The following is a 56,614-nucleotide window of genomic DNA, read 5'->3' as shown; positions in this document are numbered from 1 at the left end:
ATCATGCGCGACCTCCTTTCCGAAATCGGAGGTAGTATCGTCGGCGAACACTATCTGCCGTTCGGCGCTCAAAGGGATGCCTTTCTGGATGTGGTCAAGGAAGCGCGATCGCTCGGCGCCGATGTCATCTTCTCAACGGTGGTGGGGCCAGGAATCGCGGCACTTTACGATGCTTACTCGGCCGAGAAACTCGATCCGGCCGTTATGCCGATCGCCTCTCTTACGACCAACGAGGCACATCTCCAGGAAATGTGGTTCGAGCCGTCGCCGGGTCACATTGTCTCTGCGCCCTATTTCGAAACGGTGCAATCGGCGCGAAACAGCAGTTTCGTTGCCAGTTATCACCAACGCTTCGGAGCTAAGCGCCCGGCCGATGCCTGTGCGGAGGCTGCCTATTTTACCGTGCTGCTCTTTGCGCGAGCGCTGGAACGCGCGGGAACGCTGGATCCGGAACGGCTTCGCGCGGAGGTGCTCGGCCTCGAGATCTCGGCTCCCCAGGGCGTGGTCATGGTCGATCCGGACAACGGCCATACCTATCTCTGGCCTAGAATCGGGATGACGGAGTCGGGGCGAAAATTCGGGGTCGTGGCGGAGTTTAAGAAGGCGATGAAACCGGACCCGTACCTTGTGAACTATGTGGGCCTTGGCCGCATCGAGGAGATCGACAATGTCCGGTGAGGCGCTGATCCGTGAACTGCGTAAAATTCGAGCATGTGTGGTCCACCCACCGGATTCGGACTGTGATGAACTTGTCCGGCACTTAAAGCGGATCGGATGCCAAGTGGACACCCTGTGGCCGGTACCCGATCGTTGGCCGACTCATGCCGATGTCGTCTTCTGCATTTTCGGCGGCCACTCTTCACTCGATGTGAGCACCCTCAAGAGAGGCCGGGACGGCACCCTCATCGGCATGGTCGAATATGAGAGCCCCACGGTCGTCCGCGAACTGCTTGAAGCGGACGTGCAGGCCGTCATCGGCAAGCCAATCCACCCCTTCGGGATAATGTCGACGTTGACGGTGGCAACTTCGCGTTACCGGTTCGAACGCCGGCAGAACAGTAAGATCGCGAAGCTGGACGAAACCCTGCGGTCGCGCCGCGTCGTAAATAACGCGGTCCGGCTCCTCGCGGCGGAGCGATCGATCAGCGAGGAGCATGCGTATCAATGCATCCGCCGCTGGTCCCTGGAAGGACGCGAATCGATGACCAAGGTCGCGGACCAGGTTCTGGCCTGCGGGTCGGAGTTGAGCGATCCAAATTTTCGAATTAAGCCGAAGGAAGCATTGTGATGGCACCTGCAAGGACCTCAGACTCTATTCTGCGTGTCGCCCTTGACTGGGAGGTCGACCCGATCGATCCGCCCGCGTCGTTTGGTGGTTGGAATACGGGAAGAGTTGTCCAGCAGATGTTCGAGAGTTTATATGAGGACGATCTGGAAGATGAGGTAGCCAGTCCGACACGACTTGTACCCGCGCTCGCTACTTCGGTCGAGATCTCCGACGACGGACTCAAGTATCTGTTTCGCTTGCGGGAAAATGTCCGATTCCACGATGGAACTCCGTTCGATACGGAGGCCGTGCTGTTCAACATAGAACGCATGTGGAACCCCGATGCGCCTCAATATTCTCCTGTGGCGGCCGATTACAACCGGGTTGGTCTCGAAGCGCTCAAATCCGTGGAAGTCACGGGGCCTATTACAATCCTTATCACGCTAAAGGAACCCTTCCCAGAGTTCCTACGCTACATGACCCAGGAGGACGCGCCGGGGGCGCACGTCTTTATCAGTCCAAATGCCCTGAAAAAGTATGGCAATTCAGGCATTGCCGACCATGCGCCGGGCACCGGCCCATTTCGTGTCGACAATCGCTTTTCAACAGCTTTCGGCGGTGGCGTTCGGCTACGGCGAAATGAGGATTACTGGGGTGGTTCGCCCAAGCTCAAAGGTATTGAGTTCAAGCCGTATCCAAGCCTTGAAGATCGGTACAACGCATTGCTCAGTGGCGACGTCGATCTGGCCTATGGCCTAGAGGGGAGCGATCTCGGCGAATTAGAACGGCGCGGATTTGTGGTCATTGAAAGCCAGGTGCCCTATGTCTGGTACTTCATTTTCAACATGAAAGATCCGGTCCTGAGCGACGTTCGAGTGCGTCACGCCATTGCACACGCAGTTGATCGGGAAGGATTGAGCAATAGCATCTTCCGTGGTCACACCACCGTCGCATCCGGCATGCTACCGCCTGCTTCGCCGTCCTTCGACGAAGGGTATAAATTTCCTTATGAATTCAACCCCGAGCGTGCCCTACAACTTTTAAAGGAAGCAGAGGTCCCGCCGGGTTGGCGATTGCGCATCATGACCGCGAGCGCCGGCTCTGGCCAACTCATGCCCACCCGAATTTGCGAGTATCTGGCGAGGAATCTTGAGGCGATCGGATTCGGCGCAGAGATTGTGCGGACAGAAGACTGGGTTTCCTATTGCAACGAATGGCGATCCGGGGTGCCGTACGGCGCAGGCGTTTCGCAGATGAGCTGGGGCATGTCCTGCGATGTCTGGCTGGAGCAAGTTCTGCATTCCCGGAACGGTTCTCCGTTCGGATTCAATGCGGGGTATTATTCCAATCCCGCTGTGGACCGCCTGCTAGACAAGGCTCGACAAACCCAAAGTGACGATCACCGAAGACAGTTGTATCGAGAGGCTAACCTATTGATCATGGACGATCTGCCAGTACTGCCAATGCTGACTTTGCGACGCGGCTCAGTCTGCTATCACCCTCGGGTAAAGGGGTTTCGCAACCCAAGGCAGAACTGGCATTCGTTCAAGAACGTATGGATGGATTCTGGCGTTTGATAGAACCAATCTGACACTCATAACAGCGCGAGCCCTTGTCGAACGCTGTTTGCCACTCCCGGCCCGCCGACACCACGCTCAGAAAGCAGGAGGTGACGGTCGGTCATGATCAACAACACGAATAAAGGAGACTACGGTGAAAAGGATTCCGAATACGGCATTTGCCGTCATGGCCATGCTCGTCGCAAGCTCATCAACAGCCAGCGCCCATGTCGGGGTCGGCGATACCAGCGGCTTCGCGCATGGCTTCTGGCATCCGATTGGTGGCGTCGATCATGTGCTCACCATGGTCATGGTCGGCCTGCTCGCTGCTCAGCTGGGTCGGCGCGCGCTGTGTTTGGTGCCGGCTGCCTTCGTTTCGGTCATGGCCATTGGCGGCGCGGTCGGTTTCGCGGGCATCCCAGCACCTTTCGTTGAGCTTGGCATTGGCCTGTCGATCGTCGCATTCGGAACTGCGGTCGCACTTGGCTTTAGGATCATGATACCAGCAGCGATGGCGCTGGTTGGCTTCTTCGCCTTCTTCCACGGCTACGCCCATGGCGCCGAGATGCCGGAAAATGTCGCTGGCCTTGCCTATGGTGCTGGTTTCGCTATCGCGACGGTGCTGCTGCATGCCTCTGGCCTTGCCCTCGGGCTAGGGATGGCCAGCAAAGCCGGGCCGCGTGGCGAAACCTTGGTCCGTCTCGCAGGAGCCATTGTTGCGGTTGCAGGAGGCGCCCTGGTCACAGGCGTTATCTAGGGCGTTCTGTTTTTAGGTGGAAGGATAGCCGGCGTTGGCGAGATAGGGGAATCCCTTGGCGTGATGAGGTCGAGTAACTCGCCTCGACGGTGCCTCGGGAAGTAGCCCCCATGAGCCTGATGCTCGGTCGGATTGAGGTTTAGCGAATATTTTGTCGGAAGATCAGCTTGGCGCCGGCCTCCGGAATAGGGGGGCAACTTGTCCGCGAACCCTGCGCACCTCACTCCGGTAGTGGCGCAAAGAGGAGATGGAGCCCACTCCCTTCGCCGAGAAAAAAGATAGCACAGATGAGGAGGAGCCAGGATGGCGAACCTACACAACGCGCACACATCGTTTAGTTTCTACCTCTTGCCTGATTTCTCGCTTCAGGCGTTCTCCTGCGCGGTGGAAGTCCTGCGGTTAGCCAACGAATCAATCGGGAAAAACGTCTACAGCTGGCAAGTCGTATCTGAAGACGGGCAACCTGTGATTTCGAGTTGCCGGATGACCGTCGGCGTCGACTCCGCGTTGAGAAATGAACGCGAGAGAACCCAAAAATCAAACTTGACGTCAGCCGCGGTGATTTGCGGCGGCAGCGCCATCCCGCGCCCAAACAGGCAACTCGATGCCTGGCTAAGGGAATGCCGCATGCGCCGCATCCCCCTCGTTTGCATCGGCAGTGGCACCGTCGTTGTCGCGCGGGCTGGATTGGCGGACGGGCGCCGTTGCGCCGTTCACTGGGAGCAGCTTCCGTTATTTTGCGAGCAGTTTCCGGGGATAGAGTCCACCCAGACGGCCTTTGAGCATGATGCCGATCTGCATACCTGCTCGGGTGGGGATGCACCTTTCGACATGTTTCTGCACTTGGTTGAACGTGACCATGGTTCAGTCGTCGTCAACCGCGTGTGCGAAAAAGCCATCGCGTACCGAATGCGCTCGGCCGGGGAGCGACAGCGACTGCCCCTTCACTCCCGTGTCAAGCTCAACCACAAGGCAGTGATGAAGGTCATTGGCCTGATGGAGGCAAGCTTGGATGAGCCTATGCCGGTTGACGATCTTGTCGCGTTAAGCGGGATATCGCGCCGGCAGATCGAAAGGCTTTTCGACAGAGAGTTGGGGCGCTCGCCGAACCGATACTACATGGAACTGCGTCTGGAGCGCGCGCAGCTGCTTCTTGTGAGCACAAACTTGCCGGTCGTGGAAGTCGCGGTGGCTTGCGGTTTTATCTCGCCGTCGCACTTTTCCAAAGTCTATCGCGAAGCCTACGGATGCCCTCCGCATCAGACACGACTGGCGGCCCGTGCAAACGGGCACGCCGATCTGATGGACCCAACGCTGCTCGGATTGGAACGGAGCGAGGCCTCCCACCAGAGTTTATCGATGACGGCCTAGCTGACGAAGGAGCTAAGCGCTGGCCCCCCGCAGCCCACGCCTTCACGTCCCTTCGCACGCAGGCGGTTTATCCAAGGGTCGGGCTCCAGGGCGCGCTCTATTCCGGCCGCGGGATGTCAGGAATTCTATGTGTGCGAGGCCAATGATGATGGAAGATGGAGGGGGTCTTCCTCACTTTGTGTGTAACCATTCGGCCAGGGCTGCGGTGATTATGATTTCGGGCGACGGTTTTCTGCGGTTAGTTTCGGCGAGGGTGGAACCGCAGCCCGTCGTCCATCGACGATATGCCGAGCATTCTGACTGAATCGAATGGATTGGCCGTCGTGAAGCGACGAAATCCATTCGAATATCACGTGGGGGAAGTTGTTTGTCTACAGAGCGATAACGCGGATTGGAACTTCCACTCTTATTTCTCTCTCTTGATTGCTGAAACGGATCGCGAATATGGTTGCCGGAGAGCCGAATGACGTGCGATTGAGAAATGTGCGCGGCCAACGGATTGTTCAGGTCATCGAAGATGGCAAAGTGACTCGTCATTTATTCAACTCTCAAGCCGTTGCCGAGAGCTACGCCGAATTCCAGCGAATTAGACTCGGCCTGCCCGGAAAGCCACCAATTTGGGAGGAGAACCCGTTGGATGAGCGCCCTATGAGGCTTCGTCAGAGACCGGACTTCATCGTCCAGGATGTTCTCGACCTCGCCGAGTTCTCTGATCGTGGTATTGTCACTACCCTAGTTGATACACACGGAGTTCACCTCCGTGTCCACCTCACAGTCGTGACGTCAGAATTGCTTTGCGAGCGAATCGCCGACGCGCTGGAGCGCCGGTACGAAGAATAGCAACCTAAAGAAAGGGCCTTTCTGGGCAGAATTGGTGTTGTCTCGCAATGGGCTCAACGCCGACGCCTCGCGGAAAAGGCCAATCAGAGTGGGCTCGCCAGAACGCCATCAGCACGAGCGACCGGCTCATGACCACCACACGCGATGACCTTGCAAAATCCGAAGCGATCCTGGTGGCGGCAATCGAGGTGAACGTCCCCGAACTGGTTGTCGCCCGCACCGGCCACCGGCGGCGTGGAAAACCGTGGTCAAATGGGCAAACGGAAGGTCAGATCACACGGTTAAAGCTCATCAAACGCCAGATGTACGGGAGAGCAAAGCTCGATCTGGTGCAAGCACGACTGATCGGCGCATCATAGGAGCAGCATGCCAGCAAATATGCGTCAGAGCCAATGCGCCGCGAAAGCCAGCGGTATCTCAGCCCCTTGCCGGGACCCCCCCCTGGTGAATGCCTCAAGTTGGAGGGGCCGGCGCTGCTTTGTCAAGCGCGTACGGTCCGAGGCGACCGGAAGACAATCAACCGATGGAAAACTCGGGGATGTGTCGGGGCCGAGTCACGCGCGGGAGACCAGGGCGGGAATGGCCAATGCCTCTTGGGACTCGTCAAGAATCGAGAAGGTGTATTGGCCGTGCGCGTCGAGATCGACCGAGTAGGTCAGACGGTCGCTTATATGGTTGTCCTGGTCAAAGGTGACGATCCGCGGTTTCAGCGAGGTGATTTCCGTTTCGTTGAGGTAGATAGAGTTGCAGACGATGATCTGGTCGCCAGGCTGGCAGGTGCGGGCGGCCGCGCCGTTCAGGATGCAGCATCGTGAGCCGCGCTCACCGAGCATGACATAGGTCGAAATCCGTGCCCCAGAATTCTTGTTCCATATTTCGACGAATTCCATCGGCAGGATTCCAGCTGCCTCGCAGTGGGCGGGGTCCAGCGTTATCGATCCGTGGTAATTCAGGTTCGCTTCGGTGACGTTGATGCCATGAAGTTTGCCGGCGACTATTTTTCGCATTGGTCCCGTTGTCCTATTCATCTCACAGTGCCAGTCCTGATGTTGAGCGGCTTCGCTTGGGCTAAATTCCGAGGACGAGGGCCCCGCCGCTGAGTCCCGCACCTGCCGCCGCCAGGAGTATTTTCTCGCCCCGCCGAAACGGCTCCGTCTGATTGGCCACCGACAGGGAAAGTGGGATCGTCGCGGCGGAAGAATTGCCGTATTCGGCGATCGTCTTGACGATCGCATGATCGGCAATGCCGAGGTTTTTGCCGACGAGATCGAAAATGCGGGCATTGGCCTGATGCGGTACGAACCGGTGGATGTCTTGCGGCTGCAGTCGGGCCGCCGCAAGTGCGTCCAGTGAGCAAGCGGTCATCATCTCCACGGCCTTGCTGAACACTTCACGGCCATCGGTGATCGTCATTCGGGTTTGTTCGAGATCCAGGCCATTTTGGAACGGGATGTTGCTTCCGCCCGCCGGGATCTGGATCAGCCCGTAGCGCGAGCCGTCTGAATGCACCGAGGCACCGAGAATGCCCCGATCAGCATCCTCGCACGGACCGATCACCAGGGCGCCGGCGGCATCGGCGAAAAGGACCGAGCTTGCGCGCTCGGCCGGATTGATGCGACGGCTGAGGATGTTGGCGGCGATGACCAAAGCTGATTTGCCGTGCAAGCGAGTGAAGCCGTCCGCGAACATCAGCGCATAGATGAAGCCGGCGCAGGCGCCGGTCAGATCGATCGCACCTGCTCGTCCAAGTCCCAGCTTGTGCGCGACGAGGGGTGCGCTGGGCGGCAGAAGGTGGTCGGGCGTCGAGGTGGCAAGCAAGAGGAGACCGATGTCGCTGCGATCAATAGCGGCGTTCGCCAGCGCCATGTCGCCTGCACGCACAGCAAGGCCGGACAGCGTGTCTTCATCTGTCGCCCAGAAGCGCGAACGAATTCCGGTGCGCCGCTCGATCCAGCCTGGCTCGAGCCCGAGACTATCTTCGATCTCCTGATTCTCGACCTTGCGCGCCGGCGCATAATGGCCGAACCCGAGAATGCGCGACGACCTGCTCATGGCCCCGAACCGAACCGTTCACTGGCCTCCTCGATGGCGTCATAGACACCGTCCAGTTCCTCGCTGGTGATGCAATAGGGCGGCAGAAGATAGAGGACATTGCCAAGCGGACGCACGAGCAGGCCGCGCTCGAGGAAAAAAGCCCGCAGTTTTGGCCCGATCTCGGCCAGATAGCCGGCGGAGCCGGTGCGCAGATCGAGAGCCGTGATCGTCCCGGTCGCCCGTCTGTCGGTGAAGCGAGGGTTATGGCGAAAGCGTTGAAGCCCGGCGGCCTGCTTTGCACTCAGGGCCGCGACCCGCTCGGCTACCGGCTCGTCGCGCCAGATCTCGACATTGGCGAGTGCGGCCGCACAGGCAATCGGATTGGCGGTGTAGGAACTCGAGTGGAAGAAGGTCTTCTTGCGGTCGTCGGAAAAATGGGCCCGGAAGATGGTGTCGGTGGCAAGCGTCGCCGCCAGCGGGATGGCGCCTCCGGTCAAGCCCTTCGAGGTGCACAGGATGTCCGGAGAGATGGATGCCTGCTCGCAGGCGAACATGGTTCCGGTGCGGCCCCAACCGGTCATCACCTCGTCGGCGATCAGCAGCGTGCCCGAAGCTTCGGCGATCTTCTTCAGTTCGGTCAGAACCGAGGCCGGATACATCAGCATACCGCCGGCGCCAAGCACCAGCGGCTCGACGATCAGCGCGGCGGCATGCCGGTCGCGGCTGACGGCCTCGAACCGGTCCAGCGTCTCCTGCTCTCGCCCGGCGGCCGGGAAGGGGATGGTATCGACCTCGAACAGCAACGGCTCGTAGGCAGCGTTGAACACACCGCGGGCGCCGACGCTCATCGTGCCGATGGTGTCGCCATGATAGCTGTGCTCCATGACCACGATGCGCGAGCGCGGCGCGCCGATGTTGCGGAAATAGCCGAGCGCCATCTTCAGCGCGACCTCGACCGAAGTCGAGCCGCTGTCGGAGTAGAACACCCAGTCGAGACCGGCGGGAGCGAGGCCGACAAGTGCCTTGGCGAGGCGTTCGGCCGGCTCGTGGGTGAAGCCGGCAAAGATGATCTGGTCAAGGCTCGCCGCGGTCGTTTCGATGGCCTCAATGATGCGGGGATGGCGGTGGCCGTGCGTGACGACCCACCAGGAAGAAATGGCATCCAGGATGCGCGTGCCGTCGGCCTTGTGGAGGTAGGCGCCTTCCGTCCGGACGATTTCGGGGATCGCTGGCTCGAGCGCGTGCTGCGTGAACGGATGCCAGACTTGAGACTGAGGCATCATTCAACTCCAGCGATCGGGGCGAGGTCGAAGCCGGCAACCATCGCCTCTCTTAGCGTTTCGTCCGTCAGCGGATCGAGGTACGGAAGCCTGCCGAGCTGTGGCACGCCGCTGAATTCCACGATCGTCTTTTGCGAATCCGCCACCTCGTCGCCGATGAAGGCGATGCCAATGATTGGAATGGAACGGGCTCTCAGGGCCTCGATCGACAGCAGCGTGTGGTTGATCGTCCCAAGCGCGGTGCGGGCGCACAGAACGACCGGCAGCTGCCACTGCTGGAATATGTCGATGAACCTTGTCTGGCGGTTGAGCGGCACCATCAGTCCGCCGGCACCTTCGATGACGAGCGGACCCGGCAAGGCTGGAAGCGAGAGCTTTGCCGCCTCGATGGCGACGCCGTCGAGTTCGGCTGAACGATGCGGCGAAAGTGGGCTCTTCAGGCGGTAGACTTCCGGCAGCACGCGCCCTGGCGGCAGACCGGCGAGCCGTTCAACGACCTCGCTGTCGGTCTCGCCGTCAAGGCCCGATTGCACCGGCTTCCAATAGAAGCCGTCGAGAAGGCCGGCTAGCCCGGCTGAAAACACCGTCTTGCCGATGCCGGTATCCGTTCCGGTGATGACGATGCGCTTGGTCATGCCGAGGCCAACACCTCGACGAGCGCCTCGACCATGGCCGAAATGTCGGCGTCGTCGACATTGAGCGTCAGCGAAATGCGCAAGCGCGACGTGCCCTCTGGCACCGTCGGCGGACGAATGCCGCGTATGTCCAAACCGCGCGCCTGCAACGCCGCCGCCACCGCCATGGTGCGCCTGTTGTCGCCGATGACAAAGGGCTGGATCTGCGAGCCGCTGGGCTTCACGCCGCAGCGCTCGGCCAATTGGCGGCCCGCGAAGGCAACGCGCTCCTGCAACTGGACACGGCGTCGGGGCTCATCGGACAGCATCGCAATCGCTTCGCGCGCTGCCACTGCCATCAGCGGCGATGGCGCAGTGGAATAGATGAAAGGTCGGCAGCGGTTGACGAGATAGTCGCACAGCAGTCCCGGCCCGGTGACGAGTGCGCCGGACGCGCCGAGCGCTTTGCCGCATGTGTGGAGTGCGACGATGTTGTCGCGGCCCTCGAAAGCGGCGGCGAGGCCGCGGCCGTCTGGTCCCCAGATACCTGTGGCATGCGCCTCGTCGACGATGATGAATGCTTCGTACCGATCAGCAAGGGCGATCAGGGCAGCTATCGGCGCGCAGTCGCCATCCATGCTGTAGAGGCTTTCGACCACGATCCAGACGCGCCCGGTGCCGCCTTCGGCGCGCCAGCGCGTGATTGCATCCTCGAAGGCATCGACGTCATTGTGCGCGGTGAGCACGAACTCGGCGCGGCCAGCACGGGCCCCCTCATGCATGCTGGCATGGGCAAGCTCGTCGAGGACCAAAAGGTCTCCCTTCTGCGGCAGGGAGGTCAGCAGAGCGAAGTTGGCGATATAGCCGCTGCCGAAGAACAGCGCGCGGTCAGCTCCGAAGAACGCAGCAGCGTCCGCCTCCAGTTCCTCATGCTCGGGCGCGTTTCCGCGCAGCAGCCGTGATCCAGTGGCGCCGACCGGCGTGCCCCGCGCGATGGCCGCAGCCACCGCATCGCCAAGCCTCTTCGAGGCGGCAAGCCCGAGATAATCGTTCGACGAGAAGTCGAGACCGGCGCGCGGCGACAGCGTCCTCAGCCGGTCCTTGCGCGCCAGTCCCTGCAAGGTTGCGTCATAGCGGGCAAGAGGTGCCTCGTTCATTGCGCCTCGAGTTCCATCGGCTCGATGCCGAGACGCCGGAACAGCAGCATGTCCTTGTCCTCGCCGGGATTGTCCGCCGTCAGCAGCGTGTCGCCGACGAAGATCGAATTGGCGCCGGCAAAGAAGCACAGCGCCTGCATCTCGTCGGTCATGGCGGTGCGACCGGCGGAAAGACGCACATGCGATTTCGGCATCATGATGCGCGCCAGCGCGATCACGCGCACGAATTCGATCGGCTCGATCGGCTTGGCTTCGGCAAGCGGGGTGCCGGCGATCGGGATCAGCATGTTTATCGGAACGCTTTCGGGATGTTCCGGCAGATTGGCCAGCGTCACCAGCATGTCCATCCGGTCTTCCGGTTCTTCGCCCATGCCGACAATGCCGCCGCAGCAGACCTTGATGCCGCTGTCGCGGACATTGGCCAGCGTATCCAGCCGATCGGCAAACGTGCGCGTCGAGATAACCTCGTTGTAGTAGCGTTCCGAGGTATCGATGTTGTGGTTGTAATAGTCGAGGCCAGCCTTCTTCAGTTGTTGCGCCTGGTCCGGATCGAGCATGCCCAGCGTCATGCAGGTCTCCATGCCCAGCGCCTTCACGCCTTCGACCATCGCCACCACCGCGTCCATGTCGCGCGCCTTGGGATTTCGCCATGCAGCACCCATGCAATAGCGGGTGGCACCGGCGTCACGCGCCTTGGTCGCCTCGGCGATGACGCGCCTGACTTCCATCAGCTTCGAAGCCTTCAGGCCGGTTTCGTGATGCGCCGACTGGCTGCAATAGCCGCAATCCTCCGGGCAGCCGCCCGTCTTGATGCTGAGAAGCCGGCTGAGCTGGACCCTGTTTGGATCGAAATTCTGGCGGTGAACAGTTTGCGCCTGAAACAGCAGGTCATTGAAAGGGGCATCATGCAGTGCCCGAACCTCTTCCAGGGTCCACATCCGGCCGCCGTCTAAGGATTGAGCGTCAGGCAGGGTCTTTTCCGAAGTCGCTGCGTGCATTTCCATTCTGCTCCTTGCGTTGTGGCGATATGGCGCCCACGAACCTGGCCACCAATGGAGAGGCCAGTGCGCTGCCCTTGGTCAGACCGGACGATCAAGTTCACGGTAGTCGAGGCCGATATCGAGGATTGGTGCGCTGTGAGTCAACCAGCCGATGGAAATCATGTCGACACCGGTCGCGGCAATCGCGGGCGCCGTCGCGGCTGTAATCCTGCCGGACGCCTCGGTGATCGCCCGGCCGGCAACCATCGCCACCGCCTGGCGCAATTGCTCGACCGACATGTTGTCGAGCAGGACAGCATCGGGGGCGAGGGGCAGGGCTTCATCCAGCTGAGCCAGCGTGTCGACTTCGACTTCGATCTTGACGAGATGGCCGGCGCTGACGCGCGCCCGCTCGATGGCCGGGCGGATTCCACCGGCGATGGCAATGTGGTTGTCCTTGATCAGGATCGCGTCGTCGAGGCCGAAGCGGTGATTGCAGCCGCCACCGGCGCGCACTGCGTATTTCTCGACGGCCCGCAAGCCAGGCGTCGTCTTGCGCGTGCACACGATTTTGGCGTTGTGGCCGTGGATCGCCGCGACGACCGATGCCGTGGCCGTGGCTATGCCGCTCAGGTGACAGAGAAAATTGAGCGCCGTGCGTTCCGCCGTGAGGATGGATCGCGCCGGACCGCTGACCGAGGCAATGACCTCGCCTTGCGCCACTTCGCTGCCATCCGCGCGGTGCACTGTCATCTCGACATCCTGGTCGATGAGCCGGAACGCCAGCATTGCCAGGTCGAGCCCGGCGACAGTGCCGGCCTGGCGCGCTGAAAGCACGGTCGTCGCATGACGGTCTTTCGGCACGATGGCATCAGTGGTCAGGTCGCCGGCCCTGCCGAGGTCTTCGAGAAGAACTGCCCGTACCAACGGCTCGAGCATGATTGCGGGAGGTGGCGAGAGGTTCGTCATGGGACGCTTTCCAGCGCTGGCGTGTGTGCAAGTTCCCGCGCTGCTGCCAAGGCCGCATCAAGGGTGATTTCGGAGCGTCGAGCGACGGTCGCATGGTGTGGAAAATCCGTACGAAAATGAGCACCACGGCTTTCCCGGCGCCGCAAGGCGGCAATCGTGATCATCAGTCCGACAAGAGCGGGATCAGACGCCGCGCCATGCCTTTGTGCCAGCGGCAGCAACGCACGTGCAGCCTCTTGCAGCCCTTCGCCATCCCGGGTGACGCCGAGGGCACGTGACAGGAGAGGGCGGACGGGTCGTGGATCGGACGCGGGCTGGTCGGTCGCCGCCGCAGTCTTTCCGAAGCTTTCAGTTGCGCCGGCCACGCTCTCGGCCACCCAGCGCGCGCAGACGACGGCCTCAGTCAGCGAGTTGCTGGCCAGCCGGTTGGCGCCGTGCAGTCCCGTCGAGGCGACTTCTCCGCAAGCCCAGAGTCCTGGAACCGAAGTGCGACCGGTAGGGTCCACGGCGACACCACCCATGTGATAGTGCTGGGCCGGCCGGATGGGAATGAGGTCACGCGTTGGATCAATGCCGGCGTTGCGACAGGCCGCCGTAATCGTCGAAAAATGCTGCGCAAATGTCGCGCCCGGCTTTTCGCGCACGTCGAGGAAGACGCGGTGGCCCTGCGCAAGATGTCTCCAGATGGCACGGGCGACGATGTCGCGCGGCGCGAGCTCCGCACCCGGCACGCCGTCGAGAAAACGCCACCCCGTCTCGTCGACGATTTTTGCGCCTTCGCCGCGAACCGCCTCGCTGATCAACGGCATCGGACGGCCCGGTCCGTCAAGCGCGGTCGGGTGGAACTGGATGAACTCGAGGTCGGCCAGGGTTGCGCCGGCGCGCGCCGCAAGTGCCAGGCCCCGTCCGCAACTGCCCAGCGGATTTGTCGTATCGTTGAACAACCCGCCGATTCCGCCAGTGGCGAGAACGACCCGTGCCGTGGCGAAAAACACCGGACCTGTCGAAGAACGCGCCAGCACGCCGGTCATCCTGCCATCCTCCACTGCCAGCCGGCGCGCTTCATGGCCTTCGAAGACTGCTATTGTCGGAGTGGACCGCACAGCGGCGACAAGCGCGCGCATGACCTCCCGTCCGCTGCCGTCACCTCCGGCATGAACGATGCGCCGGCGGCTGTGGGCGGCTTCCAGTCCGAGACGAAGATCGCCTTCGGCTGTCCGATCGAAGCGAACCCCAAGCCGCGCCAGATCCTCGATCGCGACGGGCGCCGCGTAGAGGATGCGCCTTGCGGCTTCCGCATCGCAAAGCCCGTCACCGGCGGCCAGCGTGTCGGAAACATGCAGGGCCGGATCATCATCGTCGCCCAGGCTGGCGGCAAGCCCGCCTTGCGCCCACGCGCTGGAAGCCTCAGCGCCAAGCGGCGACCGCGACAGGAGAAGCACCGGCTCGGGCGCCAGATGCAGCGCCGTCACCAGCCCGGCTATGCCGCCGCCGATGATGACCGGCCGGCCGCCGAGATCGCGCACGTCGATGCTCATACGGCCAGCATCCGCTCGACGGCCAGCCGCGCTGGCCCGGCGGTATCGGCATCGATGGTCACCACATGCTGGTTCTGCTCGAGCGCCGAGCGGATGTTGGCGAGCGTTATCCGCTTCATGTGCGGGCAGAGATTGCAGGGGCGAATGAACTCGACTTCGGGATGCTCGACCGCGACATTGTCGCTCATCGAGCACTCGGTCATCAGCACAACGCGTGGCGGTTTTTGTCGCCCGACATAATTGGACATGGCCGCGGTCGAGCCGGAGAAATCGGCCTCGGCCACCACTTCGGGCGGACATTCGGGATGCGCCAGGACTGTCACACCGGGATGATCCTCGCGCAACTGGCGGATGTCGGCGGGCGTGAAGCGCTCATGCACCTCGCAATGGCCTTTCCAGGCGATGATCTCTACGTCCGTCTGGGCGGCGATGTTCTGCGCCAGATATTCGTCCGGCAGCATGATCACGCGAGGAACCCCAAAGGATTCGACGATCGCCTTGGCGTTGCCCGAGGTGCAGCATATGTCGGAGACGGCCTTCACCTGCGCCGACGTGTTGACATAGGTGACGACCGGCACGCCGGGGTAGCGCCGCCGCAGCAGGCGGATGTCGTCGGCGGTGACCGAGTCCGCCAGCGAACACCCAGCTCGCAAGTCGGGTATGAGCACGGTCTTTAGCGGATTGAGCAGCTTTGCCGTCTCTGCCATGAAGTGCACGCCGGCCAGCACGATGACGTCCGCTTCGGTGGACATCGCCTTGCGGGCAAGCGCCAGGCTGTCGCCGACGATGTCGGCGACACAGTGGAAGATTTCCGGCGTCTGATAATTATGCGCCAGGATCACGGCGTTTCGCTGCTGCTTCAGTTCGAGGATAGCGTCGACATCGTCGGCGAAGGCCGGCCACTCGATGGCCGGAATGACGCGTCGCACACGATCGTAGAGTGCGGAGCTTCGAGACGGTTCGTGCGCCATAGTCATAGGAGATATGCTCCAAATGAGTATATATATCACATATACTTATATGGAGTATAAAGAGAGTCAAGCACGCGAAACTGGTAATTTCGTCCCGGCAACCGCTCGCTCGGCGAGAACGTCATGGCGGAAGCGAAAGAGTTTGGCGGGGCGCCCGCGCATGTCGGCGGTCATCGCTCCCGTCTCTTCGACCAACTCTTGCTGCTCGACGAGCCGACGGAAATTTGGCTTGTGCACGAGCCGGCCGGCCAGCGCCTCGACGCTGCGCTGCAGCTGAAGCAACGTGAACGTTGGTGGCATCAGTTCGAAGACGACGGGACGATATTTGATCTTGGCGCGCAGCCTAGCGATGCCGGTGGCCAGGATGCGGCGGTGATCTGCCGCCATTGCCGGGCCGAAAACTGACGGCGTCGGGTTTTTGACCCGGCCGCGATGCGCCTCCTCGACAAGCGCCGCCTCATAAAGCAGTTCGTAGCGTTGCAGCACCAGCTCTTCGTTCCAACTGTGGCCATCGAGACCGAAGGCGACCGCTGTTCGCTGCTGGCGCTCACTGCGTATCAAGGTGTTGTCGGCGGCTTTCGCCCAAGTATTCAACTGCGGGACGATTATCTCCGGCAATGCAGGCGGAGTGCCGTCGCGATGATCTTCCCAGGGAAAATAGTCGTACCAGTTGCGCCAAGTCGCTTTATCGGCGCTCTCTGCTTGTCCCTCGCGAGCCAAGGCAAGGTAGCTGATCGAAATCACCCGGTGAGCGTCATCGCCAGCCCGGTCGCGATCAGCGAACGTGTAGAGCTGTTCGATGTAGCCTAGGGGATGCCGCGTCTGTTGTTCCACCCAGTCCCGGAGACCGGATTGCAGTGAACGGTGTCCAAGCTCGAATGGACCGGAGGGCAGGGCGTTGCCGCTGTCGATGGTCATGACGCGGGGCTGACCATTGGTCGCTGCGACTAGCACCGCAATCAGTTCCGCAGCGATGGAATGACGACGCAGTTCGGCTTTTGCGGGCGGTTTCAAAATGTCTCCCGTTCCATTCACACCTCGCGATGCCGTCCTGCCATCAAACACCTGCAGTCAGGACTTCACTACGCAGACGACAAGTCTTTTCACGTCTCGACATGACGAGCCGCCACGACGATGCCTTTGCTATTGCGCAAGCCCTCTTCGGACATTGTTTATTCGTTCCCGATTTTTGAATCGAGAATAATGATGCCGGCGACCAGAATATTGTGGGGGCAGATCCTCGTCGTTTTCACAATCGTGCTTGCGACCACATGGATTGCGACACAGTGGACGGCTTGGCAACTCGGCTTTCAGGCGCAGCTCGGATCGCCTTGGTTCAAGCCTTTCGGCCAACCTATATATCCGCCGCCGGCATTCTTCTGGTGGTGGTTCTCCTATGACGCTTATGCGCCCCAGGTTTTCATCGAGGGCGCCATGATAGCGGCCAGTGGCGGCTTCATCGCGGCTGCCGTCGCTGTCGGGATGTCCGTCTGGCGGGCAAGGGAGGCCAAGTATGCCGCAACCTATGGATCGGCACGCTGGGCGGCGCGGAAGGAAATCGAGACTGAAGGCCTGCTCAATCCGGATGGCGTGGTTCTAGGCAAGCTCGACCGGGACTATCTTCGCCATGACGGTCCAGAGCATGTTTTGTGCTTCGCCCCCACGAGGAGCGGCAAGGGCGTGGGCCTTGTCGTGCCGTCGCTGCTGACCTGGCCCGGAAGCGCGATAGTTCACGACATCAAAGGAGAAAACTGGGAGCTGACTGCGGGCTGGCGAGCGCGATTCGGCCGCGTGCTTCTGTTCGATCCGACCAATGCTCGGTCGGCCGCCTACAATCCGCTTCTGGAAGTGCGTCGAGGTGAATGGGAAGTGCGCGATGTCCAGAACGTCGCCGACGTGCTGGTTGATCCCGAGGGGTCGCTTGAGCGAAGGAACCACTGGGAGAAGACCAGCCATGCTCTCTTGGTCGGTGCCATTCTGCACGTGCTCTATGCAGAGAAGGACAAGACGCTAGCCGGCGTTGCCAATTTCCTGTCCGATCCGCAGCGGCCGATAGAAACAACGTTGCGCACCATGATGCTGTCGAAGCACCTGGGCGACGCCGGTCCCCACCCCGTCGTGGCATCGGCCGCGCGAGAACTGCTCAACAAAAGCGAAAACGAGCGATCAGGTGTTTTGTCGACAGCAATGAGTTTTCTGGGCCTCTACCGCGACCCTGTTGTGGCCAAGGTGACATCGCATTGCGAATGGCGCATCGCCGATCTGGTTGAGAATGCACGCCCGACCACACTCTATCTTGTCGTGCCGCCATCGGACATCAGCCGCACAAAGCCGCTGATCCGACTGGTGCTGAACCAGATCGGCCGCAGGCTTACGGAAGATCTTCATGCGAAGGGGCGTCTACAGCGCCTACTGATGATGCTCGATGAGTTCCCGGCACTCGGCCGGCTTGATTTCTTCGAGTCTGCGCTCGCCTTCATGGCGGGCTATGGCATCAAGAGCTTTCTCATTGCCCAGTCGCTCAATCAGATCGAAAAAGCCTATGGGCCGAACAACTCCATTCTCGACAACTGTCATGTGCGCGTGAGTTTCGCGACCAACGACGAGCGAACGGCGAAGCGCGTGTCGGATTCTCTCGGCACCGCGACCGAAATGCGGGCGATGAAGAACTACGCCGGACATCGTCTCTCACCCTGGCTCGGGCATCTGATGGTCTCGCGACAGGAAACGGCCCGCGCTCTGATGACGCCAGGCGAGATCATGCAACTCCCGCCAACCGATGCCATCGTTATGGTTTCGGGCCTATTCCCAATCCGTGCCAAGAAGGCGCGCTACTTCGCCGACCCACGCCTTGCCGAACGTGTCCTCCCGCCACCAAAGCCTGGCAGCACCGAGGAAGCATCTCGCCCCGATGATTGGAACGAGTTGTCGGCTGTCGCTGCGTCCGATGCGTTGATTGCACCAAAGCCCGCCGCGGATTCGCAGCAAGACAGCGACCCCGACAACGGAGGCATCCGCCGCCAGCCCGAACTGCCCGAGCATGAGGACATTGCCCCGGAGCGAATTCCTACGCGCGACGACGAGTTCGACTTGGACCGAGACGAGTCCGACGATGATGCCGTCCGTCGCCGTTCCGTCGATCAGGCGATGCGGCGAACTGCGCGACAGGCCGCACTCGATCCCAATGATGGCATCGAGCTTTGAGTGCCATGAAGAAGCGGCGTCTCTCAGCCTATCTTGATACAGGCACGATGAACGCGCTTGCTGACTATGCTGCAAAGCGCGACGTGTCGCTGTCTTTGATTGCCGAGGCCGCCATCGCCTCTTTCCTTTCGCCGGACGCCGAGGAGCGCAAAGAGGCGGCGATCATAAGACGGTTGGACCTCATAGACCGGCGCATACAGCGCGTTGAGCGTGATGTGGGCATCTCGATCGAGACACTTGCCCTGTTCGTGCGGTTCTGGCTCACGTCAACGCCGGCATTGCCCGAATCCGCTCTCCCCGAAGCCCGAGCGAAAGGCCTGCAGCGCTACGACAGCTTTGTCGATGCGCTCGGCCGCAGGCTGAGCAAGGGACCAAGGCTGCGGCAGGAGATCTCCGAGGATGTCTTGCCGGCAACGCCGGCCGATGCGGATGAGTCGTCCACGAGATAGGTCGCGCAGGCAACCGCCGCGATTACCGCACCGCATTTCGCAAGTCGCTTCGCGTCGATGCACTACAGCCTGTTTTACTTGTTGCAAGGCACTTACTCCTGCCTCTTCTAATCGTCCCCGTCAGCGGCGCGAACCAATTCGCCGCGAGGAATGGGGATCATCGTGGCAACCAGTCATCATGCCAGCAGGGAAGCGGTCTCGCGCGGCGCGCGCATGCTGCGCACCGCGCTTGGGCCAGCCATTGCCCGATATCTCGAAGATCCCTTGATTGTCGAAGTGATGTTGAACCCGGACGGGCGGCTGTGGGTCGATCAGCTGAAGGAAGGACTGTCCGCTACCGATGAAATCCTGATCCCGGCCGATGGCGAGCGCATCGTCCGTCTGGTCGCGCATCATGTCGGCGCGGAAGTTCATCCTGGTTCGCCGCGTGTCTCTGCCGAATTGCCGGAGACTGGGGAACGGTTCGAGGGCTTGTTGCCACCGATCGTTTCGGCACCCACCTTCGCCATCCGCAAACCTGCCGTCGCGGTGTTCACTCTTCAGGATTACGTCGCTGCCGGCACCATGGCGAAAGCCCAAGCCGATGTGCTGCGGCTTGCCGTCGAACGGCGTAAAAATGTGCTGGTCGCCGGCGGTACATCGACCGGCAAAACCACGCTCGTCAATGCGCTGCTGGCGGAGGTCGCCAAGACAAGCGATCGCGTCGTGCTGATCGAGGACACGCGCGAGCTGCAGTGCGCCGCGCCCAATCTGGTGGCGCTACGCACAAAAGACGGCGTCGCCTCGCTCGCCGATCTGGTGAAGTCGTCCCTGCGGCTCCGCCCTGATCGCATCCCGATTGGCGAGGTGCGCGGCGCGGAAGCCCTTGATCTCTTGAAGGCATGGGGCACTGGCCATCCCGGCGGCATCGGCACGATCCATGCGAGCACTGGTCTTGGGGCGTTGCGCCGACTTGAACAGCTCGTTCAGGAAGCCGTTGTCACGGTTCCCCGTGCGCTGATCGCCGAAACCATCCAGCTTGTCGCTGTACTCGCCGGCCGTGGCTCGGCACGCCGTCTTGTTGAGATCGCGCTCGTCGACGGTCTCGATCCCGCCACCGGCGACTACCGGACGCTCGAGGCCAAGCTCGCGACCAACCCAAGCATGAATCCCCCAGTCCTCCATGGAGCCTCAGAATGATTCCGATCCCCTTTACCTCATCGTCGATCCGTAGGCTTGGTGCGATCCTCCCGCTTCCGGCTGCGACCGCCGCCGTTGGAGCCATCATGACTTTGCCTGCTCAGGCGGCCGGATCCTCCATGCCGTGGGAGGAGCCGCTTCAACAAATCCTTGAATCGGTCGAGGGGCCTGTCGCGAAGATCGTGGCGGTGATCATCATCATCGTCACGGGTCTGTCGCTCGCCTTCGGTGACACCTCGGGCGGCTTTCGCCGGTTGATCCAGATCGTCTTCGGCCTGTCGATCGCCTTCGCGGCAAGTTCGTTCTTCCTGTCGTTCTTCTCGTTCGGCGGCGGGGCGCTGATCTGATGGAGGACGAAATCCGCGGCTTCTTCGCGCCGGTCCATCGCGCGCTTACCGAACCGATCCTGCTGGGCGGCGCGCCGCGTGCGGTCGCCATCGCCAATGGAACTTTGGCCGGCGCGATCGGGCTTGGCCTGCGGCTCTGGCTCGCCGGCATCGTGATCTGGGCGATCGGTCATTTCGCAGCGGTCCTGGCGGCGAAGCGCGATGCGCAATTCGTCGACGTGGTGCGTCGGCACCTTCGCTACCCCGCGCATTTCGGCTGCTGAGAGGCTTTGCCCCATGATGAATCTCGCCGAATATCGCAAGAAGAGCGCCGGCCTCAGTGACTATCTGCCCTGGGCGGCACTGGTGGCGCCCGGAGTAATCCTCAACAAGGACGGCTCGCTCCAGCGAACCGCCCGTTTCCGCGGCCCCGATCTCGACAGCGCAACGCCGGCCGAACTGGTGGGCACGACAGCGCGCCTGAACAATGCGCTGCGTCGTCTCGGCTCCGGCTGGGCGATCTTCGTCGAAGCCGTTCGACTGCCAGCGCAACACTATCCGGAAGGTCTTTTCCCCGACAGCGCCTCGGCGTTGGTGGATCTCGAGCGTCGTGAACAGTTCGAGGGCGAGGCCGACCAGGGATCGGCACTGTGGGGCGATCGTCAGCGGCGCGAAAATCTCTTCGAGAGCAGCTATTTTCTGACCTTCGTCTGGCTGCCGCCGGCCGAGGAAGCATCTCGGATGGAGAGCTGGCTTTATGAAGGTCGGGAAAAGAGCGGCGTCGATCAGTGGGAGCTATTGAAGGGTTTCGTCGATCGTACGGACCGCGTCCTCAATCTGGTCGAGGGTTTCGTTCCCGAAGTCGACTGGCTCGATGACGCGGAGACGCTGACCTACCTGCACTCGACGATCTCGACCAAGCGCCATGGCGTTCGTGTTCCCGAGACGCCGATGCATCTCGATGCGCTGCTGGTCGATCAGCCGCTCGCCGGCGGGCTGGAACCGCGTCTCGGCGAGTTCCATCTGCGCATGCTCACCATTGTCGGGTTCCCGACGACGACCTTTCCCGGGATCCTGGATGAACTGAACCGTCTTGCGTTCCCCTACCGCTGGTCGACGCGGGCGATCATGCTCGACAAGACTGACGCCACCCGCCTGCTGACGAAGATCCGCCGCCAGTGGTTCGCCAAACGCAAATCGATCGCGGCAATCCTCAAGGAGGTGATGACCAACGAGGCGTCCGTCCTTGTCGACACGGACGCCGCCAACAAGGCCGCCGATGCCGACGCCGCCCTTCAGGATCTCGGCTCCGACCAGATCGGTGAAGCCTATGTCACCGCAACGGTGACGGTATGGGACGCCGATCCATCATTCGCCGACGAGAAGTTGCGGCAGGTGGAAAAGATCATTCAGTCCCGCGACTTCACCTGCATCGTCGAAGGCGTCAACGCTGTCGAGGCTTGGCTTGGGAGCATTCCCGGGCACGTCTATGCGAATGTTCGTCAGCCGCCGCTGTCGACGCTGAATCTCGCCCACATGATCCCGCTGTCCGCCGTCTGGGCAGGGCCGGCAATGGACGAGCATTTTGGCGCACCGCCGCTGTTCTTCGCCAGGACGGAAGGTGCGACGCCATTCCGCTTCAGCCTCCACGTTGGTGACGTCGGACATACGCTCGTGATTGGCCCGACCGGCGCCGGCAAGTCCGTGCTGCTGGCGCTGATGGCGCTCCAGTTCCGGCGCTATGAAAACAACCAGATCTTTGCCTTCGATTTCGGCGGCTCGATCCGCGCGGCCGTACTCGCCATGGGCGGTGACTGGCACAATCTCGGTGGCAGCCCCTCGAGCGGGCAGGGTCCGGATGATCCGCTTGCTCTGCTCACCCTGGCGGATCTGACAGGCGACATCGACGCCGTTTCGCTGCAGCCTCTGGCCGGCATCCATCGCACGCCCGAACGGGCCTGGGCAGCCGACTGGCTCGTCGACATTCTTCTGCGCGAAGGCGTGCCCGTCACGCCGGATGTCAAGGAACATCTCTGGTCGGCGCTCACTTCGCTGGCCTCCGCGCCGGTTCAGGAGCGAACCCTCACTGGCCTGTCGGTGCTGTTGCAATCCTCGCAGCTGAAGCAGGCGCTGCGGCCTTACTGTGTCGGTGGTCCCTATGGCCGGCTGCTCGACGCCGAGCATGAACGTCTCGGCGAAGCATCCGTTCAGGCTTTTGAGACCGAAGGCCTGATCGGCACAGGTGCCGCGCAGGCCGTGCTTGCCTATCTCTTCCATCGCATCGAACAGCGGATGGACGGACGGCCGACCCTGCTCATCATCGATGAGGGGTGGCTTGCGCTCGACGATGGCGGCTTTGCCGATCAGCTGCGCGAATGGCTCAAAACCCTTCGCAAGAAGAACGCTTCCGTCATCTTCGCCACGCAGTCACTCTCGGACATCGACGGCAGTACAATTGCGCCGGCCATTGTTGAGAGTTGCCCGACGCGGCTGTTCCTGCCGAACGAGCGCGCCATAGAGCCTCAGATCACTGACATCTACCGCCGCTTCGGCCTGAATGATCGTCAGATCGAGATCGTCGCCCGCGCGACGCCGAAGAGCGACTACTACTGCCAGTCACGGCGCGGCAATCGGCTGTTCGAGCTCGGCCTCGGTCCAATCGCGTTCGCGCTGTGCGCCGCGTCGTCGAAGGCCGACCAGGCAGCGATCGAACGGATCATCGCTGAGGCCGGCCGAGAGCACTTTCTCGAAGCCTGGGTTGCCGATCGTGGTCTCCCCTGGGCGGCCGACCTCGTTCCCGCGCTCACCAATATCATCGACCAATCCGCAAAGGAGGTTCCGTCATGAATTCCGCACGCAACAGTTATCGTCTTCGTCAGATGGCGGTGACCGGTGTCATCGCTGTCACGATCGCTCTGTCATCCGCGCCGGCATCGGCGCTCATTGTGTTCGATCCCACCAATTACAGCCAGAACCTGCTGCAGGCCGCTCGCGCGCTGGAGCAGATCCAAAACCAGATCACGTCGCTTCAGAACGAAGCGCAGATGTTGATCAACCAGGCGAAAAACCTCACCTCGCTTCCGACTTCGCTCCTTGGCCAGATCGAGAGCAATTTCTCTGAAATGAAGACCCTGCTCGGCGAGGCCGACAAGCTTGCCTACAGCGTCCAAGACATCGACAGCCAGTTCAAGTCGACCTACGAGAATTTCGGGTCGGACCTTTCCAGTCAGCAGCTCGTCGATGGCGCGCGTGAGCGTTGGCAGACCTCGGTTTCCTCGTTCGAGCACTCGTTGAAAGCTGGAGCAGTCGCCGTCGATAACATCGAGGGGACGCGGGAGCAAACAAGTGCGGCGGTCGACGCCAGCCAATCCGCGGTCGGCATCCTGCAGGCGACACAAGCCGGCAACCAGCTGCTCGCCGTCCAGGCAAGGCAGGTCTCCGACCTCACCGCGATGATGGCCGCGCAAGGGCGGGCCGCTGCGTTGGAGCAGGCCCGCAAAGCCGCAGCACAGGAACAGGCGCAAGAGCAGTTCAGGCGCTTCATGGCGGGCAGCAGCTACAGCCCATCCTCCGTTCGCATGTTCCACAACTGAGCCTTTCCAAATGAATCTCAAGATCGCCGCCCGGATGACAGTCGTTCTTGCCCTTTGCGCAGCCATGGCCGCCACCTTCATGGCGTTGCGCGGCAACGGCTCACGCGACGCGTCCTCCCCCCGCTCCGCACATCCGGGCGGCGAGCCGGCAACACTGGAAGTGGCGCGATGCCGAAACATCGGCATGGCGGCCGCCAACGATCCGACGTGTCGCGAGGCGTGGGCAGAAAACCGCCGCCGCTTCTTCGGCACCGATACTCCGGCCATGCCGCCGCCGGGGCGTTTCGGTCCGGCGACAGATCAATCGGTGTCGCCATGAACGATACCGGCGTCATCGACCGCTTTCTCGAAACCTTCACCCGCTACATCGATTCCGGTTTCGGCCTGCTCGGCAGTGAGGTGGCCTTTCTCACCTCCACGCTGATCGTCATCGATATCACGCTCGCCGGCCTGTTCTGGGCCTGGGGGGTGGACGAGGACGTGCTGCACCGGCTGGTGAAGAAGACGCTCTATATCGGCTTCTTCGCCTTCATCATCGGCAATTTCAATCGGCTGGCCGGCATCGTCTTCGAGAGCTTTTCCGGGCTCGGCCTGAAAGCCGGAGGCTCTTCGCTTTCAGGGTCCGCACTCCTGCAGCCAGGTCGCGTCGCTCAGGTCGGCATCGACGCCGGCAACCCCATCCTCGAGGCAGCCAGCCAACTGATGGGCTACGTCTCATTCTTCGAGAATTTCGTCCAGATCGCTGTTCTGATGATTGCCTGGGCGATCGTGCTGATCGCCTTCTTCATCTTGGCCGTGCAGATCTTCGTCACGCTGATTGAGTTCAAGCTGACGACGCTTGCCGGCTTCGTGCTGATCCCATTCGCATTGTTCAATCGGACCGCCTTCCTCGCCGAGAAAGTGCTCGGCAACATCGTTGCTTCGGGCGTGAAGATCCTTGTCCTTGCAGTCATCGTGGGCATCGGTTCGGGCCTCTTCGGCGAATTCACGCAAGGGTTCGGCGCGGAACAGCCCACAATCACCGATGCGCTCTCGCTGGTGCTCGGCGCCCTGTCGCTGATGGGGCTCTCGATCTTCGGTCCGGGCATCGCTACTGGTCTTGTCTCGGGCGCCCCGCAACTGGGCGCGGGTGCCGCTGTCGGGACCGGCCTGGCTGCCGCCGGCCTTGGCGCTGCCGGCTACATGGGCGCGCGTGCCGGGTTGAGCGGTGCGGCAAGTGCTATTGGTGCCGCAGGCCGCATGTCGGCCGCTGCCGCGCGTGGTGGTGCGCATCTGGCGGGAAGTACGTCGACCGCCTATGGGCTTGCGGCCGCGACCTCCGGGCAAACCGGTGCGGGCGCTGTCGCCGCCGGTTTCGGCGGCATTGCTCGGGCCGGAGCAGGCGCCGCCGTTCAGCCCATCACGCAAGCCATGTCGCGGGCTGCGTCGGCGCTGTCCGGCAGAAATCAATCCGGTCGCTCCGCCGCATGGAGCGCTACCGGCGGACAATCGCCGGCCGGCGGCATGGGCCAAGCCGCAAACGGTTCCTCCTTTGCGAGCCCGCCCTCCGCGTCGTCATCCAGCCCCACTGCCAGCTCGCCGCCTGAATGGGCCAACCGGATGAAGCGCGGCCAGACCTTGAGCCACGGCGCGAGCACGGCCGCGCATTCCGTCCGCTCCGGCGATCACGGCGGCGGCTCGATGAATGTCTCCCTCAATCAGGACGATCGCCGATGAACCCCTTCAAACGACCTTCCGTTCGATACGGCAATACACCCCAGCCGGAGACGCCGTACCAGCGCGCCGCCCAAGCCTGGGATGAACGCATCGGCTCGGCCCGCGTCCAGGCGAAAAACTGGCGGCTGATGGCCTTCGGATCCCTCGTGCTTGCCGGCGGTTTCGCAACGGCTCTGGTCTGGCAGTCTACCAGAGGTTCCGTGGTTCCCTGGGTCGTTCAAGTCGACAAGTTCGGCGAGGCGCAGGTGGTCGCTTCGGCCGACGCCGATTTCAGGCCGACCGACCCGCAGATCGCATGGCATCTCGCCCGCTTCCTCGAACAGGTGAGAAGCATTTCCGACGATCCGGTCATCGTCCGCCAGAACTGGCTGCGGGCCTATGACTATACGACCGACCGCGGTGCCGTCTCGCTGAACGACTACGCTCGCCTGAACGATCCTTTTGCCAAGGTAGGCAAGATCCAGATCGCGATCGATGTCTCGAGCGTCATCCGTGCCTCGCCAGATTCGTTCCGCGTCGCCTGGACCGAGCGCCGCTACGAAAACGGTAGCCTGGCCGTCACCGAGCGCTGGACCGCCATCCTCACCATCGTCATTCAACAACCCCGCGATGCCGACCGGCTGAAAGCAAATCCGCTCGGTGTCTACGTCAATGCCATCAACTGGTCGAAGGAGCTTTCATGATGGGTGCGGCACGAACAATGAAGACGACGAAACAGACTGCGCGCAACATGACGACGGCGCATGTGCTTGCCGCCGCACTCCTATCGGCGACAGCGCTCGTCGGCTGCGCTTCGAAAAAATACATTCCACCTGAAATCAACTACGACAATGCCGCGCCCGCGGTGCAGAAGGTCGATCCGCCCGGTCCAGTGAAAGTGGTTGAGCTCCCCAAACTCCTTCCGCTTCCTGGCCAGTTGAAGTCCGTCGAAAGGAGCAAGGCGAAGGCGGAGCCGGCCGATCCGAAGCTGCGGATCAGCCAGGCCAATGAGGCCGCGCGAATGCAGCCCGTCCGCGACGGCTTCATCAACGCAATCCAGCTTTACCCCTGGAGCGAAGGCGCGCTCTACCAGATCTATGCCGCGCCCGGCCAGATCACAGACATTGCGCTACAGCCAGGCGAACAGCTTGTCGGTTCCGGTCCCGTCGCAGCTGGCGACACCGTGCGCTGGATCATCGGCGACACGCAGAGCGGCGCAGGGGAGCGGCTGCAGGTCCACATTCTCGTCAAGCCGACGCGCCCTGATCTCCAGACCAACCTCGTCATTAACAGCGACCGGCGCACCTATCATCTCGAACTGCGCTCGACCGAGAAAACCTACATGGCCTCGGTATCCTGGCAGTACCCGCAGGACCAGTTGATTGCTCTGCGGCGCCAGAACGCGCAGGCTTCCGCCGCGCAACCGGTTGCCGCCGGCGTCGACATCCAGAAACTCAATTTTCGCTATCGCATTGAGGGCGATGCTGCCCCCTGGAGACCGCTACGCGCTTTCGACGACGGCGCAAAAGTCTACATCGAGTTTCCCTCAGGCATAGGTCAGGGCGAAATGCCGCCGCTCTTTGTCATCGGGCCGTCGGGTGGCTCCGAATTGGTCAATTACCGCGCCCGGCAAAACTACTATGTCGTCGACCGGCTGTTCGCCGCGGCCGAGTTGAGGCTTGGCGACAAGACAAGCGAGCGGCGGGTCCGGATCGTGCGCACCGACGGGAGAAAGCCACAGCGTAGCGTAGGGCTATTCCGATGAGTGTGTCAGCCAATTCGCCGAACCCGGACATCAGGGCGGAACTGCGGTTGCGGCCCGAACCCGCCCGAGTGACGCGGTTGTCGCGCAAAGTGCTGGTCGGCCTTGGCGGCGTCGCCAGCGTTGCGGTCCTCGGCACACTGATCTGGGCGCTCGATACGAGACGGCGCAGCAACGAACAACCGTCCAAACTCTTTACCACCGAAAACCGGACCACCGCCGACGGACTGCAGGGCTTGCCGAAGGACTATTCGGGCGTCCCGAAACTCGGGCCTGCTTTGCCCGGCGATCTCGGACGACCGATCCTGCGCGCGCAAGAGCGCGGCCAGCGGATCCAGGTACCGGACATCCGCACACCGCGTGTCGATCCGGAAGAACAACGCCGGCTGGCCGAAATCGAGGCCGCGCGAGTCGCAAAGCTCTTCACTGAAACCAATTCGCGGGACAATCCCGCGCGACAGGGCGCTGGCGCCGGAAATACCATTGCCGACACCATGTCTGGCGTGGCTTCGCCGATGGGATCGCTGGCGGTCGATCCAGGTGCCGCTCAAAATATGCAAGATCGCAAGCAGGCCTTCGTCGATGCCGAGCCGGATCGCCGGACGGTGAGTCCCGATCGCCTCAAGCAAAAGGCCTCGCCCTACGTCGTACAGGCCGGTACGATCATTCCGGCTGCTCTCATCACCGGAATCCGTTCTGACCTTCCCGGTGCGATCACCGCGCAGGTCACCGAAAACGTCTACGACAGCCCAACAGGATCGTACCTATTGATCCCTCAGGGTGGGAGGCTGATTGGCCAGTACGACAGTCAGGTCGCTTTCGGCCAGTCGCGCGTGCTGCTGGTCTGGAACCGCCTCATCATGCCCGACGGCACCTCGATCGTGCTGGAGCGACAGCAGGGCGCGGATATCGAAGGATTCTCCGGGCTCGAGGATGAAGTCGATCATCACTGGGGTCAGTTGTTCCGGGCAGCCGCGGTCTCGACCCTGCTTGGGATCGGCACGTCTCTCGGTTCCAGCAACAACGAGAGCGACATCGCCAAAGCAATTTTCGAAGGCACGCAGGACTCACTCAGCAATGTCGGCCAGCAGGTTGTGCGCAATCAGCTTAGCGTCCAGCCGACCCTCACCATCCGGCCGGGTTTTCCTGTTCGTGTCATCGTGAACCGCGACCTTGTACTGGCGCCGTACGGCGCTGCGAAAGACCCGTCATGACAAAGCTGAAACTCTCCGCAATTCTCGATGATCGGCCGGTCAAGGTCACGATCGGATTGCCGGCCGCCGTGCATAGCGATCTTGTCGCCTATGCCGAGGTGCTCGGTCGGGAGACCGGGCAGACAGCGGCCGATCCGGCAAAGGCTGATCGCGCCGATGCTGGCGTGGTTCATGACGACGGACCGGGCGTTCAACCATGCGAGGCATGACCAGCAACGCTTGACGAGTGGGTCGCGTCTACGCAGGCCGCAATGTTCAGGCCGCTGAATGCCGTTGCCGCAGAAATTCGATGAAGGCAGCCAGCACCGGATTTTTATTGTTCGGGCGCCAATGGGCGAAGAATTGAATTCTCGTCGCCTTGCCGCCATCGGAAAGCTCGGACAACGCAATGCCATCGCGTGTAGGTGCGGTAGCGCTTTCGAAAAGGAGCGCGACACCCAGGCCCTCGCGGACCAGACCGAGCAAGCTCCCCTGGCTAACGTCATGATGGACGATTGACAGCGCTTGGCCGGTGACTGCCAATCTAGCAACAGGCATCGCGCCGGCCGAATGTATGTTTGTCAGAATCGTGTGGCTTTCTAGCTCCGCCCACTCGATCACTGCGCTCTCGGCGAGAGGATGATCGGCCGCGACCGCCACGACGATCTGGCTTTCCCAAAGCGGCAGACTGACGTTGGAGAAATGCCAGAGTCGATCCGGCGATATCACTAGGTCGATGGCCCTATCGTTCAGGTAAGCAGCAAGTTCGGCGTGCCTCGTCTCCACAAAGTGGATGGCGATGTCCGGCTCCTCCCGAACAAAGTCGGCGACTGCTTCAAGAAGCTCTCTAGACTGCAGGGAGACGTCGAAGCCAATCGAAAGATTGCCGACTTTTCCTCGCCCCGCAGTCTTGACCATAGCTAGCGTTCCGTCCAGGTCGTTCAGCACCCGGCGAAGATTGCGCAGGAATCCTGCGCCAGCCGGAGTTGGCCGGACACCATGCGGATGGCGTTCGAACAGGATGATGCTGAGCGTGTGCTCCAACTCGCGGATGCGTCGGCTTAGCACTGAATGATGGATACCCAAACACCGGGATGCGCCGAGGAAGCTGCCCACCTCGGCAACGACTAGCGCACAATGAAGCGTGATCAATTGGACGAAGCGCCGCATTGCGCCTTCCTCACATGGGACGTCTTGACCTACCCTTCAATCACGAACGATTGTCGAGCTGGTCGCTCATCGGCGCCTCATTGAAATACTCGGCCACAGAGCGCCTCTTTCGGGCCAGGTAGTAAGCGTTCAGTTGTCGGTCGCGTTGGTCTGCGTCCTTGCGTTCCTCATCTCGCGCAACTTGACGAGCGTCCGTTCGTCGAAATTCGCTGTCACGGCAACCGTCTCCTCACGGCCGATGATCTGTGGCAGACCGAGCGGCGTTACCCTGAAATGCAACTGTACAAGCCGCAGGAGCCAAAGGGGGTTCATCTCGATGATGATCGTGTCGACGCCACTGACAAGGCCCCATTCGACGATGCCGGCGAGAAGTGCATTCGCGACCGGGCTCAGCATCCTGCCGCGTTCGCGATGACCGGCCTCGACGCAATATCGTGTCCACTCCCAGATGTTTGGGCCGACCGGGCGCTGGCCTTCGCAGAGGTCCGACAATACGTCTGAAAGGAGATGTGGCTGCGTCGAAGGCAGCATGCGCTGGTAGCCGATCACTCGGCCATCAACGATGAACATCATATGGACGGCGTGCTTGTCGTCGAAACGGTCGATCTCTTGACTGTCTTCACACCGCAAGCCGGCCCAGCATAACGCGATCCCGTAGGTTTTCACTTGATCAGGCCATGCCGAAACGCCTCCGCTACGGCCTGGATGCTGCTCGTCACGCCGAACTTCTCACGCACCGCGCGCAGATGCATATCCGCCGTATGACTGCTGATGTTCAGCCGATCGCCGATCTCGTCGACGGTCAATCCCTCAGAGACCCAATGAAGAACGTCGCGCTGCCGAGGCGAGAGATGGACGGGCCCGCGCTCTCGCCTTGCTTCGGCGAGTAAGGTCGCGGAACCACAGGTGTAGGCGGCGACGAGTTGGAGTGCGAGGCGCTCGTATGGATCGAGCTCAAGCTTTTCGCCAGCAACCGAAAACCCAAAGGCCTGTCGCTCGAGCGTCGAAAACGCCAAAGTTAAACCTTCGCACAGGCGGAACTCTGTTGCCTCCTCCATAACGCGGCGGCCAAACAGGCAGACTTTGCAAAGCTCGTCGATTTCCTTCCAAAGAAACGGCGCATTGCCTCGGCTCACGAGCCGGATGGTAGGGTCATTGCGGAGGTAACCGTTCGAAAAATAGCGCAGCGACCAATCCCGCGGCCACGCGTCAAGCAACACGTGTGAGATCTGCTGGCGCCCGGAAACATGGGGTGGAGGTATCACACCGGCAAGCAGATTTGTCGCGCCGAAGCGCGCGCCATAGGAAAGCAAACAAGTGCAGATGTCGGCGGCCGTACGGCTTCGCCGAACTTCTTCCAAAAGCACACAGGTCTCGGCAAGCTGGCGTCGCCAATTGCGGACGTCCTGGCTCGGTTTTGTCAGGGCCGTGTCGCGTCGCCCTCGGCAAGACTGATCCTGAGCGTTCCGCCCTTCTTGGGTTCTGCCCGGAGGGGACCTATTCCGGCAAGAGACATTGCGGCGACTGCTCCACCCATCTGCAGAGCCGTTCTTCGGGAAATCCTCATCTCGTTCTCCTCCCTATCTGAAGTTGGTTTATTGTTATGCATTCTTTCGACCAGAACGATTTGATGGCCAAAGCCTGACTAGAGTGGTCTGGCGGCGCTGACAGATCGCCGTGTCCTGCTGCGTGCGAGTTGCAGTCTTCTTGGTTGACGAGAGTTTCCTCCAGCCGGCCAAGTATGATGTGTTGTTTTTCGACTGTTTCGTGCTACTTTTTTGCGCATGCCGACACGAAATATCAGGTTCTATCTGGCCCCGCAGTTTTCAATGATGAGCGTTCTGTCGCTCACCGAGGTGTTGCGGAAAGCGAATGAAGTCTCCGGAAACCAACTCTATTCCTACGAGTTCGTGTCAGAGAGCGCGTCTGTCGAGGCGATCAACGGCATGGCGGTAGCCACCAGAACCGACCTGCCCCGGGACCCCACTCTGGCGGCGGTGATCGTCTGCGCCTCCTACCAGTACCATAGGGCGTATACAGAACGATTGGCCCAGTGGCTGCGCTGGTTGGATCGCCACGACGTGGCTCTGGGTGCGGCGGACACCGGGATTTTCCTTGTTACCCGCGCCGGGGTACACTGGAACGGACCGCTATGCTGCCACTGGCTGACCCGCCCCGCCTTGCAGGAGGAGTACCCAGAGGCCGAAATCTCGAATCGGTTTTTCGAATACAAACCCAAGCGATTTTCCTGTGCCGGTGCGACGGCAGGTCTTGATCTGATGCTGCATATGGTGGGCGAACATCACGGCAAGGGATTTGCCGCGCGCGTCGGCAGCCACCTGATTTTCGGTACCGATATGCACCGTAGCGAAAGCCAGCAATCACCTCTGGCAGACTATACCTCACGCGTCGATGACCGATCCTTGTTGCGAGTTCTGCAGATGATGGAGCAATCAGGTGGGCCTAAGCGCGCAATACCCGCATTGGCCAACGTTGTGGGGCTGTCGCACTCGCAGTTGAACCGTCTTTTCAAACGCCTGCTGGGCGAGACGCCGGCGCGGATCTACCAGATCAGCCGATTGCGCCGGGCACATGCACTGATGAAATCCACCACTTTGTCGGTCGAAATCGTCGCATATGAATGCGGTTTTGCAAGCCGATCGCAATTCACGGGCGCGTTCAAGGCCGAGTTTGGGATTGCCCCAAGCGCCATCCGGGGCGGGTACCGCTAATCCTGCCTAGAACAGCTGGCGAGAAACCGAGGCAATTCCCGCACCGAAGGGCAGCCGATCTGCGCCAGTGCACAGTGCAATTCCTCACGCAGCACATGTACTGCGTGGTCGCCGCCGCGTGCGCCTATAGCGGCAACGGCGAAAATGAAGGAGCGGCCCAGAAACACGAAATCCGCGCCCAAGGCCAGCATACGGGCGACGTCGAGCCCGGTGCGTGGGCCGCTGTCGGCCATGAGCGGTATATCGGGTTCAAGTGCCGCGCGGATGGCGGGCAGGACCTCGACAGGGGAACGAGCGGCATCCAGTTGACGGGCGCCGTGGTTAGAAACCCAGACCCCGTCCGCGCCGCAATCCAGCGCGGTCCGTGCGTCCTCGACCGTCATGACGCCCTTGACGATCAGCTTGCCGGCCCATTGGTCGCGGATGTCGCGCAGAATATCGCGGGTCACGTGGCCCTCGATCATGTCCGTCAGAAAGGCTGCCTGTTCCGCCATCGACAGTCCTCTGGGAACATAGGGAGCAAGGTTTTTGAAGGCTGGAGTGCCCTCGCGCAGCGTGGCAAGGGCCCAGCGGGGGTGTGTGGCGACTTCGAAAAGCGTCGAAACACTGATCTCTGGCGGCACTGAAAGCCCAACGCGCAATTCGCGATCGCGGCGGGTGGCGGTGGGGATGTCCACTGTCACGATCAGCACTTCGAACCCGGTGGCGGCAATTTCCTCCAGCATCGCGTGGCGCATTTCCGGATCGCGGGCGGGGTAGAACTGAAACCACCCGTTCGTCCCTGCAGTGGCGCGAAAATCGCTCATGTGGCTGGTGGCGAAATGCGACAATCCCATGGGGATGTTCGCCTCGCTGGCGACGCGCGCCAGAATGTCAACCGCGCCGGGCCACATCAGGCCCGAAAGCCCGAGAGGGCCAATCCCGAATGGCAAGGCATAGGCGCGGCCGAGCAGCTCAACGCCAAGTGCGGGGCGATTGACCTCCTGTTCCTGCAGGTAACAGGGATCGAACAACACTTGGTCCAGGGCATCGCGATTGCGACGGAGGCAGGCTTCGCGCCCGATTCCGCCGCGCAGATATTCCGAAGCAAAGCGCGGGATGCGCCGCAGCGCAGTGCGTTCCATGTCGTCAATACTGGGAAATCGTTGATCCATTGGCATTCCAGTTCCCTATGACTACTGGTGTCCGGAATTGGCGAACGCACCGTGGCGCCTCCTCCTGGGATACTTGGTAGTCAGATAAAGCAGAACTGGCTCATTGCCGCTGCATCACTGGCCGGCAATGCCATCGTTTTGCTCACAGATCCTGCAAAGGCGCGAGGCTATCTCGTAATCAGTTCCATCGCTTCACGGCCCTTCAGCTGCGTCCCAAACCGGTCTTGGATGCCAGCCCCTAATTGTAAGCCGAAAGGTCGCAGATCAACCCGTCAGGTCTCGTGGCCATCGCCGAAATCCCTTGTTCCACCGTCAGGCTCCGATCTCAATAAGGCGCCACTACGTCATTCATCGCCACATAAACCGTCTTCATCTGAGAATAGTGGTTGATGGCCAGCTTCGAGTTTTCGCGCCCGACACCCGAAAACTTGCACCCACCGAAAGGTGCTTCGACGGGAGCCAGATTGTAGACGTTGATGTAGCATGTGCCGGCCTCGAAACCGGCCACCACACGATGGGCGCGGGTCAGGTCACGGGTGAATACTCCCGCGGCGAGGCCGAACTCGGTGCTGTTAGCACGGGCGATCACCTCGGCCTCGGTCTCGAAATCCAGAACACACATCACCGGGCCGAATATCTCTTCGCGAGCAATAGTCATGGTGTCAGTGACATCGGCGAATACGGTTGGCTGAAGGTAGAACCCAGTGTAGCCGATCCGTTTCCCACCATAGACCAAACGCGCGCCCTCGGCCTGGCCTTTTGCGATATAGGACAGGACAATTTCTCGCTGCCGCGCACTAACCATCGGGCCAAAATTTGTCGCCTCGTCTAGCGGATCGCCGATCACCGCATTTTTCAAGCGTGCACACAAGCGATCCAGAAAGGCCTGTTTGATGCCCTTCTGAACGAATACCCGTGTGCCATTAGAACAGACTTGGCCTGTGCTGTAGAAATTCCCAAGCATCGCGCCGGAAACCGCGTTTTCCAGATCCGCATCGTCAAATACGATCAGCGGTGACTTGCCGCCAAGCTCCATGGTGACATACTTCATACCGTCGGCCGCAGTCGCATAGACTTTGCGCCCGGTTGCAACCGAACCGGTCAGCGAAACCTTGGCCACACGTGGATCGCTGACAAGCGAGGCGCCAACATCGCCGTAGCCCTGAATGACATTGTAGATCCCCTTGGGAGCACCGGCCTCGATTAAGATCTCTGCGACTTTCAGCGCCGAAAGCGGCGTGGTTTCAGAGGGCTTGAAAATCATAGAATTGCCGCAAGCCAGTGCTGGTGCACCCTTCCAGCAGGCAATCTGGGTCGGATAGTTCCAAGCGCCAATGCCGACGCAGACGCCCAAGGCCTCACGAATTGTGTAGACGAAATCACCCCGAGCGAGCTGAATATGCGCTCCCGTCAGGCTGCCCGCCAGTCCACCGAAATATTCTAGCGCGTCGGCTCCCGAAGTTGCATCGGCAACAAGCGTTTCCTGAAGCGGCTTGCCAGTCTCATGGGTTTCCAGAACGCTCAAATCATGGTTGCGGGCCCGCATGATGTCCGCAGCCCGGCGCAACACGCGGCCTCGTTCCGTCCCCGTCATGGCTGCCCAGGCCCTTTGCGCATCGCGGGCGGCATTCAGCGCCCGCTCGACAATGACGGGTGTGGCCGAATGCAAGCGTGCGATTACCTCCCCAGTGGCGGGAAAGACCACCTCGATCTGTGCGCCCTGCGTGTCTTCGACATAAGCCCCGTCGATGAAATGGCTTGCTTTGGGTTGAAATTTCATGTGCTTGTCCTCGTGGCACTCAGGCGTCGTCCGCGGATGATGGTGGCCGCCCGTTCGGCGATTGCTATCGTGGTTGCATGGGTGTTCGCCGAGGTGATTTTCGGCATGATCGATGCGTCGATCACCCGCAATCCGTCTAGACCCCGGACCCGCAAGTCGGAATCCACGACGGCCATGGGGTCAACCTCGGGACCCATCTTGCACGAGCCAACCAGATGATGGCTGATCGACGCGCATTTGCGGATCCAGGCCTCGATCTCGGCCTCACTGGCAACCTCGGCGCCGGGTGCTATCTCATGCCCGAGAACCGCCTCAAACGCAGGCTGCGCCACTATCTGGCGCACTTTTGCCAACGCTTTTTTGAAGACTTCCATATCCCGTCCATCTTGCAGGTAGTTGAAACAGAAGGCCGCTGACGTGGCGATATCGGGTGTTGTCACATGAGTCCGACCGCGGCTTTTGCAGCCAATCAACTCGATGTAGACTTGAAACCCGTGGGATGCAGCTACACTGGTGGTTCCACTCAGTGCCAAAGGCAGGAAGGTCAGTTGATAGTCCGGACGGTCGGCACAAGCGTGGCTTTTCAAAAAAGCCCCCGCCTCGAAATGGTTCGTCGCAGCTGGTCCGGTGCGCATCAGGATCCAGCGCAGACCGACCAAGAGCTTTCCCATCCCGCGCGTCGCGTTCAATATCGAAACCGGCTTCTTGCAAGAGAACGTTAAAGCGATGGTCGGGTGTGTGTGAAAGTTCTCTCCCACGCCTGGCAGGTCGTGAAACGGCGTAATGCCGGCCCGCGCCAAGATCGCGGGATCGCCAATGCCCGACACCTCAAGCAATTGCGGACTGGCGATCGCGCCGGCGCAAAGTAGAACCTCGGCCCCCGCAAGGAAGCGCCGGGGGTGCGCGTCGGTGCCCGCCTCGACGCCGATCGCGCGCAATCCATCGAAAAGAATGCGCCGCACCGTCTGGCCGGGCAGTATTTTGAGGTTGGGACGGTTTCTGACGGGGTGGACATACCCCTGATAGACATCGCCGCGCAGCCCACCACGGGTATTACGATGAAGCGCGCAAAAACCTTCCTGATCGCCACTGTTGTGATTTGGGTTTATCCGTTCGCCTGCCTGTGCAGCAGCCTTGATAAAGGCGTCGGATAGCATTTGGTCTGCGGGCCGCCCAACCGTGACAGGGATCGGTCCGTGATGGCCCATATGCACGTCGCCTGGCTCTTCGAACGCCTCAATGCGGCGAAAGACCGGCTCCAACTGGTCATAGCTCCATCCTGGGCAGCCGCTGGTTGCCCAGTCATCGTAATCAAGCGGGTTCCCTCGCGCCCAGACCAGCCCGTTTATTGCTGATGACCCACCGACGATCCGGCCCATCTTGTAAGGCAACACCTTGCAATCCGCGAAGCTTTCGGGTTGCGCTCGATATGCCCAATGGTAGGTGCCTTTGTCATATAGCGCAGCTATGGCTGCAGGCATGTGGATTAGCAGGCCGCGATGATGCGGCCCTGCTTCCAGCATAACGACCGTAACTTTAGGATCTTCAGTCAGCTTAGCTGCAAGAACGCAGCCGGCTGTGCCGCCCCCCACGATGACATAATCTGTTTGTGCAGTTTCCATATCATCCCGCAAAGACAAAGGCCCTGCCGGAGGCAGGCAGGGCTGGTGCGATTTCAGACTTGCACGTGAGGGCCGACGCCTTCGGGAAGGGCCTTGGCCATGTTCAACTCTTCCTTGGTGATGATCTGCAACAGTGCCGGAATGCCCTTTGCGTTCTGTTCCAGCGCGCGCTTGATGGCCGGCACGATTTGCGCTGGGTCGGATACCTCTTCGCCGAAACCGCCAAAGGCCCGGGCCATCGCTGCATAGTCGCCGCCCAATTCCTCGATCTGATAGCGCTGCGCGGCGTTCGGATGATGCTTGGTGTAACCGCCCATGATTGAGTTTTTCAGGACGATGGTCAGCGTGCCCAGTTTCAGGCGCACGGCCGTTTCGAAGTCCATGCCAACCATGCCGATGGCCGCATCGCCCATGATGTTCACACAGGTCCAGCCCGGATTGGCCAGTTTCGCGCCCTGCATCAGCCCTAGCCCCATGCCGAGTTGGGTGGTCTTGCCCCAGCCCATGTAGCCATGCGGGACAATCGCCTCATAGTAGGGTGTGATCTGGTCGCGCGGGCTGCCCGCATCGTGGGTCAGGACAGTTTTGGTTCGGTCAACCGTGTGCATCAGATCCCAGACGACACGGTAAGGGCTGATCGGTATCTCATCCGATGTGAGCATCGGCATCAATTTGTCGAGGAACGCCTGTTTCTCGGCGGCAATGGTCTTGATCACCGCTGGGCGGTCCACACCCTTGCCAGCTGTCTTGTCCTTTATCGCCGAAATCAGCGCCCTCATCGAGGGCTTGGCGTCACCGATCACACCCAGGTCGACCGGGTAGTCCTTGGAAATGTCACCTTCCCAGTTCGTCAGCTGCACGAAGGTGCGGCCCGCGCGCGGGAACGGCGTGATGTAGTCCGAGGTGGTAAAACTTGTGCCCAAGCCGATATAGACGTCTGCACGTTCCAGCGTTCGGTTTAGCCCGTCGGGGCGTGCGCCACCGGCACAGCCCACATAAAGCGGGTGATTTTCAGGAAAACAGCTCTTCCCGTTCAGAGTTGAGATTACCGGCGTATCGGTCAGCTCGGCCAGTTCAATAAGCTCGTCCCAGGCCTCGGCATAAAGGATGCCCTGACCGGCGATGATCACTGGGGCCTTAGCGGCTAGGAGGATATCGGCTATTTCCGCAATATCGGCCAGATCGGCACACGGGGCTGAGCGCCGCTGCGGCTTGTAGGAATCCAGCAGGGCAGGATCAACCTCTTCAGTGAAGATATCGATGGGCACTTCCAAAGTGACCGGGCCGGGGCGGCCGTTCTTCAGCATCGCAAAGGCGTTTTGCATCATCTGCGGAATGCGGTCGGCCTGATAGACCATTTCGCACCATTTGTTGATCAGCTGCATGTTGCGCGCGGCGTTGTAGTTCGGCGCGATCCCTTGATCGGCGCGGGCATAGCCGCCGGGCATGTGCAGAACCGGCACGTTGTCGCCATAGCACTGCGCCACGGCTCCGACAGCATTTTCCGATCCGGGTCCATATTGCACCGTGGTGCAGCAGATCTTGCGTCCGCCGGTCATGCGCGCGTAGCCGTCGGCGATATGCAGCGCGTGGCGCTCCTGGCGCACGATCAATGGGACAATGCCAAGCTTGGCGCCGCAGTCTATAATATCGCTGTGGGGGAATGCGGGAATGTACTCGACGCCCTCCTTTTTCAAGATGGCTGCAATCAGATCCGCACCGTTCATCTCATCCTCCGTATAGGCTTACCGGGAGCACCCCCGCGCGTTACGGAGTTTCATCATTAATCGCTGACTAAGGGTGCCATATTTCAACATTTCGGTGCTTTTTTACGTCGGTGATCGTTGCAGTTCGTACGGAAGATTGGCCGGAGCCTGACTCGCCCTCACGGCCGCGAGAAAGGTTCTTCGACAGAGGCAAGCCTCGGTATGCAGCTTTGACCAATCGCGTTGCTCACCTTACCCGCAGCAAAACGACGGGTGCAGTAAGATAGCGGCCTTTCTCGCACCAGGACCGGACGAGAACACCGGGCTGCGCCTGGAACAGATCGGCGGCAATCTGACAGTTTTCGTGGTTGTAGGCTTCGCTCTCGGTTGCATTGAAGGTGGCTACGTGGATTCGCATCTCTCCAGTGAGGGAGCCCCGATAAAGGGTGTAGGTGCTGCCATCATCCGCTTCCGCGCTGCAACCGGCCAAGCACGCAGACGCGGCGAGCACCTTCGCCAACAGCTTCATTCTTCTCCCTCCTAGGCGCGGTGAGAGGCGCGCAACCGAGATCGGTCCCTGACTAGCCGTCAAAAGGCCATGTCATCGTTTCGCCCCACCGCTCTCGGACCCAGCTCACGCTACGTCCTTCAACGCCGTCCGTGGTCGGGACTAGCGCAAGGGTCTGCCAAGGCAGCGGGGTCGAAGTCGACGAGTAGTTGGGGCCTAGGTCGATGCGTGGCGTAGGATTGCCAACGTGCAGCACCAGAAGAATGACGTCCTTGGTCAAAGCGGTGGTCTCGTCAACGATTGGGCGCGACCAAAGCACGCCACGTGCATGGGCATATTGATCGACATCCGGTTCGTCCGGATCATGTAGCCCAGAGAGTTCAATCCACAGGCGCCCGTCGATCACCAACACACGGCTCGCTCGAACGTTCAGATTGAGCTCGCCGCCAAGCCAGTCGAGAACGGCGGATAGACAGGCACCGGTCGTCATGCGAGCACGTCGTTTCATATCTAGCTCTTCCTCAAATTTTGCAGGCCGAGCGGATTTGCTGTCTATGGTGCCTTTGCACGAACGGCGATTAGCTCGCGATATGCCTTTTTGGCATCGGCGGGGATGTGGACGTACTGACTAACCTCGTCGACAATGTCGGGAGTCAGCCAAAGCGGCGCGTTCTTGATGAACATAGGCGTCGGCACATTGAACAGACGCTCTCTGCGCCTTTTTCCGTAACATAGATTTTGCCAGACGAGAGCCTTCCTGGCGGGGTGCTTGTGATCGCTGACGATACTTTCCAGTTCCCCGTTGATCGAAAATGCCTGTCGATTGCTTGCGGCTGCGATCAATTCCGCCATACACAAATCTCGATCGCCGGCCGCGGTTGGTCCACTTTGGGTTCTCGCGAGCCGCCGCTGACAGTATCGGCGGATTTCCCACACAGCCCGATCCAGCTGGTGCAATTCGAGGCCTTTGAGGACGATCGAACCTTCCAAATATCGCCAGCGACCAACGCCATTCACAAACTTTACGAAGTCTCTTGTGTCATTGGAGAGATCGAGCGCGAACGGCAATTGCTGATCAAGCAGATCCAGCGCCCGCTCCAGATCATGGAGGATTTTGGGGGCCTTGATCCGGTGAACTAGCAGAATGAACTTGAAGTATTTTTCAAGGGCCTGCTGTGCCTGCCACAGAAATTGCGACGGCAATCGCGAACGGCTGCTGAGGCGCGCGCTCACGTAATCGTGGTCCGCAATTTCCAGAAAGGAGCGGTTAGCAAACCTGTCGAGTTCCAAATCCAGATCGAGCGTTTTGTTTGGGCCTGCAGACATCAGCAAAGCGTCTCGCATGCCTTCCCGTCGCCGTCCCGATCTAGCTTCCCGCCCCACGAGCAGTTGCGCAGATACCACTGGGCTTCCTCGCACGACCCGATCTGCTTGCACGTGCGCCGCGGCTCGCATGAGTAGCCGCTCTGCGCGACCAGCGGGCGACTGACGATGTCGAACGCCTCGCGCGACGGCGCCGCGCCTTCGACGTGCGCTGCACGCCATTCCCAAGGCGCTTGAAACGTTCCGGCCCACAGGCCGACCTTGGCAGCCTGCGCGCTCGCCTGCTGCGCGCTGTAGGCGCCGTTGCTGTAACGAGGCCAATCCAGCGCCTGACCGTGTTCGACCATCCAGGCGGCCACGCTGGCGCCGTCTGCGCGCCGGCAGTCGCCGACAAAACGGTGGTAGCGATCCCAAGTGACGAACGAGCATTTGATTGGGCTCGAGGCAGCCAAGTATTGGCCGAGAGCCGCGGCCGACTTCGCCCCGCAACGATACGGCTTGCCCTTGCCGTCGGCGCACTGCTGCGCAGCCTCCGGCGCGTCGATGCCGTTGAAGCGAATGCGTTGCCCGTGAATCTCGATTGTGTCGCCATCGATGACGGAGGCAACACCGGCGATCGTGGCAGGCTGCGGGCTGGTCGAGTTCGACGGGGCTGATACGTCAGAGGCGATCCTTTGCTTCGTGACCGCCTGCGACATCAGCGCGCCGGCAGCGACGAGAACCACGAAGAGGAGCGGCAGTGGGGCAGCCAACCCGCGGCCTAGGCGGCGGCCGCCGGAGCGCTTGCGCCATTGATACGATCGATTGTTGCGTTGAGGTTTGGCCATGATCCTACGCCGACCAGCCCGGCCATGTGGAATCGATCATCGGCGCGCTAGCGCAGTAGTAATCGTCCACGAAGCGACCTGTTGCCTTGTCGCGGCAACGCCAGATCACGCTATAGTTTGCGCCATAGAACTGGTCCCATGCGACGCCGTAGGCAGACGGCGGCGGATAATACCCTCCGCCGCCATTGTTGGCGGCAACGGCAACGGCCGCGCCTCCCACCGCCGCAACAGCGATCCCGGTCGCCACAGCGTTGTCGGCCTGGACCAGGCGCATGCACTTCTCGGCCGTTGCCCCGCGCTTGACCAGAAGCGCAGCCACACGGACGCGGTATTGCTCGTCCGTGCTCACCGTGAGCACATGACACAGCGTAACTGTGTTCATGGCCGTTATGTCGGTATTCGGTGAGCCCCCGGTGTTAGTGCAGCCAGCAGCAAAGGCCGCCGCGACACTTGCGAAAATTCCAATTTTTCTCACGTTGATTTCCCCCGGCCAAATAGTGAGGCAACAAGGGCGCTCGAGTCTAGGGATAATTTTCTGGATATTATTTTGGTGCGGAACCAACTCCATGCCTTGACGTTCTGATGCAGACCGAGATGTCCTCCCCTTCATCCAGCACCAAATAACCCGCTGCCTTTCGGAGGCGGCGGGCTTTTTTCTTTCCGGGCGGAACGGCTGGATAGGCGCGATGTTGAATCGCTGCAGCAGAAGTGCCGTCTGCTGCAAGACCGGCGCATCCGGTCTGGCCCACTGCTTTCTGCCGGGAGGCAGCGGGCTTTCCTATCGCGGTTGGCGGCCGGTTTTCCTTATTTGATACTCGGTGCCGGCGGCTTAACCGTCGCCTCTCGGAGGTTCCTGAAATCCACGAAGGATCTGGCGGCGCTATCGCACTTCTGCCGAGAAGGGCCGTTCGTGTGCAAAATCACCTCGGCCGCTTCCCTGGATATGCCATGCTTTTCGCCGAACGCTTCAACGTCGTAAGGATACCCCAATGATGTCGAGGGAAGTTGCATTGAGGAGCGGCTGATAATAGGGGTGGAATTCGCCCTGCTCGATACCGCTGAGAATTTCATCGGCCATATGCTTGGTCGTTTCAATTTCACTTTGCAGCGCCTTTGAAAAGAATTCATGGCGGTTGCGGCCGCGACCCTTAGCCCGATAGAGCGCGATATCGGCGTTTATCAGCTCGCGAGGCGTGTCGATGTCCGCGCCCGGCTCGAGGGCAATATGCTTGCGCCCAAGCGGCAAATTGCCCCTCGTATGGCACCGGCTGTCGGATCTCGGCGATGATCTGATCGGCCAGATCGGCGAGGCGTTGGGCGTCAGCATCATTGAAACAGGCTATGACGAATTCGTCGCCACCTACGCGCGCGACGAAATGCTGCCCCGCGACCTTGGCATTTAAAGGCCGGGCAACGTGAACCAGCATGGCATCGCCGGCCGCGTGTCCCAGTGTGCCGTTAATCTGCTTGAGGCGGTCCAGATCGATGTGGAGCAATGCCAAGCTATCGCCTGGAAGTCGCGACCGGTTGCGGTACTGGTTCAAGATTTGGTCGAAATAGCGCCGCCCCGGCGCTGATGCGCCTACCGCACGACGCTCGCCTTAGGTCGCTCGTTCAATCCCTTGCGAGCGTGAAGGGGGCACCCTGCGCAATCAATCCGATGTCTCTGAGGTCCATCCACAAACCGGGTGGGATATCCTCGCCCAGATAGGCCAGGTTTTGCTTGAGCTCGTCCGCCGACCGGGCGCCGGGAATGACGCTCGACACGAGCGGATGGCCGAGTGGGAACTGCAGCGCTGCCGCCGGCAGCGATACGCGATGGCGGGCACAAACCGCCTCGATCCGGCGCACGCGCTCCAGCACTGGCACGGGCGCCGGCCTGGTGTTGAAGGTCGCGCCCTTGACCGCGCCCGTCGCCAGGATGCCCGAATTATACGGTCCGCCGATAATGATCCTGGTGCCGCGCTGCTCGCAGAGCGGCAGCAAGGTCGCCAGCGGCTCCTGCTCGAGCAACGTGTATCGTCCGGCAAGCAGGAAATAGTCGAACGCGCCGGCGACCACGAAATCGGACAGCATCTGCCATTGGTTGATGCCGACGCCGACTGCCTTGATGACGCCCTGCGAGCGCAACTCGTCGAGCGCCGGATAGGCGCCGTCCATCGCTTCGCGAAACCGGCTCCTGGCGTAGGGATCCTCGCCGGGGCCGAAGTGGATGGCTTCGTCGGGATCGTGGATAGAGACCATGTCGACATAGTCGGTGCCGAGCCGCTTCAGCGTCCCTTCAAGCGAGCGCATGACGGCATCGCGCGAATAGTCGAACTCGGCGCGGAAGGAGCCGGGTTGATCCCACAGCGCAGGCTTCATCTCTTCGGGCGGGATCGGGACGAGGTCGTAGCCGATCTTCGATGAGATGACGAGGTCGGCGCGCGGCAGCGACCTGATGGCGAGCCCCAGCCTTGTCTCGCTGACACCGAAGCCGTAAACCGGTGCCGTGTCGAAATAGCGGATGCCGTTCTCATAGGCCGCATGCACAGTCTTCACCGCAGCGTCCGTGTCGACGGCACGGTACATGTTACCCAGCCCGGTGCCGCCGAGCCCGATCGTCGTTACCTTGAGACCGTTCTTCGCCACGGCCCTGAATTCGATTTCAGCCATTTTCTCTCCCTGTGATCCCTGCTGTCGATCGTGCCGGCCTTGTCTATGGCGGCCGGGCCACGAAAGGCCCGCCGTCGATCCAGGTCGAAAGACCATTGACACCTAAGTTGTCATATAACAATGTAACCAGATGACATACAAGCGGTAAGCCCGCAAAACGAAGAGGGAGGACCCAAATGAACGACGAAACGAAGAATCATATAGACGTGGTGAATACCGCCATGAGCCGGCGCGGCGCTTTCGCGCTCGCCGGCAAGCTCGGCCTCGGCGTTGCCGGACTGGCCGGCGCGGGAATTGCCGGTGGCATCACTGCTGCGAAGGCCGCAGATTCATCGGCCGGCCTGCCGAAGAAGCCTTACAAGTTCCACTTCATCTGCCATGTGACGCTGGACCAGTTCTTCACGCCGACCGTCTACGGCATTCAGGACGCCTGCGCCGCCTTCGGCTGCAGCTACCAGTGGACGGGCTCGCAAAAGAACGTCGTGTCCGAGATGGTCAGCGCCATGCAGACGGCGATCGCTCAGAAATCCGACGGCATCGCAGTCTGCCTCGTCGATCCGACGGCCTTCGACGCGGCCACCGACATGGCCGCCCAGGCCGGCATCCCGGTTATCGCCTTCAATGCCGACGTGCCGGTCGGCAGTCCCAACAAGCGGCTCTCCTATGTCGGCCAGCCACTCTATCAGTCGGGCTATAATTCGGCGCTGAAGTGGCTGAAGCTGATCCCCAAGGGCGGCCATGTCATGCTGTCGATCGGCGTGCCCGGCTCGCTCAACACGCAACCGCGCCTCGACGGCTACATACAGGCGATCAAGGACAGCAGCAGCGGCGTCACCTATGATGTCGTCAACACCGGCCCCGATCCGGCCACGGAAATCTCGCGCGTCGAGAGCTATTATCTCAGCCACAAGAACGTCAACGGCATGTTCGGCACCGGCGGTTCCGACACTTATGCCTGCGGCTTCGTGTCCAACAAATACGGCCTGGTGAAGGGAGGCGGCGCCGTGGCCGGCTTTGACCTTTTCCCCCAGACGCTGGACTTCATCAAGGCCGGCGACGTCAACTTCACCACCGACCAGCAGGCCTATCTGCAGGGGTTCCTGCCGATGCAGCAGATGTATCTTTACAAGCTCTCCGGCGGCCTCGTCGGCCCGGCCAACAGCGATACCAGTCAGGCTTATGTGACCAAGGACAATGTCGAGGCCTATGTCGGCAAGACACGCTTCGAGGGCCGCAGCGACGCCGAGCCGACCTGAGCCTTTACGGCAGCCTGACCCCTGACCTCGCCACCTCATCTTGCGATGAGGGGGCGAGGCATTGGTTGCCGACGGATAGCCTGCCGCCGACCGCCGATCACCGCCGCGCATCGAAATCAGGAAGACAAGAGTGCCGCCCACCGCAATCCAGCCAGCGAAGAAGAGCGCCCTCGGCGTCAAGGTTCCGCACACCACGACGGAAAGGCTGCTTATCCTTTTGTCCCGCTACCGCGAGGCCAGCATCGCTGTCGTCGCCATCGTGCTGGTGATCTATTTCCAGTTGGGTAGCGATGGCGGTTTCCTTTCGCCGCAATTCATCAGCGTCGTGCTGCGCGACACCGGCCGGCTCGGCCTGATCGCCGCGGCCGAAGTCATGCTGATGATCACCGGAGAGATCGACCTGTCGCTCAGCGCCATCTTCTCCATCGCGCCCTATGTCATGGCGCTGCTGTCTGTGACCTGGGGCGTGCCGCTGGCCGTCGGCGCCGTCATCGGCGTTTTGATCGGCATCCTGGTCGGCGCCATCAACGGCATCATCACCGTGCGCTTCCGCGTGCCGTCACTGATCACCACCGTCGGCACGCTGTTTTTCCTGCAAGGCATCGTCGTCTCCATCTACAACAGCCAGCCGATCGTGGCGCCGGTCGAGCAGCCCTTCAACGCCATCTTCGGGCAAAGCCTCTACCAGCCGACGGATGCGCTCCTGTCCTGGCACGGCGTCACCGCCTTCACGCCCTTCCTGTGGGCCGTGCTTTTGGTTCTGGTGCTGGCTCTGGTGCTCAACCGCACCACTTTCGGCCTGCATACGATCGCGACCGGCTCCAACATCATCGGCGCGCGCGAGATCGGCGTGCGCACCGACCGCATGAAGATCTACAATTTCATGATCGCCGGCGGCTTCGCGGCATTCGCCGGCATCATCAACACAGCCCAGTTCACCTCGGCCGATCCACAGGCCGGCAGTCCGTTCCTGACCTTGCAAGCGATCGCGGCGGCGGTCATCGGCGGCACATCGCTGCTCGGCGGTTCGGGCACGGTCATCGGCGCGCTGATCGGCGCTTTCGTCGTTGCCTCGCTCAACAATGGCCTGGTGATGATCGGCGCCCAGGCCACCGTTTCCGACATCTATCTGGGCGCGGCCATCATCGCGGCCATGATCCTGAGCATCCAGGTCGACCGGTTGCGCACGCGGAGGCGCGTATGAACACGCAAGCTATTCCACCGCTCGCGGCCGATGCGCCGGTTGTGCTGGAGATGTCCAACATCTCCAAGAGTTTCGGCGCCGTCACCGCGCTGGTCGACGTTTCGATCAAGCTGCGCCAAGGCGAGGTTCTGGCCCTGGTCGGCGACAACGGCGCCGGCAAGTCGACGCTGATCAAGATCCTGTCCGGCTTTCACCAGCCCGACACCGGCACGATCGTCTCGCAAGGCAAGGAGGTGCGTTTCGCCTCGCCGCGCGACGCCCGTGCGCAAGGCATCGAGACCGTCTACCAGGATCTGGCGCTGATTGGCGATCTCAGCGTCTTCCACAACATGTTCCTCGGCCGCGAGTACCACAAGCGCGTGCTCGGGCTGAACCTGCTCGACAACAGGAAGATGCGCGAACAGGCGCAGGTCTATCTCGATACGCTCGGCATCTCGATCCCCAGCGTCAACAGCACCGTCGATCTTCTGTCGGGCGGCCAGCGCCAGTGCATCGCCGTTGCCCGCTCAATCTATTCGTCGCCGAAAATCCTGGTGCTCGACGAACCGCTGGCCGCGCTCGGCGTGCGCGAGAGCGCACATGTGCTTGGGCTGATCCAGAACCTGCGCCAGCAGCGCCAGGTCTCGGTGATCCTGATCGTCCACAACTACAACCAGATCTTCGAGGTCTGCGACCGCATCAACTTCCTGCATTCGGGCGAGATCGCGCTGGACGCCTCCACCGCCGACACCAGCGAGGAGGAACTGATCCGCATCGTCAAATCTGGCCTCGGCCGCAATGCGATCGACGCGGCCGCGGCCGAAGTGCGGTCCGGCCCCGTGTGAACCCGCCAACAAGCCACGGCTGAAACAATCTCGCCGGCCCGATCACCATCCGCCGGCCCTGCATGGAGCACTCGCTTTGACCTTCTCTCCCACCGAGCTGACCAGATCCCTTGGCCGCGGACTGCTGTCCTTTCCACTGACATTTTTCGACAAAGCCGGCGCCTTCGACGAAGACGGCTACCGCGCCCACGTCGCTGCCCAAGGCACAGCCGGGGCGAGCGGGCTGTTCGCCGCCGGCGGCACGGGCGAGTTCTTCTCGCTGACGCTGGAGGAATATAAGCGCGTGGTGCGGGCGGCGTCGCAAGAGGTCCCCGACACCATGCCGCTGCTCGCCGGCGTCGGCTATGGCACGCATATGGCGGTCGAGTTCGCCAAGGCCGCCGAAGCCAATGGCGCCGACGGTCTGCTGGTGCTGCCGCCCTATCTCGTCAAGTCGGAACAGGAGGGCCTGCGCCGTCATCTCACCGCTATCTGCCGCTCGGTCGGCATCGGCGTGATCGCCTACAACAGGGACAACGCCATTCTGACGCCCGAGACGCTCGAGCGTGTGGCGCAGGATTGCCCGAACCTGATCGGGCTCAAGGATGGCGTCGGCGATATCGAGCTTCTCACCGCGCTGCGCTACCGCATGGACGACCGGCTGATCTTCATCGGCGGCATGCCGACGGCTGAGGTGCATGCCAGTGCCGCCGCGGCCATCGGCATGACGACCTATTCGTCGGCGATCTACAATTTCGCGCCGGAGATTGCCCTGCGTTTCTTCAACGCGCTGCGCGCCGGACGCACGGCAGAAGTCGGCGATCTCATCCGCTCGTTCTTCCTGCCCTATCTCGCCATCCGCAACCGGCGCGCCGGCTATGCCGTCTCGATCGTCAAGGCGGGCGCACGCATTGCCGGCATCGACTGTGGTCCGGTGCGGTCGCCGCTGCTCGATCTGACCGCGGATGAAGAACGCCAGCTCACGGCTCTCATGCAAGCCTGCAAGATGCCGGTCGCAGAGCTGGCGTAGGAACCAATGGGTTGGGCGGGGCAATCGAAGGCGAGGTGTGGCCGCGTGTCAGGCCGAACCATCGACCATGCGGCGATAGCGATCGCGCCCGGCTTCCAGATGCTCGCGCAAGGTGAAGCGGGCGGCTTCGACATTCTGCCGCTCGATCGCCTGGTAGATGCGGCGATGCTCCATCTGGACCTGCTCCAGATAGTGCCGTCGCTGCTCAGGCGTCTCGTCTCGCGGGCGCATCAGCTGGCGCGGAATGAGGACGGGCCCGAGAAAATGCATGAAACGTTCGAAATAGGGATTGCCGGTAGCCGACGCGATCGCCCGATGAAAGGCGAAGTCAGGCTCGATGGCGCTTTCACCTGCGGCGATCGAGGCGTCGATGGCATCGAGGCAGTCGCGCATACGGGCAAGGTCGTCGTCGCTGCGCTTCTCGGCGGCGAGGCCCGCGGCTTCCAGTTCCACCGCAAGCCGCAGCTGGAGCACGTTCTGCACTTCGGTCAGCGAATGCAGCTCGTCGGAAATGATGCGGAAGGTGGTGTTAGTCTGGTGGTCGGCGACGAACACGCCGGAACCCTGGCGACTCGTCACCAGCCCTTCCGAACGCAGCGACGCCATAGCTTCGCGGATCACCGTGCGGCTTACGCCGAATTGCGCAATCAGTTCCTGCTCGGTCGGCAATTTCTCGCCGCTGGTCAAATGTCCCGCCCGTATTTCGCGCGCAAACCAGTCGGCAACCTGCGCCGTGCGGCTGATCTGCGGGGGAAGGCCAAAGGAACGTCTCATCGTCCCCAAGCAATAAACGAACCGCTGTTCGTGGCAACCCATTATTTATCTGGTGATATGATAAGATTCTCGACGCACCCGTCGCGCGCAATCTTCATTCGTCTTGCCGCACCAACACCAACATGTCTGCGGGTTCAGCGGAAGGACAGAGCGTGATGATCCCCGAAAAACCGGTGCTGCTGACCGGAGCCTCCGGCACGATCGGATGGCTGCTGACGGTCAGGCTGGCAGCCTTGGGCTGGACCTTGCGGCTCACCGATCTTGTGCCGTTGCCGATCCCGCTGCCGGACGGGGCGAGCTTCACCATCGCCGACATAGAAGACCAGCAGGCGGTGAACGCCCTCGCCGAAGGCTGCGGCTTGATCATGCATTTCGGCGGTATTTCCACCGAGCAGCCCTTCGAGACCGTGCTCGGCCCGAATTTCCGCGGCGCCTTCCACATTTACGAGGCGGCGCGCCGGGAGAAGGCGCGCGTGGTGTTCCCGTCTTCGGTCCATGCGGTCGGGCTCTACGAGCGCACCGAGATTCTCGACCAGGATTGTTTGCTCAGGCCGGACGGCTATTACGGCCTGTCAAAGGCTTATGGCGAGATGCTGGCCCGGCTCTACTTCGACAAGCATGCGGTCGAAAGCGTGCTGATCCGCATCGGCTCGGTGCTGCCGGAGGTGCCGGATGAACGCATCCTGTCGACCTGGATATCGCATGACGATTTCGTGCGGCTAATCGAGCGCTGCGCTGCAGCCGAACGGGTCGACTGCTCGGTCATCTGGGGCCAGTCCAACAACAGTCGCGGCTTCTGGCGCCATGATGCCCGCGAGAAACTCGGCTGGGCGCCGCAGGACAGTTCCGACAGCCAGGCCGAACGCGTGCGCGGCAAGGTGACGGACAACCCGGTGGTCGAACGCTATCAGGGTGGCAAGTTCATCGTCGTGGACTACAGCCGCGATGGTTTTCCACCGCGCGAGATGTTTCCGCAGGAATGAGGTTGTTGCGCGGGCAGCAGGGCAATCGCCTATGGCGCTACGCTATGCACATCTTCTGTGACTGGTGTGACTGATCGGCCCGAGGCTTGATTGCCAGGTGGTTCCCCCAATCCGTCGCTGCTTCGCAGCGCCACCTTTCCCCCCTCCGGAGGGAAAGGAAGGGAGCTTTGCTGGACGAGCGCTGACGGCAAAAAGCCTGGCGCCTTTCCTCTACCCCGTCGATCGGGGGAGAGGTGTCTCGGCGAAGCCGAGACGGAGCGGGGGTCGACCAGCAGCATCAGGCAGAGCATGCGCCAAGCTGCCGGGCAGCGCTGCCCCACGCGATTATCCTGCCTATGCCGCCGGCGCCTTCCGCCCCGCAATCAAATCCGCCGCCTTTTCAGCAATCATCACCACCGCCGCATTGGTGTTGGACGACACGATGCTCGGCATGACCGAGCTGTCGCAGACGCGCAGGCCTTGCAGCCCGCGCACACGCAACTCGGGGTCGACCACACTCTCGGCGTCGCCGCCCATGCGGCAGGTGCCGACCGGATGATAGGCGCTTCGGCCGTGCTCGCGGGCGAAAGCTTCGAGCGCTGGGCGCCCCTGCATCGCCGTGCCCGGCAGATGTTCGCGGCTGATGTATTTCGAAAAAGCCGGCTGCGACAGGATTTCACGGCTGATCTCGATGCCGTCAATGGCGCGTTCGAGATCGTAGCGCTCGGCGAAAGGGTTGGGGTCGATAACAGGTGCCTCGCGCAGATCCGCCGATTTGAGCGTGACGCTGCCGCGCGAGCGCGGCCGTACATGGTAGGAATTCAGCGTGCAACCATTGCCGCCGGGGACCGAGCCGATGCCTTCCTCGACGCCGGCGCCGGGCAGGAAATGGAACTGGATGTCCGGCGTCTTCTCCGCCCGGTCGCCCCACCAGAACCCGCCGGCCTCGACGATGTTGGAGGCCACCGGCCCCGTGCCGAACAGCGCATATTCGAGACCGGCGACGGCCTGCCAGCGCTTCTTCTTGTAGCGGTCGATGCCATGGGGTCCGTTGAGTTCAGCGACGACGTCGACATCCATGTGATCGTGCAGATTCTGGCCGACGCTTTTGGAGTCATTGACCACCTTGATGCCGTGCTCACCGAGATGCGCGGCGGGGCCGATGCCGGACAGCATCAGCAGCTTCGGCGAGCCGATGGCGCCGGCAGTGACGATCACCTCGCGCTCGGCGCGCAGCAGTTCGGTGCGGCCGTTGACGATGATCTCGACGCCGATGGCGCGGCCGTTCTCGACGACGATGCGGCTGACCGTGGCATCGGTGCGCAGGGTCAGGTTCTTGCGGCCGAGCGCGGGCTTCAAATAGGCAACCGCGGTGCTTGAGCGTTTTCCCCGGCGCGTCGTCGTCTGGTAGAAGCCTGCGCCGGCCTGCTCGCCGGCGTTGAAGTCGGCGCGGAAGGGCAGGCCGGCCTGCTGCGCCGCCTTGACGAAGATGCGCGTCAGCGGATGCGGCGCGCCGCTGGAGACGCCGAGCGGGCCGTCAATGCCGTGCTGCGCATCGGCAAAAGTGTCGTTGCCCTCGGAGCGGACGAAGTAGGGCGACACATCGGCATAGCTCCATCCCGTGCAGCCGGCGTCGATGGCCCAGCCGTCATAGTCCTGCGGGCAGCCACGGGTGAAAACCTGGGCGTTGATCGAGGAACCGCCGCCCAGCACGCGCGCCTGCGGATAGACCATGGTGCGGCCGTCGATCGCCTTGCCGGGCGCCGTGTCATAGCCCCAGATCAGCGGCCCCGACGTCATCTTGAAGAAGCCGACCGGCATGTGGATGTAGCGATCGGTGTCGGGCGGGCCGGCCTCGAGAAGGACGACGGAGACGTCGCGATCCTCGCTCAGCCGCGCGGCCAGAATGCAGCCGGCCGAACCGCCGCCAACGATAATGTAGTCCGGCATTCTCACTCCCTTTGCCCGGGCAATATCAGTGCCCGCTTCTCTTGCGCGCGACGATCTCAAGTCGCTTGTGCCGCGTCAAGAGAAAGGGTATGGTTATCGTGTTGAAGGGTTGTCGTACAAGTGGAGGAGCTTGATAACCCGTCACTTGGAGGTCCCGGCCGCGCCCTCCGCGCACCATGCCGGGCGGAACAGAATTCAATCGGGAGGTTTCGAGAGATGAAGGACACGAAGAATTTTACGGTCAACCGGCGCACGCTGATGCTCGGCGCCACCGCCGGTGTGGCGACGCTCGCCATGCCGAGCGTGCTGCGCGCGCAGGACAAGCCGACGCTGGTGACGTCGATCCGCTCTTTGTCCAATCCTTATCACGCGGTGTGGAAGACCGGCGCCGAAGCCTATGCCAAATGGGCCGGGCTCGAGCACGTCACGCTGGTCTCGGAAGGCAACTCAGAGAAAGGCATTGCCGACATCAAGGCGATGCTGGCCAAGACCGGCGGCAATATGGTGCTGAATTCCGATCCGAACGATACGCCGGATGCGCGCCCGATCGTCGAGGCCTGCGCCAAGGCCGGCGCCTATGTGGTGACGCAGTGGAACAAGCCTGGGGATTTGCACCCGAAGGATTTCAACCCGAACTATGTCTCGCATATCGAATTCGACGGCATCGACAGCGGCAAGACCATCGCTGAAATCCTGTTCAAGACCATCGGCGGCAAGGGCGGCATCGTCGCGCTCGGCGGCCTGATCTCGACCACGGCGGCGATCGAACGCAAGAAGGGTCTCGACGCCGCGCTTGCCGCCAACCCCGACATCAAGCTGCTCGACTTCCAGGTCGCCAACTGGAAATCGACCGAAGCCTTCGACCTGATGGGCAATCTGCTCACCCGCTTCGGCGACGACATCAAGGGCATCTGGGCCGCCAATGACGATATGGGCTCCGGTGCGCTCGAGGCACTGCGCGCCGAAAACCTCGCCGGCAAGGTGCCGATCGTCGGTGTCGACGGCATCAAGACGGCGGTCGACGCGGTGCGCACCGGCGAGTTTGCCTGCACCGTCACCTCCGATCCGTTCTGGCAAGGCGGCATGGGTCTGGCCATCGGCTACAACGCCAAGATCGGCAAGTTCGACCCGACCAAGGAGCCGCCGGAACACCGCGAATTCTACGGCAAGGCGGTGCTGATCTCGCACGACAATGTCGAGGAATATTACAAGACCAATGTCGATGCGAAGCCCGAGATCGACTGGAACGATCTGTGGGGCCGGGTGACCGGAGCGATCCGCACCTGATCCATCGGAGCGGGCTGCAACTCCCTGGCGGCCCGCTTCCTCCCGCAGCCGTCGCGATTCCCCTTGTCGCGACGGCTGTCACCAGCAGACGGGAAGCGGTTTCTTGACAATCCATACAGAACCCCTGAAGTCCGTTTCGGACATCGAGCGGACGACTTCCATGAGTTTGATCCCCGGTCGCATCGCCACATTGTTTGGCGGCAGGCGCTGGCGCAGCCTGGCGCCGCTGGCGGTGCTGATTGTACTGTGCGTGCTGATCGCCATCGCCAATCCCAATTTCATCGAGGTCCGCAACCTGGTGCGGCTCGCCAACTCGGCCGCCGTGCCGCTGACGCTGGCGATGGGGCTGACCTTCATCATCCTGATGGGCAGCATCGATCTGTCGGTCGAAGGCACGCTGTCTGTATCGGCCATGGTGGTCGTGCTGCTCGCCGCCAATGACGGCAATGGCAATGATTATGGCTGGTGGGCGGTGCTCGCCGCAATCGTTGCCGGCACCGCCATGGGCTTCGTCAGCGGTCTCGTCCAGACCATGCTGCGCATCCCGTCCTTCATGGCGACGCTCGGCATGTGGTTCATCGGCCTTGGCCTGTCGGTCTATATGCTGGGCGGCTCGGCAATCAAGCTGAACGATGCCTCGATCCGCGACCTGGCCCTGCACCGTTTTCTCGGCCTGCCGGTGGCGGTCTGGGTTGCGTTCGGCGCCTTCCTGCTCGCCGCCGTCATCCAGTATCACACCAAGCTCGGCCGCCACATCCTGGCGATCGGTGGCGACGAGGACGTCGCCAAGCTCTCGGGCGTCAATGTCGTGCGCGTGCGCATCACCGCCTTCGCGCTGGCCGGTTTCTTCTTCGCCATTGCCGGCGTGTTGGCCGCCGCGCAGCTCGGCCAGTCGCATGCCGTCATCGGCGACGGCAGGCTGTTTGCCGCGGTCACCGCGGTGGTCGTCGGTGGTACGGCGCTGACCGGCGGCGAGGGCGGCGTCGTCAACACGCTGATCGGCGTGCTGATCGTCACAGTGCTGGCCAACGGCATGATCCTGCTCGGCATCTCGCCCTACATCCAGCAGACGGTGCAGGGCCTGATGATCATTGCCGCGGTGGCCCTGTCGCTCGACCGCGTCCGCCTCAGAATCGTCAAGTGAGCGCCATGCTGCAGGCGTCCAACATCATCAAGAACTTCCCTGGCGTCCATGCGTTGCGCGACGTCTCCATCGAGGTGCGGCCGAACGAAGTGGTCGGGCTGATCGGCGAGAACGGCGCCGGCAAGTCGACGCTGATGCGGGTGTTGGCGGGCGGCTACCGGCCGGATGGCGGCAGCCTGACGCTCGACGGCGAACAGCTGCGCATGCGCAATCCGCGCGACGCTGCCCGGCATGGCATCGGCATGGTGTTCCAGGAACAATCGCTGGTGCTCAATTTGACCGTCGCCGAAAACATCTATCTCGGTGAGGAAGACCGCTTCACCCGCTTCGGCCTCGTCAACTGGCGCGCCATGAACGCGGCGGCGCGCCGGCAGCTGGCCAAGATCGGCATCGACATCGACGTCACCGCGCGCACCTCCGAACTCACCTTCGCCGCGCGCCAGATGGTCGAGCTCGCCAAGGCGCTGACCCTGGAGGAAGTGGTCGAGCGGCAGTTGCTCATCCTGCTGGACGAGCCGACCTCGGTGCTCAACGCCGCCGATATCGAGGTGCTGTTCGCCCGCGTCCGGTCGCTGAAATCGCGCGCCAGCTTCGTCTTCGTCTCGCACCGCCTCGACGAGGTGCTCAATATTTCGGACCGCGTCTACACGATGAAGGACGGCGCGGTTGTCGCCGAGCACCGCGCAGCCGAAGTGACCGCGCCGGAGCTGCACGAGATCATGGTCGGGCGCGGCCTGCAGGCCGAGTATTATCGCGAGGCCCGCCAGCAGCCTCCGCGCGACACCGTCATGGTCGAAGCCAGGGGCCTTGGTGCCAACGGCTTCTATCACGGCGTCGATCTGTCGATCCGGGCCGGCGAGATCGTCGGCATTGCCGGCGTCGTCGGCTCCGGCCGCGAGGAGGTGACGCGCACCATTGGCGGCTTCGTGCAGCATGATGCTGGCGAAATGAAAATCGCCGGCGACTCGGTGCGCTTCAGCTCCCCCGAACCCGCGGTGCGCAAAGGCATCGGCTATGTGCCGCGCGAGCGCCGGCTCGAAGGGCTGGTGATGTTCCTGTCGATCGCGGAAAACATTTCGCTGGCCGATCTCTCCAGCGTCATGCGCCACGGCGCCATCGATTATGGCAAGGAGCGGCGGCTTGCCGCCGACTGGATCAAGCGGCTGCGCATCAAGGCGCCGGGTCCCGATGCCGCCTGCCGCAAGCTCAGCGGCGGCAACCAGCAGAAGGTGGTGCTGGCGCGCTGGATGACGGCGGGCTCGCGCATCCTGGTGCTCGACCATCCGACAAGGGGACTCGATGTCGGCGCCAAGGAAGAGGTCTACGAGCTGGTCCGCGATCTCTCCGCGCAAGGCGTGGCGATCCTTTTGATCTCCGACACGCTGGAGGAAACGATCGGTCTGTCGCACCAGGTGCTGGTGATGCGCGACGGTGAGATCACCGCGCGCTTCGACGCCAGCCCCGGCAACAAGCCGAAGCAAGTGGATCTACTGCGAGCGATGGTGTGACCGATGAATGAAGGGTTTTCCATCAGGCGGGTGTTCGAAGGCAGGTGGACGCAAGGCGCCATTCCACTGGTGCTACTTGTCGCACTGCTGTTGATCATCGAGATCGCCGCGCCCGGCTTTCTCACCGGCGAAACGGTGGCACTGTTGTTTGCCAACACCGCCGTGCTGTTCATCCTGGCGACCGGCGTCACCTTCGCCATCCTGCTCGGCGGCATCGACCTGTCGATCCAGGCGGTGGCTTCGCTGGCCAGTGTTATTCTGGCGCAATTGCTGCCGTCGCTCGGCCTCGCCGCTTTTCCGGTGGCGATCCTGTCGGGCCTCGCCTTCGGCATCCTGAGCGGCGTCGTTCACGTCAAGCTGCGCGTGCCGTCCTTCGTCGCGACGCTCGCCACCGGCGGCGTGGTTACCGGTCTCGCGCTGTGGGTCTCCAACGGCCGCGCCATCACCATCGAGGAGGGTGGCCGTGAAAACACCGCCTGGA

General features: G+C 61.8%; 56 protein-coding genes and 1 pseudogene (2 of these 57 running past the window's edge). 30 read left to right on the top strand and 27 right to left on the bottom strand.

The annotated features are described in order from the left end of the window. The 7 genes from FJV77_RS08420 to FJV77_RS32860 form a co-directional block, all read left to right on the top strand. On the top strand, positions 1-678 hold the 3' portion of the coding sequence (locus FJV77_RS08420; protein ID WP_142866340.1) for a transporter substrate-binding domain-containing protein. Its footprint begins 501 nt before the window's first position; 678 of the gene's 1,179 nt are visible here — the last part of the coding sequence; its start codon lies beyond the left edge, outside the window; it ends in the stop codon at positions 676-678. Further along, positions 668-1,288 carry an ANTAR domain-containing protein gene (locus tag FJV77_RS08415; protein ID WP_185970238.1) on the top strand — a complete coding sequence of 207 codons (621 nt, stop codon included), beginning with the start codon at positions 668-670 and terminating at the stop codon, positions 1,286-1,288. Before FJV77_RS08420 ends, FJV77_RS08415 begins: the two co-directional genes overlap by 11 nt. Then, positions 1,288-2,844, top strand: coding sequence for an ABC transporter substrate-binding protein (locus FJV77_RS08410; RefSeq protein ID WP_142866338.1), 1,557 nt, complete (start codon positions 1,288-1,290; stop codon positions 2,842-2,844). The genes FJV77_RS08415 and FJV77_RS08410 overlap by 1 nt, the downstream gene beginning before the upstream one ends. A 169-nt stretch (positions 2,845-3,013) precedes the next feature. After that, complete coding sequence (locus FJV77_RS08405; RefSeq protein WP_142866374.1) at positions 3,014-3,583, top strand: HupE/UreJ family protein; 570 nt, start codon at positions 3,014-3,016, stop codon at positions 3,581-3,583. A 303-nt stretch (positions 3,584-3,886) separates the two neighbouring features. After that, a complete protein-coding gene (locus FJV77_RS08400; RefSeq protein WP_142866337.1) occupies positions 3,887-4,954 on the top strand; it encodes a GlxA family transcriptional regulator in 1,068 nt (355 codons plus the stop codon). A 444-nt stretch (positions 4,955-5,398) separates the two neighbouring features. Continuing rightward, positions 5,399-5,794 carry a hypothetical protein gene (locus tag FJV77_RS32285; RefSeq protein ID WP_185970237.1) on the top strand — a complete coding sequence of 132 codons (396 nt, stop codon included), beginning with the start codon at positions 5,399-5,401 and terminating at the stop codon, positions 5,792-5,794. A 128-nt stretch (positions 5,795-5,922) separates the two neighbouring features. Then, complete coding sequence (locus FJV77_RS32860) at positions 5,923-6,153, top strand: hypothetical protein (RefSeq protein ID WP_246691190.1); 231 nt, start codon at positions 5,923-5,925, stop codon at positions 6,151-6,153. 195 nt (positions 6,154-6,348) lie between these two features. Here the strand turns inward: FJV77_RS32860 and panD are convergent, their stop codons facing one another. The 10 genes from panD to FJV77_RS08340 all read right to left on the bottom strand — a co-directional run bounded on the left by panD (position 6,349) and on the right by FJV77_RS08340 (position 16,255). Next, on the bottom strand, positions 6,349-6,801 hold the full coding sequence (gene panD / locus FJV77_RS08385) for an aspartate 1-decarboxylase (RefSeq protein WP_142866336.1): 453 nt from the start codon (positions 6,799-6,801) through the stop codon (positions 6,349-6,351). A 61-nt stretch (positions 6,802-6,862) separates the two neighbouring features. After that, positions 6,863-7,846 (bottom strand): beta-ketoacyl-ACP synthase III, encoded by a 984-nt coding sequence (locus tag FJV77_RS08380; protein WP_142866335.1) that lies wholly within the window; start codon positions 7,844-7,846, stop codon positions 6,863-6,865. Next, the gene (locus tag FJV77_RS08375) at positions 7,843-9,108 is read right to left on the bottom strand and encodes an adenosylmethionine--8-amino-7-oxononanoate transaminase (protein WP_142866334.1); all 1,266 of its coding nucleotides are present in this window, start codon (positions 9,106-9,108) and stop codon (positions 7,843-7,845) included. Before FJV77_RS08375 ends, FJV77_RS08380 begins: the two co-directional genes overlap by 4 nt. After that, positions 9,108-9,743 carry a dethiobiotin synthase gene (bioD, locus tag FJV77_RS08370; protein WP_142866333.1) on the bottom strand — a complete coding sequence of 212 codons (636 nt, stop codon included), beginning with the start codon at positions 9,741-9,743 and terminating at the stop codon, positions 9,108-9,110. Before bioD ends, FJV77_RS08375 begins: the two co-directional genes overlap by 1 nt. After that, positions 9,740-10,879, bottom strand: a complete 1,140-nt coding sequence (locus FJV77_RS08365) for an 8-amino-7-oxononanoate synthase (protein ID WP_142866332.1) — start codon at positions 10,877-10,879, stop codon at positions 9,740-9,742. Before FJV77_RS08365 ends, bioD begins: the two co-directional genes overlap by 4 nt. Continuing rightward, positions 10,876-11,883 carry a biotin synthase BioB gene (bioB, locus tag FJV77_RS08360; protein ID WP_185970236.1) on the bottom strand — a complete coding sequence of 336 codons (1,008 nt, stop codon included), beginning with the start codon at positions 11,881-11,883 and terminating at the stop codon, positions 10,876-10,878. The genes FJV77_RS08365 and bioB overlap by 4 nt, the downstream gene beginning before the upstream one ends. A gap of 75 nt (positions 11,884-11,958) precedes the next feature. Beyond that, on the bottom strand, positions 11,959-12,828 hold the full coding sequence (nadC, locus tag FJV77_RS08355) for a carboxylating nicotinate-nucleotide diphosphorylase (protein WP_142866330.1): 870 nt from the start codon (positions 12,826-12,828) through the stop codon (positions 11,959-11,961). After that, entirely contained in the window at positions 12,825-14,366 is a 1,542-nt protein-coding gene (locus tag FJV77_RS08350; RefSeq protein ID WP_142866329.1) for an L-aspartate oxidase, read from the bottom strand. Before FJV77_RS08350 ends, nadC begins: the two co-directional genes overlap by 4 nt. Beyond that, entirely contained in the window at positions 14,363-15,337 is a 975-nt protein-coding gene (gene nadA / locus FJV77_RS08345; protein ID WP_142866373.1) for a quinolinate synthase NadA, read from the bottom strand. Before nadA ends, FJV77_RS08350 begins: the two co-directional genes overlap by 4 nt. A gap of 66 nt (positions 15,338-15,403) precedes the next feature. Beyond that, positions 15,404-16,255: a hypothetical protein gene (locus tag FJV77_RS08340; protein ID WP_246691189.1), complete on the bottom strand. Its 852-nt coding sequence runs from the start codon at positions 16,253-16,255 to the stop codon at positions 15,404-15,406. Positions 16,256-16,543: 288 nt separating this feature from the next. On the opposite strand from FJV77_RS08340, the gene FJV77_RS08335 reads away from it, so the two are divergent. From FJV77_RS08335 to FJV77_RS08275, 13 genes and pseudogenes are all read left to right on the top strand, one after another. Continuing rightward, the gene (locus FJV77_RS08335) at positions 16,544-18,541 is read left to right on the top strand and encodes a conjugal transfer protein TraG (RefSeq protein WP_142866371.1); all 1,998 of its coding nucleotides are present in this window, start codon (positions 16,544-16,546) and stop codon (positions 18,539-18,541) included. Between the two features lie 5 nt (positions 18,542-18,546). Further along, positions 18,547-18,990 (top strand): CopG family transcriptional regulator, encoded by a 444-nt coding sequence (locus FJV77_RS08330; protein ID WP_142866328.1) that lies wholly within the window; start codon positions 18,547-18,549, stop codon positions 18,988-18,990. Between the two features lie 162 nt (positions 18,991-19,152). Continuing rightward, positions 19,153-20,169, top strand: coding sequence for a P-type conjugative transfer ATPase TrbB (gene trbB, locus FJV77_RS08325; RefSeq protein ID WP_142866327.1), 1,017 nt, complete (start codon positions 19,153-19,155; stop codon positions 20,167-20,169). A gap of 86 nt (positions 20,170-20,255) precedes the next feature. Next, the gene (locus FJV77_RS08320) at positions 20,256-20,516 is read left to right on the top strand and encodes a TrbC/VirB2 family protein (RefSeq protein WP_246691183.1); all 261 of its coding nucleotides are present in this window, start codon (positions 20,256-20,258) and stop codon (positions 20,514-20,516) included. Further along, on the top strand, positions 20,516-20,779 hold the full coding sequence (locus FJV77_RS08315) for a VirB3 family type IV secretion system protein (protein WP_142866325.1): 264 nt from the start codon (positions 20,516-20,518) through the stop codon (positions 20,777-20,779). Before FJV77_RS08320 ends, FJV77_RS08315 begins: the two co-directional genes overlap by 1 nt. Positions 20,780-20,792: 13 nt before the next feature. Beyond that, positions 20,793-23,342: a conjugal transfer protein TrbE gene (gene trbE / locus FJV77_RS08310; RefSeq protein ID WP_142866324.1), complete on the top strand. Its 2,550-nt coding sequence runs from the start codon at positions 20,793-20,795 to the stop codon at positions 23,340-23,342. 32 nt (positions 23,343-23,374) lie between these two features. Next, positions 23,375-24,088 (top strand): P-type conjugative transfer protein TrbJ, encoded by a 714-nt coding sequence (trbJ, locus tag FJV77_RS08305; protein ID WP_246691188.1) that lies wholly within the window; start codon positions 23,375-23,377, stop codon positions 24,086-24,088. A 10-nt stretch (positions 24,089-24,098) separates the two neighbouring features. Next, entirely contained in the window at positions 24,099-24,407 is a 309-nt protein-coding gene (gene trbK-alt / locus FJV77_RS08300; protein ID WP_142866322.1) for a putative entry exclusion protein TrbK-alt, read from the top strand. Next, on the top strand, positions 24,404-25,804 hold the full coding sequence (gene trbL, locus FJV77_RS08295; RefSeq protein ID WP_142866321.1) for a P-type conjugative transfer protein TrbL: 1,401 nt from the start codon (positions 24,404-24,406) through the stop codon (positions 25,802-25,804). Before trbK-alt ends, trbL begins: the two co-directional genes overlap by 4 nt. Beyond that, positions 25,801-26,487, top strand: a complete 687-nt coding sequence (gene trbF / locus FJV77_RS08290; protein WP_142866320.1) for a conjugal transfer protein TrbF — start codon at positions 25,801-25,803, stop codon at positions 26,485-26,487. Before trbL ends, trbF begins: the two co-directional genes overlap by 4 nt. Positions 26,488-26,504: 17 nt before the next feature. Further along, positions 26,505-27,548, top strand: a complete 1,044-nt coding sequence (gene trbG, locus FJV77_RS08285) for a P-type conjugative transfer protein TrbG (protein ID WP_142866319.1) — start codon at positions 26,505-26,507, stop codon at positions 27,546-27,548. After that, positions 27,545-28,759: a TrbI/VirB10 family protein gene (locus FJV77_RS08280; RefSeq protein WP_142866318.1), complete on the top strand. Its 1,215-nt coding sequence runs from the start codon at positions 27,545-27,547 to the stop codon at positions 28,757-28,759. The genes trbG and FJV77_RS08280 overlap by 4 nt, the downstream gene beginning before the upstream one ends. Next, positions 28,756-29,026, top strand: a pseudogene (locus tag FJV77_RS08275) (DUF2274 domain-containing protein). Before FJV77_RS08280 ends, FJV77_RS08275 begins: the two are co-directional and overlap by 4 nt. Here the strand turns inward: FJV77_RS08275 and FJV77_RS08270 are convergent. From FJV77_RS08270 to FJV77_RS08260, 3 genes are all read right to left on the bottom strand, one after another. Next, on the bottom strand, positions 29,015-29,908 hold the full coding sequence (locus FJV77_RS08270) for a LysR family transcriptional regulator (protein ID WP_142866317.1): 894 nt from the start codon (positions 29,906-29,908) through the stop codon (positions 29,015-29,017). The pseudogene FJV77_RS08275 and the gene FJV77_RS08270 sit on opposite strands and share 12 nt — an antisense overlap. A gap of 129 nt (positions 29,909-30,037) precedes the next feature. Then, positions 30,038-30,574: an acyl-homoserine-lactone synthase gene (locus tag FJV77_RS08265; RefSeq protein ID WP_142866316.1), complete on the bottom strand. Its 537-nt coding sequence runs from the start codon at positions 30,572-30,574 to the stop codon at positions 30,038-30,040. Next, positions 30,571-31,275, bottom strand: coding sequence for a LuxR family transcriptional regulator (locus FJV77_RS08260; protein WP_142866315.1), 705 nt, complete (start codon positions 31,273-31,275; stop codon positions 30,571-30,573). The genes FJV77_RS08265 and FJV77_RS08260 overlap by 4 nt, the downstream gene beginning before the upstream one ends. Positions 31,276-31,737: 462 nt before the next feature. On the opposite strand from FJV77_RS08260, the gene FJV77_RS08255 reads away from it, so the two are divergent. Then, complete coding sequence (locus FJV77_RS08255) at positions 31,738-32,640, top strand: helix-turn-helix domain-containing protein (protein ID WP_185970235.1); 903 nt, start codon at positions 31,738-31,740, stop codon at positions 32,638-32,640. On the opposite strand, the gene FJV77_RS08250 is transcribed toward FJV77_RS08255, so the two are convergent. The 12 genes from FJV77_RS08250 to FJV77_RS08190 all read right to left on the bottom strand — a co-directional run bounded on the left by FJV77_RS08250 (position 32,637) and on the right by FJV77_RS08190 (position 44,215). Then, positions 32,637-33,794 carry an alpha-hydroxy acid oxidase gene (locus FJV77_RS08250; protein WP_185970234.1) on the bottom strand — a complete coding sequence of 386 codons (1,158 nt, stop codon included), beginning with the start codon at positions 33,792-33,794 and terminating at the stop codon, positions 32,637-32,639. The genes FJV77_RS08255 and FJV77_RS08250 overlap by 4 nt on opposite strands. A 325-nt stretch (positions 33,795-34,119) precedes the next feature. Continuing rightward, the gene (betB, locus tag FJV77_RS08245) at positions 34,120-35,574 is read right to left on the bottom strand and encodes a betaine-aldehyde dehydrogenase (protein ID WP_142866312.1); all 1,455 of its coding nucleotides are present in this window, start codon (positions 35,572-35,574) and stop codon (positions 34,120-34,122) included. Next, the gene (locus FJV77_RS08240; protein WP_142866311.1) at positions 35,571-37,196 is read right to left on the bottom strand and encodes a GMC family oxidoreductase N-terminal domain-containing protein; all 1,626 of its coding nucleotides are present in this window, start codon (positions 37,194-37,196) and stop codon (positions 35,571-35,573) included. The genes betB and FJV77_RS08240 overlap by 4 nt, the downstream gene beginning before the upstream one ends. A 53-nt stretch (positions 37,197-37,249) precedes the next feature. Then, complete coding sequence (locus tag FJV77_RS08235; RefSeq protein ID WP_142866310.1) at positions 37,250-38,923, bottom strand: thiamine pyrophosphate-requiring protein; 1,674 nt, start codon at positions 38,921-38,923, stop codon at positions 37,250-37,252. Positions 38,924-39,149: 226 nt separating this feature from the next. After that, positions 39,150-39,431: a hypothetical protein gene (locus FJV77_RS08230; protein WP_142866309.1), complete on the bottom strand. Its 282-nt coding sequence runs from the start codon at positions 39,429-39,431 to the stop codon at positions 39,150-39,152. A gap of 52 nt (positions 39,432-39,483) precedes the next feature. After that, entirely contained in the window at positions 39,484-39,918 is a 435-nt protein-coding gene (locus tag FJV77_RS08225; protein WP_142866308.1) for a hypothetical protein, read from the bottom strand. 44 nt (positions 39,919-39,962) lie between these two features. Next, positions 39,963-40,754 (bottom strand): HEPN domain-containing protein, encoded by a 792-nt coding sequence (locus FJV77_RS08220; RefSeq protein WP_185973509.1) that lies wholly within the window; start codon positions 40,752-40,754, stop codon positions 39,963-39,965. Next, a complete protein-coding gene (locus tag FJV77_RS08215) occupies positions 40,736-41,560 on the bottom strand; it encodes a thermonuclease family protein (protein WP_142866306.1) in 825 nt (274 codons plus the stop codon). Before FJV77_RS08215 ends, FJV77_RS08220 begins: the two co-directional genes overlap by 19 nt. A 4-nt stretch (positions 41,561-41,564) precedes the next feature. Continuing rightward, on the bottom strand, positions 41,565-42,284 hold the full coding sequence (locus tag FJV77_RS08210; protein WP_142866305.1) for a hypothetical protein: 720 nt from the start codon (positions 42,282-42,284) through the stop codon (positions 41,565-41,567). Between the two features lie 243 nt (positions 42,285-42,527). Further along, positions 42,528-42,806, bottom strand: a complete 279-nt coding sequence (locus FJV77_RS08200) for a hypothetical protein (protein ID WP_142866303.1) — start codon at positions 42,804-42,806, stop codon at positions 42,528-42,530. Then, positions 42,709-43,104 carry a GGDEF domain-containing protein gene (locus FJV77_RS08195; RefSeq protein ID WP_185970232.1) on the bottom strand — a complete coding sequence of 132 codons (396 nt, stop codon included), beginning with the start codon at positions 43,102-43,104 and terminating at the stop codon, positions 42,709-42,711. Before FJV77_RS08195 ends, FJV77_RS08200 begins: the two co-directional genes overlap by 98 nt. A gap of 70 nt (positions 43,105-43,174) precedes the next feature. After that, a complete protein-coding gene (locus FJV77_RS08190; RefSeq protein WP_142866302.1) occupies positions 43,175-44,215 on the bottom strand; it encodes an aldo/keto reductase in 1,041 nt (346 codons plus the stop codon). A 176-nt stretch (positions 44,216-44,391) separates the two neighbouring features. Here FJV77_RS08190 and FJV77_RS08185 point away from each other — a divergent pair, with 176 nt between their 5' ends. The 4 genes from FJV77_RS08185 (at position 44,392) to kdgD (ending at position 48,508) form a co-directional block, all read left to right on the top strand. Continuing rightward, positions 44,392-45,471: a sugar ABC transporter substrate-binding protein gene (locus FJV77_RS08185; RefSeq protein ID WP_142866301.1), complete on the top strand. Its 1,080-nt coding sequence runs from the start codon at positions 44,392-44,394 to the stop codon at positions 45,469-45,471. Positions 45,472-45,601: 130 nt separating this feature from the next. Next, positions 45,602-46,675: an ABC transporter permease gene (locus FJV77_RS08180; protein ID WP_185970231.1), complete on the top strand. Its 1,074-nt coding sequence runs from the start codon at positions 45,602-45,604 to the stop codon at positions 46,673-46,675. Then, positions 46,672-47,499, top strand: a complete 828-nt coding sequence (locus tag FJV77_RS08175; protein WP_142866299.1) for an ATP-binding cassette domain-containing protein — start codon at positions 46,672-46,674, stop codon at positions 47,497-47,499. Before FJV77_RS08180 ends, FJV77_RS08175 begins: the two co-directional genes overlap by 4 nt. Positions 47,500-47,575: 76 nt before the next feature. Continuing rightward, a complete protein-coding gene (gene kdgD, locus FJV77_RS08170) occupies positions 47,576-48,508 on the top strand; it encodes a 5-dehydro-4-deoxyglucarate dehydratase (protein WP_142866298.1) in 933 nt (310 codons plus the stop codon). Between the two features lie 48 nt (positions 48,509-48,556). Here the strand turns inward: kdgD and FJV77_RS08165 are convergent, their stop codons facing one another. Beyond that, positions 48,557-49,282: a FadR/GntR family transcriptional regulator gene (locus FJV77_RS08165; protein WP_142866297.1), complete on the bottom strand. Its 726-nt coding sequence runs from the start codon at positions 49,280-49,282 to the stop codon at positions 48,557-48,559. Positions 49,283-49,437: 155 nt separating this feature from the next. On the opposite strand from FJV77_RS08165, the gene FJV77_RS08160 reads away from it, so the two are divergent. Next, positions 49,438-50,265 carry an NAD(P)-dependent oxidoreductase gene (locus FJV77_RS08160; protein ID WP_246691181.1) on the top strand — a complete coding sequence of 276 codons (828 nt, stop codon included), beginning with the start codon at positions 49,438-49,440 and terminating at the stop codon, positions 50,263-50,265. A gap of 333 nt (positions 50,266-50,598) precedes the next feature. Here the strand turns inward: FJV77_RS08160 and FJV77_RS08155 are convergent, their stop codons facing one another. Continuing rightward, on the bottom strand, positions 50,599-52,194 hold the full coding sequence (locus FJV77_RS08155) for a GMC family oxidoreductase N-terminal domain-containing protein (RefSeq protein ID WP_142866295.1): 1,596 nt from the start codon (positions 52,192-52,194) through the stop codon (positions 50,599-50,601). 216 nt (positions 52,195-52,410) lie between these two features. Here FJV77_RS08155 and FJV77_RS08150 point away from each other — a divergent pair, with 216 nt between their 5' ends. The 4 genes from FJV77_RS08150 to FJV77_RS08135 all read left to right on the top strand — a co-directional run. Further along, a complete protein-coding gene (locus FJV77_RS08150; RefSeq protein ID WP_142866294.1) occupies positions 52,411-53,481 on the top strand; it encodes a sugar ABC transporter substrate-binding protein in 1,071 nt (356 codons plus the stop codon). A gap of 160 nt (positions 53,482-53,641) precedes the next feature. Then, complete coding sequence (locus FJV77_RS08145) at positions 53,642-54,625, top strand: ABC transporter permease (RefSeq protein ID WP_142866293.1); 984 nt, start codon at positions 53,642-53,644, stop codon at positions 54,623-54,625. 5 nt (positions 54,626-54,630) lie between these two features. Further along, positions 54,631-56,133, top strand: a complete 1,503-nt coding sequence (locus FJV77_RS08140; protein ID WP_142866369.1) for a sugar ABC transporter ATP-binding protein — start codon at positions 54,631-54,633, stop codon at positions 56,131-56,133. Between the two features lie 3 nt (positions 56,134-56,136). Beyond that, positions 56,137-56,614, top strand: the beginning of a protein-coding gene (locus FJV77_RS08135; RefSeq protein WP_142866292.1) for an ABC transporter permease. 491 nt of this gene lie beyond the right edge of the window; 478 of the gene's 969 nt are visible here — the first part of the coding sequence; it begins with the start codon at positions 56,137-56,139; the stop codon falls past the right edge of the window.

It is taken from the genome of Mesorhizobium sp. WSM4306, from assembly GCF_007003975.1.
GTDB lineage: Bacteria > Pseudomonadota > Alphaproteobacteria > Rhizobiales > Rhizobiaceae > Mesorhizobium.
Note: the sequence above shows the minus strand (reverse complement) of the source record. Positions and strands in the feature narration are given on the sequence as shown.

Excerpts from the sequence above, each read along its gene's own strand:
- FJV77_RS08350 (WP_142866329.1), bottom strand. The coding sequence starts at position 14,366 with ATGAGCATCGACGTGCGCGATCTCGGCGGCCGGCCGGTCATCATCGGC.
- FJV77_RS08365 (WP_142866332.1), bottom strand. The coding sequence starts at position 10,879 with ATGAACGAGGCACCTCTTGCCCGCTATGACGCAACCTTGCAGGGACTG.
- betB (WP_142866312.1), bottom strand. The coding sequence starts at position 35,574 with ATGAAATTTCAACCCAAAGCAAGCCATTTCATCGACGGGGCTTATGTC.
- FJV77_RS08335 (WP_142866371.1), top strand. The coding sequence starts at position 16,544 with ATGCCGGCGACCAGAATATTGTGGGGGCAGATCCTCGTCGTTTTCACA.
- bioD (WP_142866333.1), bottom strand. The coding sequence starts at position 9,743 with ATGACCAAGCGCATCGTCATCACCGGAACGGATACCGGCATCGGCAAG.
- FJV77_RS08340 (WP_246691189.1), bottom strand. The coding sequence starts at position 16,255 with ATGACCATCGACAGCGGCAACGCCCTGCCCTCCGGTCCATTCGAGCTT.
- FJV77_RS08250 (WP_185970234.1), bottom strand. The coding sequence starts at position 33,794 with ATGGATCAACGATTTCCCAGTATTGACGACATGGAACGCACTGCGCTG.
- FJV77_RS08380 (WP_142866335.1), bottom strand. The coding sequence starts at position 7,846 with ATGAGCAGGTCGTCGCGCATTCTCGGGTTCGGCCATTATGCGCCGGCG.
- FJV77_RS08405 (WP_142866374.1), top strand. The coding sequence starts at position 3,014 with ATGGCCATGCTCGTCGCAAGCTCATCAACAGCCAGCGCCCATGTCGGG.
- FJV77_RS08235 (WP_142866310.1), bottom strand. The coding sequence starts at position 38,923 with ATGAACGGTGCGGATCTGATTGCAGCCATCTTGAAAAAGGAGGGCGTC.
- FJV77_RS08165 (WP_142866297.1), bottom strand. The coding sequence starts at position 49,282 with ATGAGACGTTCCTTTGGCCTTCCCCCGCAGATCAGCCGCACGGCGCAG.
- trbJ (WP_246691188.1), top strand. The coding sequence starts at position 23,375 with ATGGCGGTGACCGGTGTCATCGCTGTCACGATCGCTCTGTCATCCGCG.
- FJV77_RS08270 (WP_142866317.1), bottom strand. The coding sequence starts at position 29,908 with ATGCGGCGCTTCGTCCAATTGATCACGCTTCATTGTGCGCTAGTCGTT.
- FJV77_RS08220 (WP_185973509.1), bottom strand. The coding sequence starts at position 40,754 with ATGCGAGACGCTTTGCTGATGTCTGCAGGCCCAAACAAAACGCTCGAT.
- FJV77_RS08375 (WP_142866334.1), bottom strand. The coding sequence starts at position 9,108 with ATGCCTCAGTCTCAAGTCTGGCATCCGTTCACGCAGCACGCGCTCGAG.
- FJV77_RS08140 (WP_142866369.1), top strand. The coding sequence starts at position 54,631 with ATGCTGCAGGCGTCCAACATCATCAAGAACTTCCCTGGCGTCCATGCG.
- trbF (WP_142866320.1), top strand. The coding sequence starts at position 25,801 with ATGAACCCCTTCAAACGACCTTCCGTTCGATACGGCAATACACCCCAG.
- FJV77_RS08330 (WP_142866328.1), top strand. The coding sequence starts at position 18,547 with ATGAAGAAGCGGCGTCTCTCAGCCTATCTTGATACAGGCACGATGAAC.
- FJV77_RS08190 (WP_142866302.1), bottom strand. The coding sequence starts at position 44,215 with ATGGCTGAAATCGAATTCAGGGCCGTGGCGAAGAACGGTCTCAAGGTA.
- FJV77_RS08415 (WP_185970238.1), top strand. The coding sequence starts at position 668 with ATGTCCGGTGAGGCGCTGATCCGTGAACTGCGTAAAATTCGAGCATGT.
- FJV77_RS08185 (WP_142866301.1), top strand. The coding sequence starts at position 44,392 with ATGAACGACGAAACGAAGAATCATATAGACGTGGTGAATACCGCCATG.
- FJV77_RS08230 (WP_142866309.1), bottom strand. The coding sequence starts at position 39,431 with ATGAAGCTGTTGGCGAAGGTGCTCGCCGCGTCTGCGTGCTTGGCCGGT.
- FJV77_RS32285 (WP_185970237.1), top strand. The coding sequence starts at position 5,399 with ATGGTTGCCGGAGAGCCGAATGACGTGCGATTGAGAAATGTGCGCGGC.
- FJV77_RS08160 (WP_246691181.1), top strand. The coding sequence starts at position 49,438 with ATGATCCCCGAAAAACCGGTGCTGCTGACCGGAGCCTCCGGCACGATC.
- trbK-alt (WP_142866322.1), top strand. The coding sequence starts at position 24,099 with ATGAATCTCAAGATCGCCGCCCGGATGACAGTCGTTCTTGCCCTTTGC.
- FJV77_RS32860 (WP_246691190.1), top strand. The coding sequence starts at position 5,923 with ATGACCACCACACGCGATGACCTTGCAAAATCCGAAGCGATCCTGGTG.
- FJV77_RS08175 (WP_142866299.1), top strand. The coding sequence starts at position 46,672 with ATGAACACGCAAGCTATTCCACCGCTCGCGGCCGATGCGCCGGTTGTG.
- FJV77_RS08215 (WP_142866306.1), bottom strand. The coding sequence starts at position 41,560 with ATGGCCAAACCTCAACGCAACAATCGATCGTATCAATGGCGCAAGCGC.
- FJV77_RS08410 (WP_142866338.1), top strand. The coding sequence starts at position 1,288 with ATGGCACCTGCAAGGACCTCAGACTCTATTCTGCGTGTCGCCCTTGAC.
- FJV77_RS08315 (WP_142866325.1), top strand. The coding sequence starts at position 20,516 with ATGGAGGACGAAATCCGCGGCTTCTTCGCGCCGGTCCATCGCGCGCTT.
- FJV77_RS08255 (WP_185970235.1), top strand. The coding sequence starts at position 31,738 with ATGATGAGCGTTCTGTCGCTCACCGAGGTGTTGCGGAAAGCGAATGAA.
- FJV77_RS08400 (WP_142866337.1), top strand. The coding sequence starts at position 3,887 with ATGGCGAACCTACACAACGCGCACACATCGTTTAGTTTCTACCTCTTG.
- trbL (WP_142866321.1), top strand. The coding sequence starts at position 24,404 with ATGAACGATACCGGCGTCATCGACCGCTTTCTCGAAACCTTCACCCGC.
- trbE (WP_142866324.1), top strand. The coding sequence starts at position 20,793 with ATGATGAATCTCGCCGAATATCGCAAGAAGAGCGCCGGCCTCAGTGAC.
- FJV77_RS08145 (WP_142866293.1), top strand. The coding sequence starts at position 53,642 with ATGAGTTTGATCCCCGGTCGCATCGCCACATTGTTTGGCGGCAGGCGC.
- nadA (WP_142866373.1), bottom strand. The coding sequence starts at position 15,337 with ATGGCGCACGAACCGTCTCGAAGCTCCGCACTCTACGATCGTGTGCGA.
- nadC (WP_142866330.1), bottom strand. The coding sequence starts at position 12,828 with ATGACGAACCTCTCGCCACCTCCCGCAATCATGCTCGAGCCGTTGGTA.
- FJV77_RS08155 (WP_142866295.1), bottom strand. The coding sequence starts at position 52,194 with ATGCCGGACTACATTATCGTTGGCGGCGGTTCGGCCGGCTGCATTCTG.
- FJV77_RS08240 (WP_142866311.1), bottom strand. The coding sequence starts at position 37,196 with ATGGAAACTGCACAAACAGATTATGTCATCGTGGGGGGCGGCACAGCC.
- FJV77_RS08225 (WP_142866308.1), bottom strand. The coding sequence starts at position 39,918 with ATGAAACGACGTGCTCGCATGACGACCGGTGCCTGTCTATCCGCCGTT.
- bioB (WP_185970236.1), bottom strand. The coding sequence starts at position 11,883 with ATGGAAATGCACGCAGCGACTTCGGAAAAGACCCTGCCTGACGCTCAA.
- FJV77_RS08280 (WP_142866318.1), top strand. The coding sequence starts at position 27,545 with ATGAGTGTGTCAGCCAATTCGCCGAACCCGGACATCAGGGCGGAACTG.
- trbG (WP_142866319.1), top strand. The coding sequence starts at position 26,505 with ATGAAGACGACGAAACAGACTGCGCGCAACATGACGACGGCGCATGTG.
- FJV77_RS08320 (WP_246691183.1), top strand. The coding sequence starts at position 20,256 with ATGACTTTGCCTGCTCAGGCGGCCGGATCCTCCATGCCGTGGGAGGAG.
- FJV77_RS08150 (WP_142866294.1), top strand. The coding sequence starts at position 52,411 with ATGAAGGACACGAAGAATTTTACGGTCAACCGGCGCACGCTGATGCTC.
- panD (WP_142866336.1), bottom strand. The coding sequence starts at position 6,801 with ATGCGAAAAATAGTCGCCGGCAAACTTCATGGCATCAACGTCACCGAA.